We start from the raw sequence: 41528 nt of genomic DNA on the forward strand, positions 1-41528 counted from the left end.
GGCCCTCGAAGTGGATGCCGGCGAGTATGCCGTCCTCGACGAGTTCGGAGAGGACGGCGGCCTGGCGGGCGACGTCGTCGATCTCGCCGGTGACGGTGGAGGCGATCGTGGTGGTGGTGCCGTGTTCGAGGTGGGTGCGGGCGGCCCTGAGGGCTTCCTCGGCGATGCCGGAGGCGTAGGAGGCGCCGCCGCCGCCGTGGACGTGCAGGTCGACGAAGCCGGGGACGACGGTGTGGCCGGTCAGGTCCAGGTCGCCGGGCTCGGTCTCACCGCCACTCGCCCCACTCGTGATGGCGGCGATGCGGGAGCCCTCGACGGCGAGGCGGTCGCCCTCGACGACGCCGCCGGGCAGGACCAGGCGGGCGCCGGCCAGGGCAATACGGTCACGGTCCGCGGTGGTCACGCGGTCACCTCCATGGTGAGCAGATCCCAGGCGAGCAGGCCCGCGCCCAGGGACGCGGCGGTGTCTTTGAGCATGGCGGGTACGACCTCCGGGGGCATTTGGAAGGTCAGACGCTCGGTGACCGCCGCGCGCAGCGGCGTGAAGAGCGTGTCGCCGGCCTCGGCCAGCCCGCCGCCGACGATCACCGTGGACGGGTCGAGCAGGCTCTGGGCGAGCACGATGCCGTCGGCCAGCGCCTCGACGGCGCGCCGCCAGACCTCGATCGCGCGGTCGTCCCCGGCGGCCACCGCGGCGGCGCAGGATGCCGCGTCGGCGTCGGGGTCACCGCCGGCCTCGGCCCAGGCCCGGGAGACGGCGGAGGCGGAGGCCAGCGTCTCCAGGCAGCCGCGGGCGCCGCAGCCGCACTGCGGGCCGCCCGGGCGGACCACGACGTGGCCGATCTCGCCGCCGTAGCCGTGGGCGCCGGCCTCGATCCGGCCGCCGATGCCGATGGCGCCGGCGATGCCGGTGCCCAGCGCGATGAACAGGAAACGGTCGACGCCGCGGCCGGCGCCGAGCCGGCCCTCGGCCAGGCCGCCCGAGCGCACGTCGTGGCCGAGCGCGACCGGCATCGCGGCGGAGCCGGGGCCGGCCAGCCGCTCGCCCAGCAGCTTGCGCAGCGGGAGGTCGCGCCAGCCGAGGTTGGCGGAGTAGACCGCGATGCCGTTCTTCTCGTCGATCGTGCCCGGGACGGCGACGCCGGCCGCGAGCGGGGCGACGCCGAAGCGGCTTCGACCCTCGTCCGCCAGGTCGGCGGCGAAGTCGAGGATGGCGGCGACGACGGCGTCCGGGCCGTGCTCCCGCCCGGTCGGTCGGCGTGCTTCGAACAGCACGGAGCCGTCCTGGGCGAGCAGCGCGGCCTTCATGCCGGTGCCGCCTACATCGAGTGCGATGACGTGCTTCACGGGGGACAGTTTCCCTTGGCCGGGTCGAAGAGGTCTAGTCCAGTTGTCGGATTGGTCTGGTCCATACTGGGTGAGCTTTGTCGCAGAAGCGAGGGGTGTGCGGGGCTTTGCGGCGAGTGGGGGTTGGGGTGTCGGCGGGTGGGGTTCGGGGTGTCGGGGGCGCGTCGGGCGGGGTTCTGGGGCGTCGGGGGCGCGGCGGGTGGCGGTGTGTTGCGTGGTTTGTTGCGCATCGTGCAATGACGTCCGCATTTCGATAACTACTCGGCGGGCACGCGGCAGAGGTATGGACCACTGTGCGGTCGGTTTGGCAGTGTTGCGCCTCCCCCCTGCCGGATTCACCCTTCCGGTCGCATTTCTCCCCCTGAAGGCGGTACCCGCGTTGAACAGGCGCGCCCACGTTCCCACCCGTGTGCTCGGCACCGCGCTGGCCGGAGCCCTGGTGCTCACCGCGGTCAGCGCGTGCAGCGGGCAGGACGGTGGGCCGGTCACCCTCAAACTGGTGGCCGCGGACTACGGCGAGAACGCCGACACCAGCTCCAAGCAGTACTGGGACGAGGTCGTCCGGGGCTTCGAGGGTCTCAACCCCGGGATCAAGGTCGACGTCGACGTCGAGAACTGGACCGACATCGGCAAGAAGGTCGACGACATGATCGCGGCCGGCAAGTCGCCCGACCTGCTGCAGACCGGCGGATTCGCCGACCAGGTCGCCGCCGACCGGCTGTACCCGGCCGCCGACGTGCTCACGATGGACACCCAGGCCAAGTTCATGGACTCCTTCGCGCACGCCGGGCAGGTGCTGGGCACGCAGTACGGGATCCCGTTCGTCTCCTCCTCCCGCGTGCTCTTCTACAACAAGGCGGTCTTCCGCCAGGCCGGCATCACCCAGCCGCCGGCCACCTGGAGCGAGCTGCGGCAGGACGCCGAGAAGATCAAGGCGAAGGTGCCGGGCGTGACCCCGTACGGGCTCCCGCTGGGGCCCGAGGAGGCGCCGGCCGAGTCGATGCTGTGGACGCTGAGCGGCGGCGGGAGCCTCTCCGACGACGTCGGCAACTACACCATCGACAGCACGCAGAACCAGGCGACGTTCGGCTGGCTGAAGAGCAACCTGGTGGCCACCGGGCTGACCTATCCCGAGCCGGGCAAGATGAACCGCACCCCGGTGTTCCAGGACTTCGCGGCCGGGAAGGTCGCGATGCTGAACGGCCACCCGACGCTGCTGCGGATGGCCACCGCCGGGAAGATCGACTTCGGTACGGCGCCGATCCCCAAGAAGGACGGGGTGGGCAAGACCGGGAGCCTCGGGGTCGCGGACTGGATGATGGCGCTCAAGGCCAACGGGCACAAGGACCAGATCAAGCAGTTCCTCGCCTACGTGTACCAGCGGGAGAACCAGCTCAAGTTCGACGAGCGGTACAACCTGCTGCCGGTCACCCAGGACGCGTTCACGCAGATGTCCTCCGACCCGAAGCACGAGGACCTCAAGCAGTTCGCGACCGGGCTGACCAACGCCAGCTTCTACCCGTTCGGGGACCCGGCCTGGGCGGACGTCAGCAACCGGATCAAGGCGGGCATCGGCGGGGCCGTCACCGGGGACCCGAAGCAGGTGCTCACCGGGCTGCAGGACGCGGCGGTGAAGGAGGCGACCCGGATCCGCAAGTGAATCCGGGCGCGTTGAGGCTGCTGATGGCTTACGGGAGTGTGATCGCGTAGGCCTTTCGGAGCGTCTCGCGGACGGTCCAGGTGGTGCGGTCGCCGGCGCGCAGGACGGGGCGGGCGTCGGGGGGAGCAAGGTGTGTCGGGGGTACGCGCGAGAATGACACTTCGTAGGGCCGTAGGGCCGTAGGGCCGTGGGGCCGTAGTGGTCGGCGGGAGGTGTCCTGGTGGGCGAGCTGAGTGAGCGGGACCGGGCGGTGCTGGCGCTCGAAGGGCGCCAGTGGCGTACGGCGGGGGCCAAGGAGCGGGCGATCCGGGAGGAGCTGGGGCTCTCCAGCACGCGGTACTACCAGCTGTTGAACGCGTTGCTGGACCGGCCGGAGGCGGTGGCGCATGCGCCGGTGTTGGTGAATCGGTTGCGGCGAGTGCGGGAGGGGCGGCGGGCGGCGCGTTGAGGTGTTCCGGGGTGGGGGCTCCCGGGAGGGTGGGTGCGGGGGCGGCTCCGGGGGTGGCCGCTCCGGGGGCTGGATGATTTTCCGACTGCCGACTCTGTGGGTGGGGGTTCTCGCCGTTGGCAGTCTGAAAATCACCCGCCACGCCCCTCTCTGCGGCCACCCCCTGCGCCGCCCCCTCCCGCAGCGCGTCCCTCTCGCCTTGGTGGGGGTGAGGGGTGGGTGGCGGGCGTGGGTGGGGTGGTGCGGGTGGGTGGGGACGGTTCTTTGGTGTGCGGGCGCGTGGCGAAGCCCACGCGCCCGCACGGTAAGGCTCCGGGGCGTGGGGGTATGGGCATTTGCATGGGTCTTGATGAGAAGTGGATGGCGGTTAGTGGTGTAGGGCGGGACGGGTTGCTGAGGATTTTGGCGGCGCCTTCTGATGCTGTTATTGCTTTGGACTTTGATGGGACGCTTGCGCCGATCGTTGCGGATCCCAGTCAGGCGCGGGCGCATCCGGGGGTTTCGGGGGCCTTGCGGGGGTTGGTGCCACATGTGAAGGCCGTGGTGGTTGTGACGGGGCGGCCTGCTCAGGTGGCGGTGGAGTACGGCGGCCTGGGTGAGGTTCCCGGGGTTGTCGTGTTGGGGCACTACGGGGCTGAGCGCTTTGAGGACGGCGAGCTGACGGCGCCGCCGGTGCACCCGGGGGTGGCCGGGGTGCGTGGGGCGTTGCCGGATGCCCTGGCGGCGGCGGGGGCGCCCGAGGGGACGTGGGTGGAGGACAAGGGGCGCTCGCTGGCGGTGCACACGCGGCGTACGGCGGCGCCGGAGGAGGCGCTGGAGTTGCTGCGGGCGCCGGTGGATGCGTTGGCTGCGGAGTACGGGCTGGTGGTGGAGCCCGGGCGGCTGGTGTTGGAGTTGCGGCCGCCGGGGGTGGACAAGGGTGCCGCCTTGACGGGGTTCCTGCGTGAGCGTGGGGCCCGGTCGGTGTTGTATGCGGGGGACGATCTCGGGGACCTCGCCGCCTTCGCGGCGGTGGAGAAGCTGCGGGATGAGGGCGTCGCGGGTGTGCTGGTGTGCAGCGGCGCGGTGGGGGACGCGCCGGTGAAGGAGCTTGCCGACCGGGCGGACCTGGTGGTCGCCGGGCCGGCAGGTGTGGTGGAGCTGCTGGTTCGGTTGGGGGAGGCCGTCAGAGAGCGTTGAGTTGGTCCAGGAACCACTGCTGCGGGGGGAGCGCGGTGGCCGCCGCCGCCAGGCGCTTGGTGCGGTCGGCGCGTTCCTCGGCGGGCATGGTGAGGCCCGCGTGCAGGGCGTCGGCGGTGGCGATGACGTCGAACGGGTTGATGGTCAGAGCGTCGTCGGCGAGTTCGGTGTACGCGCCGGCCTCGCGGGACAGGACCAGGGCGCAGCCGTGGTCGGAGACCACCGGGACCTCCTTGGCGACCAGGTTCATGCCGTCCCGGATCGGGTTGACCAGGGCCACGTCGGCGAGGCGGTAGGCAGCGAGGGAGCGCGGGAAGTCGTCGTTGACGTGCAGGAGGAGGGGTTGCCAGGTGGGCGTGGCGAACTCGTCGTTGATCTCCTGCGCGAGCCGCTGGACCTCGGCGGTGTAGTTCCGGTACTCGGCCAGGTCGGTGCGGGACGGGTACGCGAAGGCGATGTGCACCACCCGGTCGTGCCATTCGGGGCGGGTGCGCAGCAGGTGCCGGTAGGCCTGGAGGCCGCGGACGATGTTCTTGCTCAGCTCGGTGCGGTCGACCCGGACGATGGTGCGGCGGTCGCCGACGGCGGTGCGGAGGGCGGCGAGGCGTTCGTCGACGTCGGGGCGGTGGGCGCGTTCGCGCAGGAAGTCGGCGTCGGCGCCGAGGGCGTGGACGCCCAGGTGGGTGGTGCGGCCGGCGTGGGTGACGGTCATGGCGGCGCGGTCGACGGTGGCGCCCAGCAGGTCGGCGCAGCAGTCGGCGAAGGCCAGGGCCCAGCGGCGGGTGAGGAAGCCGGCCCGGTCGGCGCCCAGGATGCCGGTGAGGACGGCCTCGGCGACGTCGTCGGGCAGCAGCCGGAAGTACTCCGGCGGGGCCCAGGGGGTGTGCGAGAAGTGGCCGATCCGCAGGTCGGGGCGGGCGGCCCGGAGCAGGGCCGGGGCCAGCGAGAGGTGGTAGTCCTGGACCAGGACGGCGGCCCCGGGGGCGGCCTCGGCGGCGAGGGCGTCGGCGAAGGCTGCGTTGTACGCGCGGTAGCAGGCCCACTCGGTGCGGAAGCCGGCGTCGAAGGCGGGGGCGGTGGGGGTCGCGTAGAGCAGGTGGTGGACGAACCAGAGGGTCGAGTTGGCGACGCCGTTGTAGGCGTGGGCGAAGGTCTCCGGGTCTATGTCCAGCATCCGGACGGCCTGTCCGCCGACGTCGTGGCCGGCCAGGTCGAGGCGGCCGTTCGGGGCCTCGGCGGCGGCCCGGCGGTCCGCGTCGCCGAGGGCGGCGCAGACCCAGACGGCGCGCGGGTCGTCGATCGCGGAGAGGCCGGAGACCAGGCCTCCGCCGCCGCGGCGGAGGGTCAGCGTGCCGTCGTCCGAGGTGCTGAACGACACCGGTCCCCGGTTGGAGGCGACCAGGACGGGGGCGGTGCCGGTCGGACTCGAACGTTCGGTCGTGAGATCGCCCATGGTTGGTACATGGCCGGACCTTTGGGTCGGCAAACCCTTCAGTGCCGGGTCGCGTACTCGGGGACGGTGTGCATCGGGGGGCGTTCCAGGGCGGTCACCGGGTGGGTGTGCGCGGTGAATGCGCGGGTCTCCGGGTCGCGGGTGAACTGGGTGAGCAGGGGGTGGACGAGGTCGGCGGAGGCCTTGAGCCGGTGGGTGCGGTCGAGGCGTTCCAGGGCGGTGCGGTAGATGGTGGCGGCCATCCGGCCGAGCGCCTGGCTGTCCTGGTGGCGGTGGTGGCGGACACCGACGTCGACCTGTGCGAGGGCGTCGAGGCCGGCGATCTCCAACGCATCGACCAGCAGGCCGAGTTCGACGCCGTAGCCGGTGGGGAAGGGCAGGCGTTCGAGGAGGGAACGGCGGGCCGCGTACTCGCCGCCGAGCGGCTGGACGAAACCGGCGAGTTCCGGCCAGTGCAGGTTGAGCAGGGGGCGGGCGACGAGTTCGGTGACCCGGCCGCCGCCGGACGGGACGACGGCTCCGTCCCCCGCGGCGGAGCCGCTGATCGACACTTCCAGGGGGCGGTCGTACATGGCCTTGACCAGCTGGATGTCCGGTTCGGTGAGCAGCGGGCCGACGATGCCGGAGACGAAGGCGGGGTCGAACTCGCGCAGGTCGGCGTCGACGAAGCAGACGATGTCGCCGTGGGTGACGAGCAGCGAGCGCCAGAGCACCTCGCCCTTGCCGGGGGCGGCGGGCAGCCGGGGCAGGATGGCGTCGCGGTGCTCCACCCGGGCGCCGGCCTCGGCGGCGACGGCGGCGGTGGCGTCGGCCGAGCCGGAATCGACCACGACGAGTTCGTCGACCAGCGGGAGGCGTTCCATCAGCTCGCGGCGGATGGTCCGGACGATGTCGCCGACGGTGGCCTCCTCGTCCAGGGCGGGCAGGACCACGCTGACGGTGTGGCCGGTGCGGCGCTTGGCCTCCAGCAGGGTGTGCACCGGCCGGTCTGCCGCGCTCCACGAGCGGCGGCTCAGCCAGGACGCCGCCTGCGGGAGGAGTGCGGGGGTCGGTTCGGCGGGCACGGGACTCTCCTCGGCGGGGTGGGTGGGACGCGCCATCTCGCGTGGCGGACGGTCCCTTTCGGGGTTGACGCCTTCGGATACAGTCTTCGTACAGCGGCCGGACCTTCGCACGCCGGGGTCGCCGCTGAGCAGCACCACAACTTCACATGCTCATCCAGAGGGACTGAGGGAACGGCCCGTTGACGTCCCGGCAACCTTCTCGCGCGGCTGTCCAACAGGCCCCGGCGGGACAGGTGCCAATTCCGGCCTGTGGCGCGACCGTGCCATGGGGAAGATGAGGAGAGAGGCCTCGCCATCATGGCTATCGACACTGCCGCACCCGCATCCGTTGACCTCGGCCCCGCCACCGCGCTGTCCTGTCGGGAGTGCGGCACCCGCTTCCCGCTCGGTCCGAGCTTCGCGTGCCTGGAGTGCTTCGGCCCGCTGGAGATCGCGTACGAGTTCGGCAGCGAGGCCGCCGAGGAGCTGCGCAAGCGCATCGAGGCCGGTCCGGCGTCGATCTGGCGGTACGCGCCGCTGCTGCCCGTCCCGGCCGACGTCGCCTCCAAGCCCAACCTGAACCCCGGCTGGACCCCGCTGGTCAAGGCGGACAACCTCGGCCGCGAGCTCGGCTTCACCGCCCAGCTGCACATCAAGGACGACTCGGGCAACCCGACGCACTCGTTCAAGGACCGCGTGGTGGCCTGCGCCATCGAGGCCGCGCGGGCCTTCGGGTACACGACGCTGTCCTGCTCGTCGACCGGCAACCTGGCCGGTGCGGTGGGCGCGGCGGCGGCCCGGGCCGGGTTCCGGTCGTGCGTGTTCATCCCGCACGACCTGGAGCAGGGCAAGGTCGTCATGGCCGGGGTGTACGGCGGCGAGCTGGTCGGTATCGAGGGCAACTACGACGACGTGAACCGCTTCTGCTCCGAGCTGATCGGCGACCCGGCCGGCGAGGGCTGGGGCTTCGTCAACGTCAACCTGCGCCCCTACTACGGCGAGGGCTCCAAGACGCTGGCGTACGAGATCTGCGAGCAGCTGGGCTGGCGGCTGCCGGAGCAGATCGTCATCCCGATCGCCTCGGGCTCGCAGCTCACGAAGATCGACAAGGGCCTGCAGGAGCTGATCAAGCTCGGGCTGGTCGAGGACCGGCCGTACCAGGTCTTCGGCGCCCAGGCCGCGGGCTGCTCGCCGGTGTCGGCCGCGTTCAAGGCCGGCCGGGACGTGATCCGGCCGGTCAAGCCGGACACCATCGCCAAGTCGCTGGCGATCGGCAACCCGGCGGACGGCCCGTACGTGCTGGACATCGCGCGGCGCACCGGCGGTGCGGTCGAGGACGTCACCGACGCCGAGGTGGTGGCCGCGATCAGGCTGCTGGCCCGCACCGAGGGCATCTTCGCCGAGACCGCGGGCGGGGTGACCGTCGGCGTGCTGAAGAAGCTGGTCGAGACCGGGCAGCTGGATCCGGCCAAGGAGACCGTCGCGATCAACACCGGCGACGGCCTGAAGACCCTGGACGCCGTCGCCGACGCCGGCATGACCGCCGTCATCCGCCCGACGCTGGAGTCCTTCCGCAGCGCCGGCCTCGCGTCCGCCTGACCCCACCCCGCTAGCCCCGAGGAGAGCCACCGTATGAGCGCCAACGTCCGTATCCCCACCATCCTGCGCACCTACACCGGCGGCGCCGCCGAGGTGTCCGCCGAGGGCACCACCCTGGGCGAGGTCATCGCCGACCTGGAGAAGAACCATGCGGGCATCGCCGCCCGCGTCCTGGACGACACCGGCAAGCTGCGCCGCTTCGTCAACGTGTACGTGAACGACGACGACGTGCGATTCGCGGAGGGCCTGGCGACCGAGATCAAGGACGGCGCCGGCGTCTCGATCATTCCGGCGGTGGCCGGCGGCTGCTGAGCCGCGCCCCGTTCCGATCGGCCGCCTTCACGTACGGAATTCCGTATTCCGCACGTGGGGGCGGCCGCCCGCATTTCGGCGGGAATATTTCCGGGTCGAGTGGGAGTAGAGTTTCGCTCGGCCGGGAACAGGGCTCCCCCTCACCCTCCCCGCGCGAACCGCCGCACCGCTGTCCGACCGCTGAGACCAGCGGGGGCCGGGACCGGGAAACATGTCAGGCGGATGTCAGAATTCCCGAAGGGATTTGCGCAATTCGTCCGCTGTGCCCGGCGTGAAATGCCGGAGTTTCTCCTGGTTCGGCCCGTCCTGTCCCTTGACGTGGCCCCGGAATTCACCGCGGAGGGCCCTGTTGCAGAGGGCGTCGATCCGGATACATTCAGCCGCGGTCGACGCAATCACCCGCTCACCGGACCCCGTCCGGTGGCCCGGCGGAGGACTGCGGCGTGCACGGCTGCGCCCAGGGGGGGTTCCCCGGGCCGGCCTTCAAACCAACCCGGGCCCGCGACCTGCGGGCACGTGAAGGGCCAGCACAGCACTAGGGGAGTTCGGAATGGCTCAGGGCACCGTCAAGTGGTTCAACGCGGAGAAGGGCTACGGCTTCATCGCGGTCGACGGTGGTGCGGACGTTTTCGTCCACTACAGCGCGATCCAGATGGACGGCTACCGCACCCTCGAGGAGGGCCAGCGGGTCGAGTTCGAGATCTCCCAGGGACAGAAGGGCCCGCAGGCGGACATGGTCCGGGCGGTCTGACCCCCTTCGGCTCCAGGAGCTCGGCGCGGCCCACGGCTGGTGACCACTCGCTTCTCGACGGGCCCGTACGACACGTGTCGTACGGGCCCGTCGGCGTTCCCGGCGGCGTCCGGAACCGGCCCGCGGACGGCTCGCGGGTTGTCGATTGGGCTTGCACTCGACCACCCGGAGTGCTAATCATTGGCGTTAGCACTCACAGCCTGAGAGTGACAAGCGGACCGGGTCGGTGAGGCCTCCGGGAGCGGTAGGGGAATGGACCCCCGCACACCAGGGCCGTCCGTCGCGGGCACCCCTTGGTCCGAGCAGTCGACCGTGTCCCGGAGGACCACTTCAGATGGCCAAGATCATCGCCTTTGATGAGGAAGCTCGCCGCGGCCTTGAGCGTGGCATGAACCAGCTCGCCGACGCAGTGAAGGTCACGCTCGGCCCCAAGGGTCGCAACGTCGTGCTGGAGAAGAAGTGGGGCGCCCCCACGATCACCAACGACGGCGTCTCCATCGCCAAGGAGATCGAGCTCGAAGACCCGTTCGAGAAGATCGGTGCGGAGCTCGTCAAGGAGGTCGCCAAGAAGACGGACGACGTCGCGGGCGACGGCACCACCACCGCCACCGTGCTCGCCCAGGCCCTGGTTCGCGAGGGTCTGCGCAACGTCGCCGCCGGCGCCAACCCGATGGCCCTGAAGCGCGGTATCGAGAAGGCCGTCGCCGCCGTCTCGGACCAGCTGCTGGCCCAGGCCATCGAGGTGGAGACCAAGGAGCAGATCGCCTCCACCGCCTCCATCTCGGCCGCCGACACCCAGATCGGCGAGCTGATCGCCGAGGCCATGGACAAGGTCGGCAAGGAAGGCGTCATCACCGTCGAGGAGAGCAACACCTTCGGCCTGGAGCTTGAGCTCACCGAGGGCATGCGCTTCGACAAGGGCTACATCTCCGCCTACTTCGCGACCGACCTGGAGCGGATGGAGGCGACCTTCGAGGAGCCGTACATCCTCATCGCCAACTCCAAGATCGGCTCGATCAAGGACCTGCTCCCGCTGCTGGAGAAGGTCATGCAGAGCGGCAAGCCGCTCGTCATCATCGCCGAGGACGTCGAGGGCGAGGCCCTGTCGACCCTGATCGTCAACAAGATCAAGGGCGTCTTCAAGTCCGTCGCCGTCAAGGCCCCGGGCTTCGGCGACCGCCGCAAGGCCATGCTCCAGGACATCGCCGTCCTCACCGGCGGCACCGTGGTGTCCGAGGAGGTCGGCCTCAAGCTGGAGAACGCCGGCGTCGACCTGCTGGGCACCGCCCGCAAGGTGGTCATCAGCAAGGACGAGACCACCATCGTCGACGGTGGCGGCGACAGCGAGCTGGTCGCCGGCCGCGTGAACCAGATCCGCGCCGAGATCGAGAACAGCGACTCGGACTACGACCGCGAGAAGCTCCAGGAGCGCCTCGCCAAGCTGGCCGGCGGCGTGGCCGTCATCAAGGCCGGCGCGGCCACCGAGGTGGAGCTCAAGGAGCGCAAGCACCGCATCGAGGACGCCGTCCGCAACGCCAAGGCCGCCGTCGAGGAGGGCATCGTCGCCGGTGGTGGCGTGGCCCTGCTGCAGGCCGCCGTCGCGTTCGACAAGCTGGAGCTGGAGGGCGACGAGGCCACCGGTGCCAACATCGTCAAGGTCGCAGTGGAGGCCCCGATCAAGCAGATCGCGACCAACGCCGGCCTGGAGGGTGGCGTCGTGGTGGAGAAGGTGCGCAACCTTCCCGCCGGTCACGGCCTGAACGCCGCCACCAACGAGTACGTGGACCTGATCGCCGCGGGCATCATCGACCCGGCCAAGGTCACCCGCTCCGCGCTGCAGAACGCCGCCTCCATCGCGGCGCTGTTCCTCACCACCGAGGCCGTCATCGCCGACAAGCCGGAGAAGGCCGCTGCGGCCCCCGGTGGCATGCCGGGCGGTGACATGGACTTCTGATCCTGATCTTTCGATCGGATCGGATTCCTGATCGTGTGGGCGGTCCCCTTCGGGGGGCCGCCCACACGGCGTTCCGGGAGATGCTTCCGGGTTCTGGGTTCTGCGTTCTGGGAGATGATGGACGGATGGCTGCCGACGACATCGAGACCGCCCTGCACAACGCCCGGGCGCTGATCCTGGCCGACCTCACCGCGCGGGACGTGGCGGACGCTGCTGTCGTCTCGCTCGTGGAGCAGGCCGTCACGCACCGCCGGTGGTGGCTGGAGCAGTGGCCGGACGGCACCGAGTACGTGCTCGGGCTGGTCGCCCAGGACGTCCAGGACGCGCTGCTGGAGGCGTACGGGCGCTGGCCGCTGTGCACCGCCTGCGCGGCCGACGGGGATCCGCACGCGCTCAGCGTGGAGCCGGAGCTCGGGCCGGAGCCGCACTGGGTGTGTGGCAAGGAGGGCGCGGTGGTCGCGCCGGTCGGGAAGCTGTCCGCCTAGCTGTTGATGCGGGTCAGCCCTTCGAGTTCGGCCGTCAGGTTGGCGCGGGCGGCGGCGTCGAAGCGCGCGCGGGCGGCGGGGGTGCGGTAGAGCGCGGGCAGGGCCAGCAGCTGGCGCAGGACGGCCGCCCGGCCCGCCCGGAAGTCCGGCTCGGGGACGAAGGAGTACTCCTCGCGGACGGCGGCCGCGTAGGCCGTGTACGCCTCGGGGGCGCCGCCGAGCACTGCGAGGTCCGCGTCGCACAGCACCTCGCCGTCGCGGTCGCCCGGCGCGGGGTCGTGGGTGACGGTGAGCAGCACCAGCCGTTCGACCTCGGCCACCCGCGCGGCGGGCAGGCCGGGCCGTGGTGAGCGCCCGGACGGCCAGGGCAGCGCTGCGCTCCTCGTTCTCGGAGCGGTCGGGCCGGTAGACGGCGTCGTGGAACCAGGCGGCCAGCCGGACGGCGTCCGGGTCGGCGGCGTGCCCGGCGAGGGCGTCCATGTGCCGCAGGACGGCATGCAAGTGGTCGGTGGTGTGGTACCGGCGCTGCGGTTCGGCCCAGCGGCGCAGCAGCTCCCGCCCGTACGGTTCGGGGTCGGCGGTGGTGCCGCAGCGGTGCAGCAGGGCGGTCCAGTCGGCGAGCAGGTCCTCGGTGATCGGCATGCGGGTCATTGTGGCGGGCGCGTCCCCCACTGGACCTATAGGTAGTTTGACGATATATGTAGGTGCATGACTGAACGCTCCATGCAGGAGCCCACGCTGCTGCTGCTGACCGCCCTGGCCGACGCCCCCAGACATGGCTACGCGTTGATCCAGGAGATCGCCACCATCTCGGACGGCCGGGTCAAGATGCGCACCGGCACCCTGTACGGCGCGCTCGACCGGCTGCTGGGCCAGGGCCTGATCGAGGTCGCCGCCGAGGAGGTCGTGGACGGCCGCGCCCGGCGCACCTACGCGCTGACCGACGCCGGCCGCACCGCGCTGGCCACCGAGGCGGAGCGGCTGCGGGCCGTCGCCACCGAGGCGGAACGCCGCCTGGCCAAGGTCCGGTCGATGCTGCAGGGGAAGACGGGGCCGGAACTGCGGTCCACGATTGGGGGGAGTTTCGCATGACCACACCGACGCTGGGGGCGCCCTCGACCGCGCTGCGGGCGGCGCTGCAGTTCTACCCGGCCAGCTACCGCCGGGAGCGGGGCGAGGAGATGGCCGCGGTGTTCGCCGACACCACGGCGGAGGCCGACCGGTCGGCCGTCGCCCGGGAGGTGTTCGACCTGGCCGCGTACGGGCTGCGGGTGCGGCTCGGGCTGACCGGCGGCTCGGTGGCCGGACGGGTGCTGGCGCTGGCCGCGCCGATGGTCGCCGGGGCGCTGGCCGGTTCGGGGCTGGTGCCGTGGGTGAGCAATCCGGACCAGTCCGCGTTCCGGCTGACCTGGGACCAGTCGTACACCACGTACGCCCTGACCATCGCGCCGCCGGTGGCCGCGATCCTGCTCGCAGTGGCGGCCCTGCTGGGGCGCTGGACGGCGGTGCGGGTCGTCTCGCTGGGGCTGGCCTTCTTCGGGCTGACCGTTCTGGCGCAGGCGTTCTCGGGGCCGATCTTCTTGGACTGGTGGTGGGCGGGGTACGTCGGCATGGCCACCGTGCCGTCCATGATCTCCGCGCTGCTGCTGGTCGCGGCGCCGACGGAGCTGCTGCCCGGGCCCACCTGGCGCACCCGGGGGCTGGTACTGGCCTCGATGGTCGGGGGCGGGTTGCTGGTGGCGCTCCAGCGCTGGGACGACACCCGGTTCCCGCTGGATGTCCAGTGGTTCGCGGTGCTGCTGATCGTGCCGGTGCTGCTGACCTTCACCGTGCTGCGTGGGTGGCTGGCGCCGGCCGCGGTGGGGGTCGCGGTGCTGTCGCTGACGACAGCCGCCAGCGTGTTCAACATCTGGCGCGAGGCCCGCGGGCTGTCGCAGCTGCTGCCGCTGGCGCTGCCGGTGGTGGGGCTCCTGGTGCTGGTGGCGATGGGCATGCGCCGGATCGGCGCCGGCACCGGCATCGACGGTGGGGCCGGGGGCGGTTCGGGGCGCAGTCCGGCCTGAGGTCGGGCTGGGGTCGGGCTGGGGGTGGGCGGTCTCGCCGGGGGGATGCCGGGTGTGGCAGGGTATCCGATATGTCTAGACCAATTTTCGAAGTCATCGCGCTGACGCCCCAGGATGCCCAGGCCGCCGAGTCGGGCGGCGCCGACCGGCTCGAACTGGTCACGGACATGGCCGCCGACGGACTCACCCCGCCCGTCGAGGACTTCGCCCGGATCAGGGCCGCCGTGAACCTGCCGCTGCGCGTCATGCTCCGCATCCGGGACGGCTTCGCGCCGGGCGACCTGGACGAGCTGCGCGCCCGGGCCGCCGCGCTCCGCGCCGAGGGCGCCGAGGAGTTCGTCCTCGGCTTCCTCGACGCGGACGGCGCCGTCGACCTGGCCGCCACCGCGGCCGTCGCCGAGGCGGTGGCCGGCTGCCGCTGGACCTTCCACCGGGCGATCGACCACAGCGCCGACCGGGCCGCCCTGCGGGCCGCCGTCGCCGCGCTGCCCGGGCTGGACACCTACCTCACCTCGGGTGCGGCCGGCGGCGTGGACGCCGGGCGCGAGGTGCTGGTGGCGGAGCTGGCGCGGAAGGGCGAGCCCGGGTACGGGCAGCGGATCCTGATCGGCGGCGGCCTGCGGGCCGAGCACGTGCCGGGCCTGCGGGCCGCCGGGTTCGACGCCTTCCACGTCGGCGGCGCGGTGCGGGTCGACGGATGGCGGACGCCGGTGGACGCGGCCAAGGTCGCGCAGTGGCGGGCGCTGATCGACGGCTGAGGCTGATCGACGGCTGAGGCTGATCGACGGCTGAAAATACGGCAGTGGGGGGCCGGTCCGGGTGCGGGCCGGCCCCCTTCCGTCGCTACTGGAGCTGCTCGGGCAGGGGCTCCGCGTGCAGCACCGCCAGGCCGGAGACGGCCCGGGTGAGCGCGACGTACAGCCGGCGCAGGCCGGTCCGCTCGTCCGGCTCGCCGGTGATCACCGCGGTCGGCTCGTCCAGCACCACGTAGTCGTACTCCAGACCCTTGGCCAGCGAGGCCGGGACGAGGGTCAGCCGGGCCTCGGCGCTGGTCTCGGTGCCGGGGGAGAGGTGGGGCAGGCCGGCCGCGGTCAGGGCCTCGGCGAGCAGCGGGATGCGCGCGTCGGCGGCGATCAGACCGGTCGAGCCCTCGTTCTCCAGTGCCCGGCGGCAGGCCGCGATCACGGCCTCCGTCAGCTCCCCGTCGGCAACCTGACGGATCGTCAGCGAGTCCGGCGTGTCGCGGACGGAGGTCGCCGGGGCCAGGCCCGGGGCGATCGCGGGCAGCAGCCGGGAGGCGTAGGCGATGACCTCCTCCGGCACCCGGAAGCCCTTGGTCAGCTCCTCGACGTGGGCGCCCGCCTTGCCCAGGTGGTGCAGGGCGTCCGGCCAACTCGCCGTCGCCCACGGGGTGGTGCCCTGGGCGAGGTCGCCGAGGACGGTCGCCGAGCCGGTGGTGCAGCGGCGGCCGACCGCGCGGTACTGCATCGGGGAGAGGTCCTGCGCCTCGTCCAGCACCACGTGCCCGAGCGAGGGCGTGCGCTGGACCAGGTCGGCGGCCTCGTCGACCAGCACGGCGTCGGCGGCCGTCCAGCGGGCGGTCTTCACCGAACGGCCGGGCTTGGGCCAGAGCACCGCCCGCTGCTCCTCGGCGGTGAGCGCGCCCTCGGCGCAGGCGGCCAGGAACTCCGGCTCGGAGAGCAGTCGCAGCACCAGCTTGGCCGGGTCGACCGGCGGCCAGCACTGCTTCACCACGGCCTTGACCGCGGTGTTGCGGGCCACCGCGTCCTGCACCCGGTCGTCCGGGGCCTCGCCGCCCTGCTCCATCTTCAGCAGTACGGCGTGCGCGATGCGCTGCGGCAGGGCCTCCCCGGCGGCGCCGTAGCGGATCTCGCGTCCCTTCAACTCCTCGATGATCTCGATGAGTTCGTGGACCGGGACGCGCCAGCGGCGGGAGCCGCGGACCACCACGCAGGGCTCGGTGGGCAGCGTGATGCCCGAGCGGACCGCCCGGCGCAGCACCTCGGCCATCCGGGCGTCGCCCTTCAGCCGGGCCGCCTCGGCGGTGTCCTCGCCCTTCACCTCGACGTGCCCGACCAGCTGCTGCACGGTGGCCTGGGCGACGTCCAACTCGCCGAGGGCGGGAAGCACTTGCTCGATGTAGGAGAGGAAGGCCGTGTTCGGGCCGATCACCAGGGTGCCGGTGCGGGCGAGGCGCTCGCGGTGCGCGTACAGCAGGTACGCGACGCGGTGCAGGCCGACGGCGGTCTTCCCGGTGCCGGGCGCCCCCTGGACGCAGATGGTGCCCGTGACGTCGGAGCGGACGATCTCGTCCTGCTCGGGCTGGATGGTGGCCACGATGTCGCGCATCGGGCCGACGCGGGGCTTCTCGATCTCGGCGGCGAGCAGCGCGGAAGCCGTGTCCGTCTCGGCCGGGTCGGTCAGGTGCTCGTCCTCGTAGGCGGTGAGCTCGCCGCCGGTGTAGCCGAAGCGGCGGCGGCGCTCGACGTCCATCGGGTCGGTGCGGGTGGCCCGGTAGAACGGCTGGGAGACCGGGGCGCGCCAGTCGATCACCATCGGGTCGCCGTCGGCGTCGTGGACGTGCCGTCGGCCGATGTAGAAGTTCTCCCCGCCGCCGCCTTCGGAGAGTTCCTCGCTGATCGCGTGCAGGTAGTCGAGGCGGCCGAAGAACAGCGGGGTGTCGGCGAGGTCGGCCAGGGCGGCGATCCGGGCCTGGATCTGGTTCTGGAGGACGACGGCGGACACCCAGGTGCCGGTCACGTCGCGCAGGTCCAGCGACTGGACGTCCTCGCGCATCGCTCGCAGCGCGGCCCGGGACGAGGCCAGGTGGTCGCGTTCGCGCTGGAGGGGGTCGGTGGTGGGGGTGGCGGGCACAGCGAACCTTCCCGGCTGCCCCGGTGGCGGGCGCAGCGGATCGATGGAGCTCACGGTGGGTACAGCCGACCGGTTGCCGTGCGGTCGGCACCTCCCCCGGCTGCCTGCGGGACTTCAGCAGGTACCACGGTTCGGGAGGGGGCAGACGGACGATCCTAGACCCGTCCGTCTCAGGGTTCCACCCCTGCGGGGTCCCGGGGGACCCCTACACCCGGAGGACGACCTTCGGCCCGGCGGATACGGCCTTTGGAGTGATGCCGGCCGCGGCCCGGCTGCCTACCGTGGAAGACATGAGCACACAGAACCGCACCCGTACCGCCCCGGCCGGCGCCACGGCCGTCCCGGGCCGCCACCGCAACCCGCTGAGCACCGCCGTCCGCAACGTCGGGATCGCCCTGGACACCGCCGCGCGCGTGATCTTCCTCGGGCGCGACGGTGTCCGCTACTAGCCGGTAGTCCCTGCTGATCTTCGTTAGAGCACGTCGTCCGCGTCGATGATGCGGTAGGCGTAGCCCTGCTCGGCCAGGAAGCGCTGCCGGTGGGCGGCGAAGTCCTGGTCCACGGTGTCCCGGGCGACCACCGAGTAGAAGTGGGCCGCATGGCCGTCCGCCTTGGGGCGCAGGACGCGGCCGAGCCGCTGGGCCTCCTCCTGGCGGGAGCCGAAGGTCCCGGAGACCTGGATGGCCACCGTGGCCTCGGGCAGGTCGATCGAGAAGTTCGCGACCTTGGAGACCACCAGGACGCCGATCTCCTTATTGCGGAAGGCGTCGAACAGCTTCTCGCGCTGGGCGTTGCTGGTCTCGCCCTTGATCACCGGCGCGTCGAGCACCTCGCCGAGTTCGTCCAACTGGTCGATGTACTGGCCGATGATCAGCGTCTGGTCCTTCTCGTGCTTCCTGACCAGCGCCTCCACCACCCGCCGTTTGGTCGCCGTCGTCGCGCAGAAGCGGTAGCGCTCCTCCGGTTCGGCGGTCGCGTAGGAGAGCCGCTCGGAGTCGGTCAGGGTGACCCGGACCTCGCAGCAGTCGGCGGGCGCGATGTAGCCCTGCGCCTCGATCTCCTTCCACGGCGCGTCGAAGCGCTTGGGGCCGATCAGGCTGAACACGTCGCCCTCGCGGCCGTCCTCGCGCACCAGCGTGGCGGTCAGGCCGAGGCGGCGGCGGGCCTGGAGGTCCGCGGTGAACTTGAACACCGGCGCGGGCAGCAGGTGCACCTCGTCGTAGACGACCAGGCCCCAGTTGCGGGCGTCGAACAGCTCCAGGTGCGCGTACACGCCCTTCCGCTTGGTCGTCATCACCTGGTAGGTGGCGATGGTGACCGGGCGGATCTCCTTCTTCGTGCCGCTGTACTCGCCGATCTCGTCCTCGGTGAGCGAGGTGCGCTTGACCAGCTCGTGCTTCCACTGCCGGGCCGAGACGGTGTTGGTGACCAGGATCAGCGTGGTCGACTTGGCGTGCGCCATCGCGGCCGCGCCGACCAGCGTCTTGCCGGCGCCGCAGGGCAGCACGACGACGCCGGAGCCGCCGTGCCAGAAGCCCTCGACGGCCTGCGCCTGGTAGGGGCGCAGCTGCCAGCCGTCCTCCTCCAGTTCGATGGGGTGCGCCTCGCCGTCCACGTAGCCGGCGAAGTCCTCGGCGGGCCAGCCGAGTTTGAGCAGCACCTGCTTGATCTGGCCGCGCTCGGAGGGGTGCACCACGACGGTGTCCGGGTCGACCCGGGCGCCGACCAGCGGGGCGATCTTCTTGGAGCGCAGCACCTCCTCCAGCACCGGCCGGTCGGTGGTGGTGAGCACCAGGCCGTGGGTGGGGTGCTTGAGGAGCTGGAGCCGACCGTAGCGGCCCATGGTGTCGGCCACGTCCACCAGCAGCGCGTGCGGCACCGGGTAGCGCGAGTACGTCACCAGGGCGTCCACCACCTGCTCGGCGTCGTGCCCGGCGGCGCGCGCGTTCCACAGCCCGAGCGGCGTCACCCGGTACGTGTGCACGTGCTCGGGCGCGCGCTCCAGCTCGGCGAACGGCGCGATGGCGCGGCGGCAGTCGGCGGCCTTGGGGTGGTCGATCTCCAGGAGAAGAGTTTTGTCGCTCTGGACGATGAGCGGTCCGTCGTTCACGCGGGGGTGCCCTCCACTGGCTGACAGGCTGGATTGACGCAGACCCTCCAGTGTTGCGCATTCCGCGGGGAACGTGAGCGGGCTACTTCCATCCGGTCGCAACCGCACACCGGTGACCGGCGGGGAGCTGGCTCGTTGAGCCGGACATGAACAAGTCGAAGCGCGTTCTCACCGCCCTCGCCCTCATGGGCACGGCCTTCGCGGCCACCGCCTCCTCCGCCGGCTCCGCGCACGCCCTCGCAGGCATCGGGGAGGGGCCGGGCGGCCTGCTCGCGGCGCCGGGCTTCCTGCTCGCGGACACCGTCAGCGGTGGCGAACTGCCGGTCGGGCAGGGGCAGATCGGGAGCCTGGCGGACCAGGCGGTCAAGCAGAAGATGAAGGAGTCGCAGGGGCACTGAGGCCCGGCTCGTCCAGCTCCTGCTCGTTGAGCACCTACTCCTCCAGCTCCGCGACGCCCGTGATGCGGTGCAGGGCGAAGGTGCGGAGCTCGTCCGCGTGGTGGTCGAAGGCGGTGACGAAGCCGCCCTCGACCTTGACCGGGTCGATGATCCGCTGGCTGGCGATGCCCTCGGCGTTGAGGTAGCCGATCCACATCCGCTCGCCGAGCAGGACGGCCGTCTGGAGGGCGGCCAGGGTCTCCGCGGCGGCCGTGCGGGGGACCCGGCGCGGGTCGGGGGCCGGCTCGCGGCGGGTCGCGGTCGCGGCGCGGTCGCCGGCCCGGATGGCCTTGATGGCGGCGGCGAGCAGCGTGTCGTCGGGGGCGGGCGGGCCCTCCGGGACGGGGACGGGCGCGGTGCGCGGCGGGGTGCGGTGGCTGTCCGGGCGGGTGACCAGGACGTCGCCCTCGGCGGACTCGGCGGCCGGGGCGTAGCCCATCGTGCGCAGGGCGGCGAGCAGCACGTCCGGGGCGGCCTGGGAGGCCAGGACGGTGGGGGCGAGCAGCCGGAGCCGCAGGTCGGCGGAGCGGCGGTCGGCCAGCACCTCGCCCAGCAGGGACGGGTCGTCGCAGCGCACGTACGAGGAGGCGGCGCCGACCCGCAGGACGCCGTGCCGGCGGGCGACGTCGTCGATCAGGTAGGTGAGCGGCTGCGGGACCGGCGTGCGGGAGTGCTGCTCCAGAAAGGTGCGCAGGTCGGCGGCGGTGCGCCCGGCGTCGAGGGCGCGCCGGACGGACGTCGGGGTGAACCGGTAGACGGTGGCGCCGCCCTTGGACTCGATGTCGGCGCAGAGCGCGAGCGCCTGGGCGAGCGGGGTGAGCAGCGGGCCGGGGGCGATCGCGGTGAGGTCGGGCTGCAGGATCACGTGGTCCAGCGGCCGCGGCAGCAGCGGGGCGAGCACCTCGGCCGGGTCGGCCTCGGCGGTGAGCAGCGCGCGTGCGGGGGCCGCGAGGGCGCCGCGGCCGGTGATGCCGAGGAGTTCGGCCTCGGCGAGGGTCCAGGCGGCAAGGTCGTCGCGCAGCTCGTGGCCGTCGGGGCCGGTCGGGCCGCCGCGCAGCGGGCGCTGCCAGCGCAGGGTGGGCAGCAGTTCGGCCGCGGTGGCCGGGGTGCCGGGCGGGAGTTCCGCGAGCAGGGCGAGGGCGGCGCGGCGGACGGACGGGGCGAGGGTGCGGTCCAGTTCGGGGCCGAGGGCGGCGCGCGGCTTGCCCCGGCCGTCCGGGGTGCCGGTGAGGGCGGGGACGCGGGTGGCGGCGAGCCAGGCGGTGGCGAGGACGGACCAGCGTTCGGCGGTGTCCTGCTGGAGCCAGGTGTCGTACGCGGGGGTCGGGGCCCAGCATTCGTCGGCCTCGCCGTCGGGGGCCAGCAGGCCTGCCGTATAGGCGAGTTCGAGCCAGAAGGCGGTCTGCTGCTCGGTGGTCTCCAGGGCCTGGGCGGCGCGCTTGAGGTCGCGCACGCCGAGGCCGCCGGCGCGCAGGGTGGGGGGCGGGGTCAGGCCCCACAGGTCGAGCAGTTCCTCGACGGTCTTGACGGCGGTGAGGGCCTGGCCGGCCGCCGCGCTGTCCACAGCCTGTGGATCGCGCGGGGGAGCGGCGGGCGCGGGCTCGGGCTGGAGCGGTTCGACGGTGCGGTGGGTGCGGCCGCCGCGCAGGTGCAGGGCCAGTTCGCGGGGCAGGACGACGCTGCCGGGGCCGCTGGGCAGCAGCAGGCCGCGGGCCAGCAGCCACTCGACCGGGCTCTGCGCGTCCTCGGCGGTGACCGGGCGGGCGGCGTCCGGGACGGTGCCGGTGGGCGGGCCCCAGACCAGCCGCTCCAGCAGCCGCAGGGCGGGCTCGGGGGCGGTGGCGAGCAGGGCGTCGCAGCGGGCGCGGTCGGTGAGCAGTGCGGTGAGCGCGGCGACGGCGGTGACCGGGTCCGGGGTGGCGGGCTGCCCGGCGGAGGCCAGCAGCTGCTGGAGCCGGGCCGGGGACATGCCCAGGGTGGCGTCGGCGAGGGTCGGGCCGAGGCCGGTGCGGCCGGGGTTGGCGGCGGTGGGGGCGAGCGCCTCGCGGACGGCGAGGACCAGGCGGAGCGCGTTGTCCGGGCCCCACAGCAGGGCGCGGTCGCGCAGGGTGGCGATCGCCCGGGGCAGCGCGGCGGCGACGGCGGACCGGTCGGCCGGGGTGAGCGGGGTGGCGCCCGGGTGCGGCTTGACCTTGGCCGGACCGGACAGCAGCGTGCGGACGGTGGCCAGCGTGGTGCCGTCCGGGGCGGTGGCCAGGGCCTCGGCGACCTGCAGCGTGAACCGGTCGAGCCGTTCGAGGGCCCGCAGGGCGGAGGCACGCGAGGAGAGCCGGGCGGCGAGCTGGGTGAGGTCGCCGGGGACCGGGTTGAGCAGGTCGGGGCGGGAGCGGAGCAGGGCGGCGAGACCGTCGTCGGGCCGGGCGCGCAGCTCCTCGGCGAGGGTGCGGGGGCCGGCGGCGGACCTGCCGGAGCGTTGGGGGCCCTGCTGTGTGGTCATTCGACCTAGGTTAGTCGGGTGCGGTGACGGCCGGGGCGGGCCGCGGCGCCCGCGTCCGGACTCGCGTGGGCGGGGGCGCGGTGGGTAGCGTCACGGCCGAGGGCGGTTCGGTGGGCTGGGCCGGGTACGGGCGAGGCGGGGTGTCGGGATGACGAACGGCGAGTGGTGGCGCAAGAGCGGGCCCTGGAGCGGGGCGTCGGGCGGGGGCGGCTCGGGCTCCGGCTCGGGATCCGCTTCCGGCGCGGGCTCCAGTTCCGGCGCGGGCTCGGCTTCCGGCCCGGGCGCCGATTCCGATGACGGCAGCAGCGTGTACGACTCGGCAGCGCCGGGTGTGCCCGGTATGGCGTCGGTCCCGCTCGACCCGCCGCGCGACGCGCCCGACGACGCCGACCCCGACGCCGTGCCGCCGCCGCAGGTGATCCACTCGGGCGCGGACGGCTGGGACCTGGTGATGCTCAACTTCTCGGACGCGCCGCCGGCCCCGCCCAAGCCGGTCCCCGAGCAGCGTGCGGGAGAGGGCGACGCGCCCGCGAAGCCAGAGGCGTCGGCCGGGCCCGTGGCGAAGCCCGACGCCAGGCCGAAGAAGCAGAAGAAGGCCAAGGCCGCCGGCGCCCCGAAGAAGAGCGCCCTCGCCGGCCGCCGCCCGTCCCCGCTGCTCCTGCTCGCCGCCGGCCTGCTCGCGGGCGGGGCCTTCACCGGCTTCTTCCCGGCGATGCTGGCCGGCTCGGGACTCGGCTACCTCTCCCGCCAACTCGCCGACCTCACCCGCAAGTTCGCGATCCTCGGCATCCCGCTGATCACGATGAGCGCAACCACCCTCTACCAGATGCAGCAGGCCAAGCACGGCCAGGGCGGCCTCCAGCCCGGCTCCCAGCTGGGCCAGATGACATGGGCGTCGGCCCCGGGCGTACTGCGCCTGTCGGCCGCCCTGACGGCGGCGTTCCTGCTGCTGATGGCGCTGCGCCGCCGGCCGCCGCAGGAGGGCTGAGGGCGGGCCCCAGTGAGCGCAGGGGGGGGTTAACACCCGTACGGGACGGGTGCTTCCCCCGTTCTGCGGGTCGGCCCGCCGAACCAGACTCGGGGCATGCCCACACAGCCCGCGACGACGACCATGGCCCCCGAGGCCCCCGCCCCGCAGCCGGCGGCCGGCGGCAGCGACTTCGCCCAGCTCACCCGCCGGATGGCCGCCGAAGGCCTGCTCGACCGGCGCCCCGGTTACTACGCCGTCCGCGCGGGCCTCGTGCTCGCCGCGTTCCTCGGCGGCTGGTGCGCCCTGTTCGCACTGGGCGACACCTGGTGGCAGCTCGGACTGGCCGCGGCGATGTCCGTCGTCTTCGCCCAAATCGCCCTGCTCTCCCATGATCTGGCTCATCGTCAGGTCTTCACCCGGCGCCTGCCGAGCGAGATCGGTGGCCGGATCGCCGCCAACCTGCTGATGGGGATGAGCTACGGCTGGTGGATGAACAAGCACACCCGCCACCACGCCAACCCGAACCACGAGGAGCGGGACCCGGACGTAGCCCCCGACCTCGTCGTGTGGTCGAAGCGGCAGGCCCGGCAGGCGAGCGGACTGGCCCGGTTCATCGGCCGCCGCCAGGCGTACCTGTTCTTCCCGCTGCTCCTGCTGGAGGGCCTCAACCTCAGCTTCAACAGCTTCCGCGCGCTGCGCAGCTCCACCATGAAGCGCCCCTGGCTGGAGGGCGCCCTGCTGGTCGTCCACTTCGCCGCCTACCTCGGCCTGGTCTTCGCCGCGCTCCCGGCGGGCAAGGCGGTCGCCTTCCTCGCCGTCCACCAGGCGCTGCTCGGCGTCTACCTGGGCTGCGTCTTCGCGCCGAACCACAAGGGCATGCTGATGGTGACGCCTGAGATGAAGCTCGACTTCCTGCGCCGCCAGGTGCTCACCTCGCGCAACGTCCGCGGCGGCCTCGTCGTCGACTCGGTGATGGGCGGCCTCAACTACCAGGTGGAGCACCACCTCTTCCCCAGCATGCCGACCCCCGCGCTCGGCCGGGCCGCCCGGATCACCCGGGAGTTCTGCGCGGAGAAGGGCATCCCGTACTACGAGACGGGCCTGTTCCGCTCGTACCGCGAGATCCTCGGCCACCTGCACCGGACGGGCGAGCCGCTCCGCTCCGGCGAGTGAGCGGGGCGGAGTCGGGTGAGCGGGGCGGAGTCGGGTGACGCTTCCTCAGGTTCGTCCGCGCTGCCAGAATCCGCAGGTGAAACACATGACCCACCGTCTTCCCCCGGCGCAGCTGCGGCGCCAGTGGATCTTCTCGACACTCTTCCTGGCCGGCGCCGGCTACCTGCTGTACCTCGTCCTCCGCGGCCCGATGACCGACCGCACGACCCTCGTCGCGGGCCTGTGCATCCCCATGCTGACCATCGGCGGCATCGCGCAGCTGAACGCCGTCTTCACCAGCGTGAGCTTCGACCAGCGCGAGCTCTGGTGGACCGGTCTCCTGGGCTTCCGCAAGCGGTTCGCCTGGGCGGACGTCACCAACGTCGAGGTGGTGAAGAAGAGCGACCGCGCCAACGCCCCGGAGATCGTGCGGGTCACCCACCGGGTCCGCGGCGCGTACGACCTGCCGGTCCTGTTCGGCCTCCCGGGCAGCTGGCGCGACCCGGCCTTCGAGGCCAAGGCCGCTCACCTCATCGCCACCTGGCGCGCCGCCAGCGCCGCGGTGACCGCCGACGGCAGGTCCTGACCCTCGCCGAGGACGGTCGCGCACTCCTGGACCGCTGTACGACCGTGGCGCGCACCCTGGACGAGGAGTTCGTCGCGGGACTGACGGCGGAGCAACGATCGGCGCCGGAAGGGGTGTTGCGGTCGATGGCGCAGCGCGTCGGCCTGCCGTAGCGGGGTAGGGGCGGGCCGGGTGTCCGAGCTGCCGCCTAGGGTGGAACCCAGGTCGGAGAGCAAGGAGCAGGGCTGTGCGGATTGAGCGTCACCAGGTGGGCGAGCCGGTGCTTTCGGCGACGCGGACGGACTTCATGAGCAGGATCGGGCGGCAGGTCCGGGCCGCGTCGAAGGGCACGCGGATGGACTCGCGTGAGTGGCAGTTCATCGCGGACATGTTTCTGGAGTACCTGGGCGCGCTCTCGGCCGGGACGCCCGCACTCGACGGCCCGGAGGCCAGGGCCGTCCTCGCGGACGCCACCGAGGCCGCGGCCGGGGCCGTCGCGTACGCGGTGTACTACGGGTACGACCGCTTCCAGATCAGCCTCGATTACGTGAACTTCGGGATGAGCTACGGGATCGGCGAGGCGGACGAGGGCGAGGAGCGGTCCCGTGTCACCTCGCGGGAGCTGATCGACGCGTTCTGCCTCGTGATCCTCTCGGATCAGGCCGTGCGGCACGGGGAGGCCGTCAGCTTCGCCCGTGACGAACTCGGCGAAGGCGCGGGGGGAGACCCGGCCGTCGAACTCGTCAGCGGCCTGCTGATCCACGTCCTCAACTACGTCGACGACGAGACCTACCCGCCGAGCGCGCAGCAGAAGCTCGCCGCCGTCGACGCCGCGCTGGACCGGATCCGGCAGCGGGCGGAGCAGAGCGGCGAGGGCCTCCGCGACCACCCGTACTCCGTGGGGCTGCGGACCCTGCGCGCCCTGGTCGCCGAGGACCGCGAGGCGTTCGACGACGGGCTGACCGCGCTCCTGCTCGCGCACCGCGCGGCACCCGGCACCCGTCCGGACAGCCTCCTCCCGCTCCTGCCGCTCGCCCTGTCCGCCCTCGCGTACCGGGGGCCGGGCTGGACGCCGGCCGTCGACACCGACTACCTCCCGCGCGCCTTGGTCGCCGGGTTTGAGGCCTCTGATCGGCGACTGTGAGGGCCGCCGAGCTGTTCCAGCGCAGGAAGTCGGAATGGCCGACTTCCTGCGCTTTCCAGGCACCGCAGCCTCGCCGACCTCCGCACCGAGAAGGTCCTCTGCCTCTCCCCGGGCACCGGCATCCGCGCCGCCTACGAGCGCTCCTGCCGCCGGCTCGTCCTCGACCCCCGCGTCTGGCAGTGCAGCAGCACCAACGCCAACCAGCAGTGGGTCGTTCACCGCGGCTCGGTCGCGGCCGAGGACACGCTGAGCTGACGGTTCTCGACACCGCCAGGACCACCACGAGCTGCAGCGCTCTCACACCCCGAGGAAGCGCTGCAGCTCGTCCAGCATGAAGTTGGCGCCCGTGTATCCGATCCCCTGGAACCACAGCTGGTCGTCCACCGGGAACGCGCGATGCGCGCGAACCGCCCCCAGCGCCTGCCAACCCGGGCTCGCCAGCGCGGCGTCGGTACCCGCCCGCCCCGGATCGCCGTACGTCGCGTACAGCAGCAGGTCCCCGTCGGCCTTCCCGATCTGATCCAGCGGGATCTCGAAGTCGGACTGGTCGACGTTCTGCGCATCCGGCCGCCCGAACCCCGCGTCGGCCAGCACCACCCCGGGGAAGCTCTGCTTCCCGAACAGCCGGATCCCCCCGCCCTCCACGAACCGCACCAGGCTCACCTTCCGTCCCGACACCTTCGCCGCCGACAGCGCCTGCGTCACCTGCGTCACGTGCCGCTGGTACGAGCCGACGAACGCGGCTGCGGCCGCCTCCCGGCTCAACGCCTGGGCGTGCAGCTGGAAGTTGGCCTTCCACGGCGCGCCGGTGGTCTGCGTGAGCACCGTCGGCGCCAACTCCCGCAGGGCGTCGTAGCGGTCGCCGTCCCGCATCTGGTTGGAGAGGATCAGATCCGGCCGCAGCGCCCGGATCGCCGCCAGATCGGGCGCACCCGACGGCCCGACGTACGCGATCGCCGCGACCCGGGACGCCGGCCAGTAGTCGGGGTAGTGCCCGTCCGCCGCCGGGCGGGCGGCGCCGATCGGGGTGATGCCGAGCGTCAGCGCCGAGTCGAAGACGTCCGTGTCCAGCGTGACGACGCGCAGCGGCTCGCCCGGGACCACCATCGGCCCGGCCGCCGTGTTCACCGTGACCGGCGGCACCGGGGTGGGGGAGGCGCTCGCGCCGAAGCCGTCCGTCGTCGGCGCGGCCGACTGACGCGTCGTGCAGGCCGCGAGGGCGGCGCCGCCGAGGCCCGTGAGCCCGGCGAGCAGCGTGCGGCGGGTGATCGGGTGCATCGGCGGTCCTCGGGCGATCAGGCTCGATGAGGCTTCGGAGGGCGGGCGCGTCGATTATGTCCGAGTTGGCACCCGAATTGCCCTTAAGCGTCCACCGCGACCGCCCACGGCGCGCCCGGAACGACCAACGGCGTACCCGTCACCGGATCCGGCACCACCACCGACTCCAGCCCGAACACCTCCCGCACCAGCTCCGCCGTCACCACGTCCCCCGGCGCTCCCTGCGCGACGATCCGCCCGTCCCGCATCGCCACCAGGTGATCCGCGTACCGCGCCGCCTGGTTGAGGTCGTGCAGCACCGCGACCACCGTCCGCCCGCGTTCGACGTTCAGCCGCCGGACCAGGTCCAGCACCTCCACCTGGTGCGCGATGTCCAGGTACGTCGTCGGCTCGTCCAGCAGCAGGATGTCCGTGCCCTGCGCGAGCGCCATCGCGATCCACGCCCGCTGGCGCTGCCCGCCCGACAGCTCGTCGACGCTCCGCTCGGCCAGCTCCGCCGTGGACGTCCGCTCCAGGGCCTCCGCGACCGCCGCCTCGTCCTCCGCCGACCATTGCTGCCACCAGCTCTGGTGCGGCTGGCGACCCCGCGCGACCAGGTCCGCCACCGAGATGCCCTCCGGCGCGGTCGGCGACTGCGGCAGCAGACCGAGCCGCTGGGCGACCCGCTTCGTCGGGATCCGGGCCAGCTCCTCGCCGTCCAGCAGCACCGCGCCGCGGACGGGCTTCAGCAGCCGGCCGAGGGCGCGCAGCAGCGTCGACTTGCCGCAGGCGTTCGGGCCGACGATCACCGTCACCCGGCCGTCCGGAACCGCGACGTCCAGGCCCTCGACGACCGTGCGAGCCTCGTACGCGAGGGTCAGGTCACGGGCTTCCAGAACGGCCATCAGGAACCTCCACGGCGGGAACGAATCAGCAGCCACATCAGGTACGGCGCGCCGACCAGGCCGGTCACCACGCCCACCGGCAGCTCGGTCGGGGCCAGCAGACGCCGGGCGACCAGATCGGCCGGCACCACCACCAGCGCGCCCGTCAGCGCCGAGCAGAGCAGCGGGATCTGGGCGGAACGGGCCAGCCGCAGCGCGATCTGCGGGGCCATCAGCGCGACGAAGTCCACCGGCCCGGCGGCGCCCGCCGCACAGGACGCCAGGACGGTGCCGAGCAGGGCCATGCCGAGCCGGATCCGGTCCAACCGCAGGCCCAGGCCCACGGCCGTCGCGTCGTCGAACGAGATCGACCGCTGCGCCCGCGCCGCCCACAGGGCGACGGGGACGGCGGCGAGCAGCACCCAGGCCAGCCAGCCGGCCTGGTCGTAGCCGGAGCCGTTCAGGCTGCCGGTCATCCACACCTTGGCGGCCTGCGCCTGGAAGCCGTCGCCCTTGGTCAGGAAGACGGACGTCAGCGAGGAGAGCGCCACGCTGATCCCGATGCCGATCAGGACGAAGCGCTGCGCGTGCAGCCCGCGCCGCCAGGCCAGCGCGTACACCAGCAGCCCGGCGGCCAGGCCGCCCGCCACGGCCGCGTACGGGGCCTGGCCGGTGGAGCCGACGACGCCGTAGGCCATCAGCCCGACCACGGTCGCGGTGGCGCCCCAGGTCACGCCGACCACGTCGGGGCTGGCCAGCGGATTGCGGGCGACGGTCTGGATCAGCGCCCCGGCCGTCCCGAGCGCGGTGCCGGCCAGCAGGCCGACCACGACCCGGGGCAGGCGGAACTCGCCGACCACCAGCTCGTGCGGGCTGGGCTGCCCGAGCACGACCTTCACGACCTCGACCGGTGAGACGGTGGACTCGCCGAGGCAGAGCGAGGCGACCACGGCGGCCGCGAGCGCGACCAGCAGGCCCAGCGCCACGGCGGCCGACCGCCGGTGGATCAGGAAGGACGCCCGCCCGGCCCGCAGCACGGTGTAGCCCTTGAGCGAGAGGGCCGAACTCACGCCGCCACCACCTTCCGCCGCCGCACCAGCGCCACCAGCACCGGCACCCCCACCAGCGCCGTCATCACCCCGGCCGGGACCTCGGACGGCGGGAAGAGCACTCGCCCCAGCGTGTCGGCGAGCAGCAGCAACGCCGGTCCCAGCACGGCCGAGAACGCCAGCACCCACCGGTGGTCCGCCCCCGCGACCGCGCGCGCGGCGTGCGGGACGGCGAGGCCGATGAAGGCGATCGGGCCGGCCGCCGCCACCGCCGAGCCCGTCAGCACCGTGGCCCCGAGCGCGCCCACCACCCGCACCACGCCCGTCTTCGCGCCGAGCCCCTTCGCCGTGTCCTCCCCGAGCGCCAGCGCGTCGAGCCCGCGCGCGACCGCGACGACGAGCACCGTCCCCACCAGCAGGAACGGCAGCAGCTGCCACGCCACGTCGGCCGTCCGCCCGGACAGCGAGCCGACGTGCCAGAACCGGAACTGGTCCATCGTGGCCGCGTCCGTCGTGAGCACCAGCGTGTTCAGCGACGCGATGAACGCGGACGCCGCCGAGCCGGCCAGCGCCAGCCTGATCGGCGTCGCCCCGCCGCGGCCCCGGCCCGCCAGGCCGTACACCAGCACGGTGGCGATCACCGCGCCCGCGAAGCCGAACCACACGTAACCCGTCAGCGTCGAGATCCCGAACCCCGAGATGGCCGCCACCACACCCGCCGCCGCGCCCTGGGAGACGCCGAGGATGCCGGGGTCGGCGATCGGGTTGCGGGTGATGCCCTGCATGACCGCCCCGGCGAGGCCGAGCGCCGCGCCGACCGCGACACCCACCACCGTGCGCGGCACCCGCAGCTCGCGGACGACGACGGCGTTGGCGGTGTCGCCGCCGTGCAGCAGGGCGTCCAGGGTCCCGCCGAACGGGATGGTGCGGCTGCCCACCGCGAGGCTCAGCAGCACCGCGCCGGCCAGGACGGTCAGCGCGGCGGCGAGCCACACCATTCGGCGGCGCGACGTCCGTCGCGGGCCGGACGGCGGCGCGGTGGTGTCGGTCATGAGCCCCCTCCGCAGACACCTCAGGTAAAGCTAAGTTCCTGCGAAGCCGGAGCAAATTGCCTCGTCCGCCGCACCGGCCGTTGGATAGCCTGGCGGCATGCCCCCGACTCCCGCCACCCCGCTCGCCGTCGGTTTCGACCTCGACATGACGCTGCTGGACACCCGGCCGGGTATCCGCGCCACCTATGAGGCGCTCTCGGCCGAGACCGGCACCTACATCGACGCCGACCTGGTGGTCACCCGGATCGGCCCCCCGCTGCTGGACGAGATCCGCAACTGGTTCCCGGCCGACGAGGTCGAGCAGGTCGCCACCCGCTACCGCGAGCTGTACCGGGAGCACGCGTTCGCGCCGACCGTCGCGCTGCCCGGCGCGCACGCCGCCGTCGAGGCGGTCCGCGCGCACGGCGGCCGGGTCGCGGTGATCACCGGCAAGTACGAGCCGAACGCCCGCCTCCACCTGGAGCACGCCGGGCTGCACGCGGACGCGCTGGTCGGCGACCTGTGGGCGGAGACCAAGGGCGAGGCGCTGCGCGAGCACGGCGCGACGGTGTACGTCGGCGACCACCTCGGCGACATCGTGGGCGCCCGGCACGCGGACGCCGTCGCGGTGGGCGTGGCCACCGGCCCGTACAGCGCGGACGAGCTGCGGGCGGCCGGCGCGGACGTGGTGCTCGTGGACCTCACCGAGTTCCCGGCCTGGCTGGCCGGGCACCTGGACGGCGTCTAGGACTGCATCCGCCGACGCTGGGCGCGCGCGTTCACGAACAGCCCGGCCAGCGCGAGCAGGAAGCCCGCCGGCATCAGCATGCTCAGCCAGTACGCGGCCGTCGGCAGCGGCGTGAGGTGCAGGAACAGCGGGACGAAGGTGACCAGGGTGGCGAGCGCGCCCACGCCGAAGACGACGGCTCCGACCCGGACGTAGGCGTCGCCGCGGTCGGCGCTCTGGCTGCTCACTTCTGCTGCTCCTCGGTCGTGGTCCGGTGCCCCCGGTTCGTGCCCCCAGTCTGGCAGAGCACCCGGAGCGGCCGGGTCCCAGGCCGCTTCGCAGCCGAGCGGTTCGGTCACGTTGCGCAGTTTCCCGGAAGCTGGGAGTTTTGATCCCTGCTGAGCGGGGGTATGCAGGGGGTGCCAAGGGGTGCGACAGGCGCGCCCCGACTCCTCAGATCCGGGGGTGTGAGCCACATGGACAGCGCCGAGCCGCGCCGCGGCCGCACCAGTACCGGGTCGCTCGCGACCGCGAGAACCCCGCAGGCGTCCGTGCCGAAGCTGCCGGACCGTGGATCCTTCGCGGAACGCGGATGAGGCAGTGACGGACCGTTAGTCTGCTCCTGACAGCGCGCTGACCATGAGCGTCCACGGACGCCGAGCCGAGGTCGGCCCGCCCTTCCATCACCCAGTGATCCCCGGCCAGGGCCGGGATCCCTCACACCCATTCGAGGACTGTTCGAGATGCCCACCGGCCAGGTCAAGTGGTTCAACGAGACGAAGGGCTTCGGCTTCCTGTCGCGCGACGACGGCGGCGACGTCTTCGTCCACACCAAGGCGCTGCCCGCCGGTGTCACCGTGCTGAAGCCGGGCCAGCGGGTCGAGTTCGGCGTGGTGGCGGGCCACCGCGGCGACCAGGCGATGGCGGTGCAGCTGCTGGACGCGCTGCCGTCGGTGGCCGCCGCGCAGCGCAAGAGCGCCGACGACATGGCGCCGATCGTCCAGGACCTGATCACCACGCTGGACGCGGTGCTGCCGGGCCTCCAGCACGGCCGCTACCCGGCGAAGCCGACCGGTCAGAAGCTGGCCGGCCTGCTGCGCGCGGTGGCCGACCAGTTCGACATCTAAGGCCGTCCCAGGGGCTCGGAACGCGGGCTCAGAACGCGAGCGCACCCGGGTCGAGCGGGGGCACCAGCCCCTCCGCGGCGGCCCGGGTGAGCAGCGCGTGCACGGCCGCGTAGCCCTCCTCGCCGAGGTCCGCGGTGAACTCGTTCACGTACAGCCCGATGTGCTGGTCGGCGACGGCCGGGTCCATCTCCTGGGCGTGCGCGAGCACGTACTCCCGGCTGGCCGCGGGGTCCGCCCAGGCCTGCCGGACGGAGGCGCGGATCGTGTCGGTGAGCGCGCGCAGCCGCTCGGCGCCGAGTGAGCGCTTCGCGATGATCGCGCCGAGCGGGATCGGCAGGCCGGTCTCGGCCTCCCAGGCCTCGCCCATGTCGGCGAGGCTGTGCAGCCCGTACTGCCGGTACGTGAACCGGGCCTCGTGGATCACCAGGCCGGCGTCCACCCGGCCGTCCCGGACGGCGGGCATGATCTCGTGGAACGGCAGGACGACGATCTCGCCGAAGCCGCCCGGCACGGCCTTCGCGGCCCAGAGCCGGAACAGCAGGTAGGCGGTGGACCGCTCGGACGGCACCGCCACGGTCTTGCCCGTGAGGTCCTCGGGGGTCCCGGTGCCCGGCCGGGTGAGCACCAGCGGTCCGCAGCCACGTCCGAGCGCGCCGCCGCAGGGCAGCAGGGTGTAGTCCTCCAGGACCCAGGGGAGCGCGCCGTAGCTGATCTTCAGGACGTCGAGCTCGCCGCGCTCGGCCAGCCCGTTGGTGACGTCGATGTCGGCGAAGGTCACCTCGGGGGCGTCCGCGCCGGGCACCAGGCCGTGCGCCCAGGCGTGGAAGACGAAGGTGTCGTTCGGGCAGGGCGAGTACGCGATGCTCAGCCGTTCAGCCACGGCCGGCCTCCTCGATGAGTGCGGGGACGGGCAGCGCGGCGAAGGCCCGCTCCAGGGCGGCCAGGGCCTCGCCGATCCGCCAGGCGGCCCGGTCGCGCGGGCCCACGGAGTTGGAGACGGTCCGCAGTTCGAACACCGGCACGCCGTGCCGGGCGGCGGCCTCGGCCACGCCGAAGCCCTCCATCGCCTCGGCCGCGGCGCCGGGGTGGCGGGCGGTCAGGGCGGCGGCGCGCCCGGCGCTGCCGGTGACGGTGGAGACGGTCAGGACGGGGCCGGTGACGGCCCCCAGGGCCTCGGAGGCGAGCGCGACAGCGGTGGGCGGCGGGGTGTGCCGGACGGTACCGAAACCGAGCTCGGTGACGTCCGTGAAGCCCTCGGGGGTCTCGGCGCCGAGGTCGGCGGCGACGATCGCGTCCGCCACCACGGTGGCGCCGACCGGGGCGCGCGGGGCGAACCCGCCGCCGATCCCCGCCGAGACGACCAGGCCGTAGCGGTGCGCGGCGAGCGCGGCGGAGGCGGCGGCGGCAGCAGCGGCCGGGCCGACCCCGCCCGCCAGCACGTCCACCTCGACGCCCGGGGCGGGCTCGGCGCGGTGCAGCTCACCGCCGGGCAGCGGCAGCGCCCGCGCCTCGCCGGGCAGGCCGCGCAGGACCGCCTCGGCCTCGACGGGCACCGCGACGACGACGAGCAGCCGGGCCCGCTCGGGGCCCGACTGCTCGTTCCGCTCGTCGGTGACGGCGTGCGCGGTCATCGCAGGACCGTCAGTTGTCCTTGCTGTTCAGCTGGAAGTACCAGACGGCGATCGGGCTGTCCATGTTCTTGTCGCCCTCGACCACGGTGACCAGCGTCTTGCCGCTGGCGTTGACCAGCTTGCCGGCCGACTGGGAGCCCGAGTAGGTCGCGTTCCTGCTGTAGGAGAACAGGCTGTAGCGCCCGCCCTGACCCTGCGCACCACCGTTGGTGAAGGCCAGCCAGCCCTTGTCGGCCACGTTCGGGGAGACGCCGACGCCGACCCGGTCGCTCGTCGCGAGGTCGGAGCTCGGCAGGGTGCCGTCCTTGAGGGCCTGGGCGGCGCTGTCCTGGCACTTCTGCTGGTCGTCGTCGCTGAGCGGGTTGCCGTCGTTGAAGCAGAACGGGTCCTGCACGATCGACGTGTTGCCGACGGTGAGGGTGGCGCGGTGGCTGCTGTGCGCGGTCTGGCCCGCCGCGAAGGCGACGGACCCGCCGACCGTGCAGGCGCCGATCACGACGACGGCGCCGAGGGCGGCGATGACACGGTTATCGAGGCTCATGCGTCAGAATCTACCGGGCTTCGCCGATCACGCTACGCGGGGGTCGGCCACCGCGTGTTGCCGCACCTCCGGGGCGCGCGTTCCGTCACGCGATGCGCGGCGCCGCCGGGCGCCGGCGCAGGCCCACCCGGAACAGCGAGCGGATCGTCCACAGCAGCATCAGGCCGACCACCGCGGCAGCCACCGAGAGCCCCAGCACGCCGTTCAGCGGCAGCAGGATGCCGACCGCGCCGCCGCCCACCCAGGACACCTGCATCAGCGTCTCCGAACGGGCGAACGCCGAGGTCCGCACCGCCTCCGGGACGTCCCGCTGGATCAGCGCGTCCAGGGCCAGCTTGCCCAGCGAGGCCGCCAACCCGGCCGTCCCGGCGACCACGATGACCGTCACCACGCCGTACCAGAGCGCCGACGCAGCCGTCGCGCAGGTCGCCAGCAGCAGCATCGCGGTGATTGTCGGCTCGGGGCCGCGGGTGCGCAGCCAGGAGCCCAGCACCGAGCCCAGCGCGTTGCCCGTCCCCGCCGCCAGCGCCACCAGACCCAGGGCCAGCGTCGGCCGCAGGCCGCCGATCGGCTCGCTGCGCAGCAGGAAGGCCAGGAACATCACCAGGAAGCCGACCAGCCACTTCATCGCCGACATCGCCCGCAGCGCCAGGATCACCGACGGGCCCACCGTCCGCAGCGAGGCCTTGACCGGCGGGGGCTTGTGGTGGATCAGGTGGGAACCCTCGCCGTGCACCTCGGCGTGCAGGACGGCCCGCTGCTCGCCCTTCGCCGAGTCCACCGCGTGCGGCAGGTGGAAGGCCATCAAGGTGCCGATCACGAAGACCAGGAACGCGCCGCGCAGCGGCCAGCTCGGCCCGATCAGGTGCAGCACCCCGCCCACCGCGGCCGCCACGCCGGTGGCCAGCAGCCCGGCCAGGGTGACCCGGGAGTTCGCCTTCACCAGCGACAGCCGGCTCGGCAGCAGCCGCGGCACCACGACGCTGCGCACCACCCCGTAAGCCTTGGACGCCACCAGCACGCCCAGCGCCTCCGGGTACAGCGCGATGCCGCCGCCCGAGATCACCCCGGCCATCGTCCAGGCCAGCACCGCGCGGGCCAGCATCGACATCGCCATGGCGGCCCGGCGGCCGTGTGGCAGCCGGTCCAGCAGCGGGCCGACCACCGGGGCCAGGACGGCGAACGGGGCCATCGTGATCAGCAGGTAGAGCGCCACCCGGCCGCGGGCCTCGCCGGTGGGGACGGAGAAGAAGATGGTGGAGGCCAGCGCGATGGTGATCAGCATGTCGCCGAAGGAGTTCAGCGCGTGCAGCTCGATCAGCTTGGCGAGGCCGGACTCGCCGGCGCCCTCCGCCGAGGTGGCCTTGCGGATCCGGCGGCCGGTGCCGTGCACCACCCGGCCGGTGCGGATGCCGGCGGCGGAGGCGGTGCGGACGAGGAAGTGGCGGTGGGTCTCCGGGGGCTCCGCTTCCAGATCCTCGTCGAGGGCGGCGCGGTGGCGGGTGTGGATCTCCTCGGTGTCGGGCTCCGCTGCGTCGGGCTCGGTGGGGCCGCCCGGCTCCGCGGGAACGTCGTGCTTGGTGAGATCGACGGGCGTGGGCGCCCCGGAACCGTCCGCCGGCTGCGGTTCGCCCGCACCGAGGACCGGAGGCTGCTGTCGCGGCGCGGCGTTCGCCTCGTCGGGGCTGCCGGCCTGCGAGGCGCGCAGTGCGTGCTGCGACGGTTTCTCATCCGCCACAAGCCCATCCTGCCCCAGATTCGCTTCTGCGACGCGGGATTCCGCTCGCCTCGGCGCGGCCCCGGCGGGTCCGCCGCCGCCCCGGACTGTGCCGGGGTGCCGACCGGCGGGTAGCCTGCCCAGGGTCCGCCCGCCCGGGCCCCACGGCGCCGGCAGGCCCGGACGAGCGGCGCGGCCGGTATCCGCGGCGGCCCCTGGTCGCGCAGAATGGACAAGGGACACCGAGCCGCGACGTACCAGGCAACACGCCGTGGGCGACAGAAGAACTGGGAGAGAATCGACGCCGTGAGTGCTGCGATGCGAAGCCGTACCCCTGATCGGCTCTGTGCCGAGGCCGTCGAACTCGCCCGCCAGGCAGCCGAAGAGGCGGTCGGAGCGGAGGCCGTAGGGACACACCTCGGCGTCCAGGCGGACGCCGACCGCGTCGTCACGCACACCTTCGAGTGCCTGGACGCCGCCTACCGCGGCTGGCACTGGGCGGTGACCGTCGCCCGCGCCCTGCGCGCCAAGAACGTCACCCTCGACGAGGTCGTCCTGCTGCCCGGCCCGGACGCCGTCCTCGCCCCGCAGTGGGTGCCGTGGAGCGAGCGGCTGCGCCCCGGCGACATGGGCCCCGGCGACCTGCTGCCCACCGACGCCGACGACGTGCGCCTGGAGCCCGGCTGGACCGGCGAGGACGAGCTCGCGCCGAACTCCGCGGTGGCGCTGGCCGCCGAGGAGGACGTGGTCGTCACCGACCCGGGCATCCAGCCCGCCCCGGCCCGCGCGCAGATCAACGCCGTCGCCGAGGAGCTGGGCATGGGTCGCAGCCGGGTGCTCTCCCGGCTCGGCCTGCACCTGGCCGCCGACCGCTGGGAGAAGTCGCACGGCCCGCAGACCCCGATGGCGCAGGCCGCGCCCGCCGCGTGCGCCAGCTGCGGCTTCCTGATCCCGATCGGCGGCTCGCTCGGGCAGGCCTTCGGCGTGTGCGGGAACGAGTTCGGCCCGGCCGACGGCCAGATCGTCTCCTTCGCGTACGGCTGCGGCGGGCACTCCGAGGCGGCCGTGATCCCGGCTCCGCCGGCGCCGTCCGAGCTGATCCTGGACGAGCTGGTGGTCGAGCCGCTGCAGCTGCACCCGGACCGCGCCTCCGGCTCGGTCGAGCCGGACGCCCCGGCGGAGGAGCTCGGCCACTCCTGAGGACCTCGTGCGCGGCCCGTCCCACTGAACCGGTGGGGCGGGCCGCGGCGTTTTCCGGGTCAGGCAGCGGTGGGGAGCCGGGGTCGTGGTCGGGAGCAGTCGGTGGGGCAAGGAAGAATGCCCCCGTAGAAGAACAGGGCGGCGGAAGGCGGCAGGTCCAGTGGAACCTCGGATCATCGGCAGCGGCACGGACGAGCAGCTCGCGGACCCCTTCGGGAGCGCGGCGCTGCGCCGGCGGGTGCTGGACGCCTGGGCCGCCTCCCCGGCCCGGTTCCGGGAGGACGCCAACGCCGAGGAGGAACTGGCGCTCGGCGGCTACCGCGACCGGCTGGTGGTCGAGTTGGCGCAGAACGCGGCCGACGCCGCCGTCCGGGCCGGCCACGGCCCCGGCCGGCTGCGGCTCACCCTCGCCGACGGCGTGCTCGCCGCCGCCAACACCGGCGCCGGGCTGGACGCCGCCGCCGTCGAGTCGCTGTCCACCCTGCGCGCCTCCTCCAAGCGCGGCGAGGCGCCGTCCGTCGGCCGGTTCGGCGTCGGCTTCGCCGCCGTCCTCGCCGTCACCGACGAGCCCGCCGTGCTCGGCACTGGGGGCGGGGTGCGCTGGTCGCTCGGCGAGGCCCGCTCGCTCGCCGAGGCGCAGCCCGCGCTGGTCGACGAGCTGCGCCGCCGGGACGGCCATGTGCCGCTGCTGCGGCTGCCGTTCGCGGCCGAGGGCCCGGCGCCCGAGGGCTACGACACGGTGGTCGTGCTGCCGCTGCGCGACGCCGCCGCCGAGGACCTGACCCGCCGCCTGCTGGCCGGCATCGACGATGCGCTGCTGCTCACGCTCCCGGGCCTGGCCGAGGTCGTCGTGGAGACCCCGGACGGCACCCGGACGCTCACCCGCAGCGCCGCCGAGCCGCGCCCCGACGGCGTCACCGAGGTGACCGTCACCGACGACGCGGGCGGGCGGCTGCGACAGACCGTCTGGCAGACCGCCGGCGCCTCCGGCACCCTCGACGCCGCGCTGCTCGCCGACCGGCCCACCGAGGAGCGCGCCCGCCCGTACTGGACGGTGACCTGGGCCGTCCCGGTCGCCGCCGACGGCACCCCGCAGGCGCCCGGCATCGAGCCGGTGCTGCACGCGCCCACCCCGAGCGACGAGCCGCTCGGCCTGCCTGCGCTGCTCATCGCCTCCTACCCGCTGGACTCCACCCGCCGGCACGTCGCCCCCGGCGCGCTCGCCGACTTCCTCACCGAGCGCGCCGCCGACAGCTACGCCGACCTGCTCCGCGCCCGTGGCGGCGACCTCGGCTCGCTCGGCCTCGTGCCCGGTCCGCTCGGCCAGGGCGCGCTCGACAACGCACTGCGGGCGGCGATCCTCGGCCGCCTGCCCGGCACGCCGTTCCTGCCGCACCCGGCGCCGGTCGAGGAGGGCACGCCCGCGCTGCGGCCCCGGGACGCGACGCTGCTGGAGGGCGCGGACGGCTCGGTGGTGGAGGCGCTGGCGCCGATCTTCCCCGGGCTGCTGCCGGCCGGCCTGGAGCGACGCACCGAACTACGGGTGCTGAACGTGCGCCGGGTGCCGCTCGCCGAGGTGGTCGACCAGCTCGGCGGCCTGGACCGCGAGCCCGCCTGGTGGCGCAACCTGTACGCGGCGCTCGGCGCGGCCGACCCGGAGGCGCTCGGCGCGCTGCCCGTCCCGCTCGCCGACGGCCGGACCGTCACCGGGCCCCGGCGCGTCCTGCTGCCCTCCGGCGACGCCGACTGGGCCGCCTTCCCCGGCTACCCCGAGTCGCTGGCCGGGGCGCTCGCCGCGCTCGACCTGCGGCTCGCCCACCCGGAGGCGGCCCACCCGCTGCTGGCCAAGCTGGGCGCCGGCACCGCCACCCCGGCCGGCGTGCTGGACACCCCCGAGGTGCGGGCCGCCGTCGCCCGCTCCTTCGAACTGGCCGAGGACGACGCGGACGCCGCCGCCGACCTCGCCGACGCCGTCCTCGCCCTGGTCAGGGCCGCCGGCCCGGGGGCCGGCGAGCACCCCTGGCTGGCCCGGCTGGCGCTGGCCGACGACGAGGGCGAGCCCGCCCGCGCCGGTGAACTCGTGCTCCCCGGAAGCCCGTTCGCGGCGCTCGCGCGCGAGGAGGACGCCGGCTGGGTGGACGACGAGCTGCTGGAGCGCTGGGGCCCCGAGGTGCTCATCGCGGTCGGCGTGCTGGCCGACTTCGTCCTCGTCAGGGCCGAAGACGTGGTGCTCGACCCGGACGACCTGGAGCGGCTCGACCCGACCGCCCCCGCCGACCGCGCGGCCGGCGGCCACCCCACCGGGCTGCTCGACGAGGCGCCCGACGGCCTCGCCGACTGGGCCGAGGACACGCTCGAAGCCCTGCACGCCGACGACGGTGACACCGTGGGCGTCCCGCCGGTGGCCGCCGAGCTGCTGGCCGTCCGCGACCTCGACCTCGTCGACGACGACGCCTGGCCCGAGGCGCTCGCCGCGCTCGCCCGCCCGCCGTACCGGGACGCCGTCGTCAACCCCGTCCGCACCCTCCTGCCGGACGGCTCCTACGCCGACCTGCCGCCGTACACCGCGTGGTGGCTGCGCGACCACCCGGTGCTGGACGGCCGCGAGCCCGCCGGGCTGCGCGCCGCCGGGGCCGACCCGCTGCTGCGCGGCCTCTACGACGAGGCCCGCACCACGCTGGACGAGCAGTTCCTGCACGCCCTCGGGGTGCGGACCACGCTGGCCGCGCTGCTCGCCGAGCCGCACGGCCCGGACGAGCTGCTGGACCGCCTCACCGACCCGGAGTCGGAGGTCGGCCACCGCCAACTGCACGGCATCCACAGCGCGTTGGCCCGGATCGACGTCGAGCGGATCGAACCGCTCGACGTGGTGCGGGCGTTGCCGCCGCTCGACCCGGACACCGGTCGCCGCCCGGCGCACACGGTGATCGTCGACGCCACTGAGGCGGTCGTCGCCGACGCCCCCGACCTGGTCCAACTCCTGCACCCGTACCCGCTGTTGCCGGTCGCCCCGGCGCTCGCCGCGGACCTCGCCGAGCGGCTGCAAGTTTCGCTGGCCAGCGAGGTGGCCGGCGGCCGGGTGCTGTCCGATGGCGTGCTGCACCGAGTCCCGGCCGTGGTGCGGGAGTTGCTGCCCGGCTGCCCGGTCGCGTACGAGGAGCACGAGGAGCTGCTCGTCGTCGGACCGGAGGGCAACGAGGCGGCCGTGGAGTGGCGTTGGGACACCGCGGCGGACGCGCCCGAGGCGCCGTACGACCCGGAGGCGGCCGAAGCCGGCGACGAGGACGACGAGTTCGAGGTGCCGCCGGTGCCCGGACTGCTGCACGCGGCCACCCCGGAGGGCCTGGCGGCCGGGCTGGCCTGGTCGGTCGGGCAGTGGCACCGGAGGTTCGAGGTGCTGGCCGCGCTCAGCGAGCCGGACCGGGCCTACGAGCTGTCCGCCGCACGGGACTTCGAGGGCTGAGCCCTCGGCGGCCCTGCGTCCGGGAGTTGAGGCGGCCGTAGAGGGTGACGGTGACGGTGGGCCAGGCCGCGCCGAGCGTCACCATCACCCTCTCGGGGTCAGTCGTCCAGCCTGCGCTTCATGAAGCTCCAGGCGATCTCCAGCGCCACGCCGCAGATCACCGCGATGCCGACGCCCGTCCACGGGTCCCGTGTGCCGGCCAGGGAGAGCTGGAAGAAGTGCGCCAGCCACGGCACCAGCAGGACCAGCGCGAACGCGCCGCCCATGGTGCCGATCAGCAGCAGGCGCCACCAGTTGTACGGGCGGGCGACGATGGCGAGCACCCAGATGGCGATCAGGAACAGCGTCAGGGTGGCCACGCTGGTGTCGGCCTTGAGGTCCGTCGCGTGGTCGGCGCGGGCCAGCGCGTAGGCCACGAAGGTGCCGGAGCCCGCGATGATGCCGCCCGGGACGGCGAGCCGCAGCACGCGCTTCACGAAGCCGGTGCGGGCCCGCTCGTTGTTGGGGGCGAGGGCGAGGAAGAAGGCCGGGACGCCGATGGTGAGCGTGGACAGCACGGTGGAGTGCCGGGGCAGGAACGGGTACGGCGAGTGGGTGAAGATCACCAGGAGGGCCAGGAGGACTGAATAGACCGTCTTGACCAGGAACAGTCCCGCGACGCGCTCGATGTTGCCGATCACCCGGCGGCCCTTGCCGGGAGCCCCGGCGGGCGGGGCTCCCGGCCGCGGACCCGGATCCGGCCCAAGCACGAGGACGCCGCCGAGGCGATGGTGCTGACCATCGACCGCGGCCGGCTCACCTGCCTGGTCGACCCGGGGACGAAGCAGGAGCGCGAGG

General features: G+C 73.6%; 37 protein-coding genes, 3 pseudogenes and 1 riboswitch. Of the genes and pseudogenes, 22 read left to right on the top strand and 18 right to left on the bottom strand.

Annotated elements, in window-relative coordinates:
• Together KV557_RS34620 and KV557_RS34625 are read right to left on the bottom strand one after the other, a co-directional pair.
• Window positions 1–403, bottom strand: a 403-nt coding sequence (locus KV557_RS34620) for an amidohydrolase family protein (RefSeq protein ID WP_218205554.1), incomplete at its 3' end; no start/stop codon positions are given.
• A complete protein-coding gene (locus KV557_RS34625) occupies window positions 400–1347 on the bottom strand; it encodes an ROK family protein (protein ID WP_218205555.1) in 948 nt (315 codons plus the stop codon). The genes KV557_RS34625 and KV557_RS34620, both read right to left, overlap by 4 nt.
• Before the next feature lie 379 nt (window positions 1348–1726).
• Between KV557_RS34625 and KV557_RS34630 the strand changes: the two genes are divergently transcribed.
• From KV557_RS34630 to otsB, 3 genes are all read left to right on the top strand, one after another.
• Entirely contained in the window at window positions 1727–3007 is a 1281-nt protein-coding gene (locus KV557_RS34630; RefSeq protein WP_256178396.1) for an extracellular solute-binding protein, read from the top strand.
• A gap of 220 nt (window positions 3008–3227) precedes the next feature.
• Window positions 3228–3455, top strand: a complete 228-nt coding sequence (locus tag KV557_RS34635; protein ID WP_218205557.1) for a DUF3263 domain-containing protein — start codon at window positions 3228–3230, stop codon at window positions 3453–3455.
• Window positions 3456–3794: 339 nt separating this feature from the next.
• Window positions 3795–4634, top strand: a complete 840-nt coding sequence (otsB, locus tag KV557_RS34640; protein WP_218205558.1) for a trehalose-phosphatase — start codon at window positions 3795–3797, stop codon at window positions 4632–4634.
• Here the strand turns inward: otsB and KV557_RS34645 are convergent.
• Together KV557_RS34645 and KV557_RS34650 are read right to left on the bottom strand one after the other, a co-directional pair.
• Window positions 4621–6087, bottom strand: a complete 1467-nt coding sequence (locus KV557_RS34645) for an alpha,alpha-trehalose-phosphate synthase (UDP-forming) (RefSeq protein WP_218205559.1) — start codon at window positions 6085–6087, stop codon at window positions 4621–4623. The genes otsB and KV557_RS34645 overlap by 14 nt on opposite strands.
• A 38-nt stretch (window positions 6088–6125) precedes the next feature.
• A complete protein-coding gene (locus tag KV557_RS34650) occupies window positions 6126–7151 on the bottom strand; it encodes a glucosyl-3-phosphoglycerate synthase (RefSeq protein WP_308130216.1) in 1026 nt (341 codons plus the stop codon).
• Window positions 7152–7298: 147 nt separating this feature from the next.
• Window positions 7299–7432, top strand: a riboswitch (SAM riboswitch).
• Between the two features lie 16 nt (window positions 7433–7448).
• On the opposite strand from KV557_RS34650, the gene thrC reads away from it, so the two are divergent.
• From thrC to KV557_RS34675, 5 genes are all read left to right on the top strand, one after another.
• Window positions 7449–8729 (top strand): threonine synthase, encoded by a 1281-nt coding sequence (gene thrC, locus KV557_RS34655; RefSeq protein WP_218205561.1) that lies wholly within the window; start codon window positions 7449–7451, stop codon window positions 8727–8729.
• A 33-nt stretch (window positions 8730–8762) separates the two neighbouring features.
• Window positions 8763–9041, top strand: a complete 279-nt coding sequence (locus KV557_RS34660; RefSeq protein ID WP_218205562.1) for a MoaD/ThiS family protein — start codon at window positions 8763–8765, stop codon at window positions 9039–9041.
• Window positions 9042–9591: 550 nt separating this feature from the next.
• On the top strand, window positions 9592–9792 hold the full coding sequence (locus KV557_RS34665; RefSeq protein WP_153461112.1) for a cold-shock protein: 201 nt from the start codon (window positions 9592–9594) through the stop codon (window positions 9790–9792).
• Window positions 9793–10126: 334 nt separating this feature from the next.
• The gene (gene groL / locus KV557_RS34670; RefSeq protein WP_218205563.1) at window positions 10127–11746 is read left to right on the top strand and encodes a chaperonin GroEL; all 1620 of its coding nucleotides are present in this window, start codon (window positions 10127–10129) and stop codon (window positions 11744–11746) included.
• Window positions 11747–11871: 125 nt separating this feature from the next.
• Window positions 11872–12231 carry a hypothetical protein gene (locus KV557_RS34675; protein ID WP_218205564.1) on the top strand — a complete coding sequence of 120 codons (360 nt, stop codon included), beginning with the start codon at window positions 11872–11874 and terminating at the stop codon, window positions 12229–12231.
• Here KV557_RS34675 and KV557_RS34680 read toward each other — a convergent pair.
• Window positions 12228–12873, bottom strand: a pseudogene (locus KV557_RS34680) (HD domain-containing protein). The gene KV557_RS34675 and the pseudogene KV557_RS34680 overlap by 4 nt on opposite strands.
• Before the next feature lie 66 nt (window positions 12874–12939).
• Here KV557_RS34680 and KV557_RS34685 point away from each other — a divergent pair.
• From KV557_RS34685 to KV557_RS34695, 3 genes are all read left to right on the top strand, one after another.
• Window positions 12940–13323 (top strand): PadR family transcriptional regulator, encoded by a 384-nt coding sequence (locus KV557_RS34685; RefSeq protein ID WP_218205565.1) that lies wholly within the window; start codon window positions 12940–12942, stop codon window positions 13321–13323.
• Complete coding sequence (locus KV557_RS34690) at window positions 13320–14294, top strand: hypothetical protein (protein WP_218205566.1); 975 nt, start codon at window positions 13320–13322, stop codon at window positions 14292–14294. The genes KV557_RS34685 and KV557_RS34690 overlap by 4 nt, the downstream gene beginning before the upstream one ends.
• Window positions 14295–14365: 71 nt before the next feature.
• Complete coding sequence (locus tag KV557_RS34695) at window positions 14366–15052, top strand: copper homeostasis protein CutC (RefSeq protein ID WP_218205567.1); 687 nt, start codon at window positions 14366–14368, stop codon at window positions 15050–15052.
• An 85-nt stretch (window positions 15053–15137) separates the two neighbouring features.
• Here KV557_RS34695 and KV557_RS34700 read toward each other — a convergent pair whose 3' ends face one another.
• Complete coding sequence (locus KV557_RS34700; protein WP_308130217.1) at window positions 15138–17189, bottom strand: HelD family protein; 2052 nt, start codon at window positions 17187–17189, stop codon at window positions 15138–15140.
• Between the two features lie 290 nt (window positions 17190–17479).
• On the opposite strand from KV557_RS34700, the gene KV557_RS34705 reads away from it, so the two are divergent.
• Window positions 17480–17638, top strand: coding sequence for a hypothetical protein (locus tag KV557_RS34705; RefSeq protein WP_218205568.1), 159 nt, complete (start codon window positions 17480–17482; stop codon window positions 17636–17638).
• A 23-nt stretch (window positions 17639–17661) separates the two neighbouring features.
• Here the strand turns inward: KV557_RS34705 and KV557_RS34710 are convergent, their stop codons facing one another.
• Entirely contained in the window at window positions 17662–19299 is a 1638-nt protein-coding gene (locus KV557_RS34710; protein ID WP_218205569.1) for a DNA repair helicase XPB, read from the bottom strand.
• A 146-nt stretch (window positions 19300–19445) separates the two neighbouring features.
• Here KV557_RS34710 and KV557_RS34715 point away from each other — a divergent pair, with 146 nt between their 5' ends.
• The gene (locus KV557_RS34715) at window positions 19446–19697 is read left to right on the top strand and encodes a hypothetical protein (RefSeq protein ID WP_218205570.1); all 252 of its coding nucleotides are present in this window, start codon (window positions 19446–19448) and stop codon (window positions 19695–19697) included.
• Between the two features lie 34 nt (window positions 19698–19731).
• Here the strand turns inward: KV557_RS34715 and KV557_RS34720 are convergent, their stop codons facing one another.
• Window positions 19732–22233, bottom strand: coding sequence for a helicase C-terminal domain-containing protein (locus KV557_RS34720; RefSeq protein WP_218205571.1), 2502 nt, complete (start codon window positions 22231–22233; stop codon window positions 19732–19734).
• Between the two features lie 340 nt (window positions 22234–22573).
• On the opposite strand from KV557_RS34720, the gene KV557_RS34725 reads away from it, so the two are divergent.
• The 4 genes from KV557_RS34725 to KV557_RS34740 all read left to right on the top strand — a co-directional run bounded on the left by KV557_RS34725 (window position 22574) and on the right by KV557_RS34740 (window position 26064).
• Window positions 22574–23221, top strand: coding sequence for a hypothetical protein (locus KV557_RS34725; RefSeq protein ID WP_218205572.1), 648 nt, complete (start codon window positions 22574–22576; stop codon window positions 23219–23221).
• Between the two features lie 123 nt (window positions 23222–23344).
• Entirely contained in the window at window positions 23345–24376 is a 1032-nt protein-coding gene (locus tag KV557_RS34730; protein ID WP_256178402.1) for a fatty acid desaturase family protein, read from the top strand.
• 85 nt (window positions 24377–24461) lie between these two features.
• Window positions 24462–24941, top strand: coding sequence for a hypothetical protein (locus KV557_RS34735; protein ID WP_218205574.1), 480 nt, complete (start codon window positions 24462–24464; stop codon window positions 24939–24941).
• Between the two features lie 226 nt (window positions 24942–25167).
• Window positions 25168–26064, top strand: coding sequence for an Imm49 family immunity protein (locus KV557_RS34740; RefSeq protein WP_308130218.1), 897 nt, complete (start codon window positions 25168–25170; stop codon window positions 26062–26064).
• A gap of 297 nt (window positions 26065–26361) precedes the next feature.
• Here KV557_RS34740 and KV557_RS34745 read toward each other — a convergent pair whose 3' ends face one another.
• The 4 genes from KV557_RS34745 to KV557_RS34760 all read right to left on the bottom strand — a co-directional run bounded on the left by KV557_RS34745 (window position 26362) and on the right by KV557_RS34760 (window position 30306).
• The gene (locus KV557_RS34745; protein ID WP_218205575.1) at window positions 26362–27342 is read right to left on the bottom strand and encodes an ABC transporter substrate-binding protein; all 981 of its coding nucleotides are present in this window, start codon (window positions 27340–27342) and stop codon (window positions 26362–26364) included.
• A gap of 83 nt (window positions 27343–27425) precedes the next feature.
• A complete protein-coding gene (locus KV557_RS34750; RefSeq protein WP_218205576.1) occupies window positions 27426–28226 on the bottom strand; it encodes an ABC transporter ATP-binding protein in 801 nt (266 codons plus the stop codon).
• Window positions 28226–29275, bottom strand: a complete 1050-nt coding sequence (locus tag KV557_RS34755; protein ID WP_218205577.1) for a FecCD family ABC transporter permease — start codon at window positions 29273–29275, stop codon at window positions 28226–28228. The genes KV557_RS34750 and KV557_RS34755 overlap by 1 nt, the downstream gene beginning before the upstream one ends.
• The gene (locus KV557_RS34760; RefSeq protein ID WP_218205578.1) at window positions 29272–30306 is read right to left on the bottom strand and encodes a FecCD family ABC transporter permease; all 1035 of its coding nucleotides are present in this window, start codon (window positions 30304–30306) and stop codon (window positions 29272–29274) included. Before KV557_RS34760 ends, KV557_RS34755 begins: the two co-directional genes overlap by 4 nt.
• Before the next feature lie 97 nt (window positions 30307–30403).
• Between KV557_RS34760 and KV557_RS34765 the strand changes: the two genes are divergently transcribed.
• Entirely contained in the window at window positions 30404–31033 is a 630-nt protein-coding gene (locus KV557_RS34765) for an HAD family hydrolase (RefSeq protein WP_218205579.1), read from the top strand.
• On the opposite strand, the gene KV557_RS34770 is transcribed toward KV557_RS34765, so the two are convergent.
• Entirely contained in the window at window positions 31030–31260 is a 231-nt protein-coding gene (locus tag KV557_RS34770) for a hypothetical protein (protein ID WP_218205580.1), read from the bottom strand. The two genes, KV557_RS34765 and KV557_RS34770, sit on opposite strands and share 4 nt — an antisense overlap.
• 495 nt (window positions 31261–31755) lie before the next feature.
• Here KV557_RS34770 and KV557_RS44245 point away from each other — a divergent pair, with 495 nt between their 5' ends.
• The gene (locus tag KV557_RS44245; RefSeq protein WP_218205581.1) at window positions 31756–32139 is read left to right on the top strand and encodes a cold-shock protein; all 384 of its coding nucleotides are present in this window, start codon (window positions 31756–31758) and stop codon (window positions 32137–32139) included.
• Window positions 32140–32167: 28 nt separating this feature from the next.
• Here KV557_RS44245 and KV557_RS34780 read toward each other — a convergent pair whose 3' ends face one another.
• From KV557_RS34780 to KV557_RS34795, 4 genes are all read right to left on the bottom strand, one after another.
• Window positions 32168–33019, bottom strand: coding sequence for a 1,4-dihydroxy-6-naphthoate synthase (locus KV557_RS34780; RefSeq protein ID WP_218205582.1), 852 nt, complete (start codon window positions 33017–33019; stop codon window positions 32168–32170).
• Complete coding sequence (locus KV557_RS34785) at window positions 33012–33770, bottom strand: futalosine hydrolase (RefSeq protein WP_218205583.1); 759 nt, start codon at window positions 33768–33770, stop codon at window positions 33012–33014. Before KV557_RS34785 ends, KV557_RS34780 begins: the two co-directional genes overlap by 8 nt.
• Before the next feature lie 10 nt (window positions 33771–33780).
• The gene (locus KV557_RS34790; RefSeq protein ID WP_218205584.1) at window positions 33781–34311 is read right to left on the bottom strand and encodes a hypothetical protein; all 531 of its coding nucleotides are present in this window, start codon (window positions 34309–34311) and stop codon (window positions 33781–33783) included.
• A gap of 85 nt (window positions 34312–34396) precedes the next feature.
• The gene (locus KV557_RS34795) at window positions 34397–35707 is read right to left on the bottom strand and encodes an MFS transporter (protein ID WP_308130219.1); all 1311 of its coding nucleotides are present in this window, start codon (window positions 35705–35707) and stop codon (window positions 34397–34399) included.
• A 639-nt stretch (window positions 35708–36346) separates the two neighbouring features.
• Between KV557_RS34795 and KV557_RS34800 the strand changes: the two genes are divergently transcribed.
• The gene (locus tag KV557_RS34800) at window positions 36347–37228 is read left to right on the top strand and encodes a DUF3027 domain-containing protein (RefSeq protein ID WP_218205585.1); all 882 of its coding nucleotides are present in this window, start codon (window positions 36347–36349) and stop codon (window positions 37226–37228) included.
• Between the two features lie 160 nt (window positions 37229–37388).
• Complete coding sequence (locus KV557_RS34805) at window positions 37389–40691, top strand: sacsin N-terminal ATP-binding-like domain-containing protein (protein WP_218205586.1); 3303 nt, start codon at window positions 37389–37391, stop codon at window positions 40689–40691.
• Window positions 40692–40789: 98 nt separating this feature from the next.
• On the opposite strand, the pseudogene KV557_RS34810 reads toward KV557_RS34805, so the two are convergent.
• A pseudogene (locus KV557_RS34810) lies at window positions 40790–41383 on the bottom strand (cation-translocating P-type ATPase); the annotation flags it as partial.
• Between the two features lie 9 nt (window positions 41384–41392).
• Here KV557_RS34810 and KV557_RS44635 point away from each other — a divergent pair.
• Window positions 41393–41528, top strand: a pseudogene (locus tag KV557_RS44635) (ribosome small subunit-dependent GTPase A); the annotation flags it as partial.

This window comes from Kitasatospora aureofaciens (genome assembly GCF_019192735.1).
In the GTDB taxonomy this organism is placed as follows: Bacteria; Actinomycetota; Actinomycetes; order Streptomycetales; family Streptomycetaceae; genus Kitasatospora; species Kitasatospora aureofaciens_A.

What these genes read in the sequence shown, in the direction of transcription:
- otsB (WP_218205558.1), top strand. Translation starts at nt 3,795, where the DNA reads ATGGGTCTTGATGAGAAGTGGATGGCGGTTAGTGGTGTAGGGCGGGAC.
- KV557_RS34645 (WP_218205559.1), bottom strand. Translation starts at nt 6,087, where the DNA reads ATGGGCGATCTCACGACCGAACGTTCGAGTCCGACCGGCACCGCCCCC.
- thrC (WP_218205561.1), top strand. Translation starts at nt 7,449, where the DNA reads ATGGCTATCGACACTGCCGCACCCGCATCCGTTGACCTCGGCCCCGCC.
- KV557_RS34660 (WP_218205562.1), top strand. Translation starts at nt 8,763, where the DNA reads ATGAGCGCCAACGTCCGTATCCCCACCATCCTGCGCACCTACACCGGC.
- KV557_RS34665 (WP_153461112.1), top strand. Translation starts at nt 9,592, where the DNA reads ATGGCTCAGGGCACCGTCAAGTGGTTCAACGCGGAGAAGGGCTACGGC.
- groL (WP_218205563.1), top strand. Translation starts at nt 10,127, where the DNA reads ATGGCCAAGATCATCGCCTTTGATGAGGAAGCTCGCCGCGGCCTTGAG.
- KV557_RS34675 (WP_218205564.1), top strand. Translation starts at nt 11,872, where the DNA reads ATGGCTGCCGACGACATCGAGACCGCCCTGCACAACGCCCGGGCGCTG.
- KV557_RS34685 (WP_218205565.1), top strand. Translation starts at nt 12,940, where the DNA reads ATGACTGAACGCTCCATGCAGGAGCCCACGCTGCTGCTGCTGACCGCC.
- KV557_RS34690 (WP_218205566.1), top strand. Translation starts at nt 13,320, where the DNA reads ATGACCACACCGACGCTGGGGGCGCCCTCGACCGCGCTGCGGGCGGCG.
- KV557_RS34695 (WP_218205567.1), top strand. Translation starts at nt 14,366, where the DNA reads ATGTCTAGACCAATTTTCGAAGTCATCGCGCTGACGCCCCAGGATGCC.
- KV557_RS34705 (WP_218205568.1), top strand. Translation starts at nt 17,480, where the DNA reads ATGAGCACACAGAACCGCACCCGTACCGCCCCGGCCGGCGCCACGGCC.
- KV557_RS34715 (WP_218205570.1), top strand. Translation starts at nt 19,446, where the DNA reads ATGAACAAGTCGAAGCGCGTTCTCACCGCCCTCGCCCTCATGGGCACG.
- KV557_RS34720 (WP_218205571.1), bottom strand. Translation starts at nt 22,233, where the DNA reads ATGACCACACAGCAGGGCCCCCAACGCTCCGGCAGGTCCGCCGCCGGC.
- KV557_RS34725 (WP_218205572.1), top strand. Translation starts at nt 22,574, where the DNA reads ATGGCGTCGGTCCCGCTCGACCCGCCGCGCGACGCGCCCGACGACGCC.
- KV557_RS34730 (WP_256178402.1), top strand. Translation starts at nt 23,345, where the DNA reads ATGGCCCCCGAGGCCCCCGCCCCGCAGCCGGCGGCCGGCGGCAGCGAC.
- KV557_RS34735 (WP_218205574.1), top strand. Translation starts at nt 24,462, where the DNA reads ATGACCCACCGTCTTCCCCCGGCGCAGCTGCGGCGCCAGTGGATCTTC.
- KV557_RS34745 (WP_218205575.1), bottom strand. Translation starts at nt 27,342, where the DNA reads ATGCACCCGATCACCCGCCGCACGCTGCTCGCCGGGCTCACGGGCCTC.
- KV557_RS34750 (WP_218205576.1), bottom strand. Translation starts at nt 28,226, where the DNA reads ATGGCCGTTCTGGAAGCCCGTGACCTGACCCTCGCGTACGAGGCTCGC.
- KV557_RS34760 (WP_218205578.1), bottom strand. Translation starts at nt 30,306, where the DNA reads ATGACCGACACCACCGCGCCGCCGTCCGGCCCGCGACGGACGTCGCGC.
- KV557_RS34765 (WP_218205579.1), top strand. Translation starts at nt 30,404, where the DNA reads ATGCCCCCGACTCCCGCCACCCCGCTCGCCGTCGGTTTCGACCTCGAC.
- KV557_RS44245 (WP_218205581.1), top strand. Translation starts at nt 31,756, where the DNA reads ATGCCCACCGGCCAGGTCAAGTGGTTCAACGAGACGAAGGGCTTCGGC.
- KV557_RS34785 (WP_218205583.1), bottom strand. Translation starts at nt 33,770, where the DNA reads ATGACCGCGCACGCCGTCACCGACGAGCGGAACGAGCAGTCGGGCCCC.
- KV557_RS34790 (WP_218205584.1), bottom strand. Translation starts at nt 34,311, where the DNA reads ATGAGCCTCGATAACCGTGTCATCGCCGCCCTCGGCGCCGTCGTCGTG.
- KV557_RS34800 (WP_218205585.1), top strand. Translation starts at nt 36,347, where the DNA reads ATGCGAAGCCGTACCCCTGATCGGCTCTGTGCCGAGGCCGTCGAACTC.